This window comes from Domibacillus sp. A3M-37 (genome assembly GCF_024213455.1).
Taxonomy (GTDB): domain Bacteria; phylum Bacillota; class Bacilli; order Bacillales; family Domibacillaceae; genus Domibacillus; species Domibacillus tundrae.
In genome coordinates, this window is record NZ_JANAVL010000007.1 from 57,672 (window position 1) to 114,115 (window position 56,444).

Annotated in this window: 63 protein-coding genes (2 of these 63 cut by a window edge); 4 read left to right on the plus strand and 59 right to left on the minus strand. The window is 45.7% G+C overall.

Annotated features, from left to right (window positions below; translation table 11 throughout):
• Together NLX67_RS12295 and NLX67_RS12300 are read right to left on the minus strand one after the other, a co-directional pair.
• Window positions 1-64 carry the start of a hypothetical protein gene (locus NLX67_RS12295; protein ID WP_046180532.1) on the minus strand. It extends 164 nt beyond the left edge of the window, so only the first 64 of its 228 coding nucleotides appear in the window; it begins with the start codon at window positions 62-64; its stop codon lies beyond the left edge, outside the window.
• A gap of 112 nt (window positions 65-176) precedes the next feature.
• Entirely contained in the window at window positions 177-656 is a 480-nt protein-coding gene (locus tag NLX67_RS12300) for an STAS domain-containing protein (RefSeq protein WP_254311939.1), read from the minus strand.
• A 177-nt stretch (window positions 657-833) separates the two neighbouring features.
• On the opposite strand from NLX67_RS12300, the gene recU reads away from it, so the two are divergent.
• Window positions 834-1,439 (plus strand): Holliday junction resolvase RecU, encoded by a 606-nt coding sequence (recU, locus tag NLX67_RS12305; RefSeq protein WP_254311940.1) that lies wholly within the window; start codon window positions 834-836, stop codon window positions 1,437-1,439.
• 25 nt (window positions 1,440-1,464) lie between these two features.
• Window positions 1,465-4,179, plus strand: coding sequence for a transglycosylase domain-containing protein (locus NLX67_RS12310; RefSeq protein WP_254311941.1), 2,715 nt, complete (start codon window positions 1,465-1,467; stop codon window positions 4,177-4,179).
• A gap of 29 nt (window positions 4,180-4,208) precedes the next feature.
• On the opposite strand, the gene NLX67_RS12315 is transcribed toward NLX67_RS12310, so the two are convergent.
• The 16 genes from NLX67_RS12315 to NLX67_RS12390 form a co-directional block, all read right to left on the minus strand.
• Window positions 4,209-4,673, minus strand: coding sequence for a YpoC family protein (locus tag NLX67_RS12315; protein WP_254311942.1), 465 nt, complete (start codon window positions 4,671-4,673; stop codon window positions 4,209-4,211).
• On the minus strand, window positions 4,670-5,329 hold the full coding sequence (nth, locus tag NLX67_RS12320) for an endonuclease III (RefSeq protein ID WP_254311943.1): 660 nt from the start codon (window positions 5,327-5,329) through the stop codon (window positions 4,670-4,672). The genes NLX67_RS12315 and nth overlap by 4 nt, the downstream gene beginning before the upstream one ends.
• 12 nt (window positions 5,330-5,341) lie before the next feature.
• A complete protein-coding gene (locus tag NLX67_RS12325) occupies window positions 5,342-6,028 on the minus strand; it encodes a DnaD domain-containing protein (RefSeq protein WP_254311944.1) in 687 nt (228 codons plus the stop codon).
• Between the two features lie 95 nt (window positions 6,029-6,123).
• Window positions 6,124-7,317 carry a pyridoxal phosphate-dependent aminotransferase gene (locus NLX67_RS12330; RefSeq protein WP_254311945.1) on the minus strand — a complete coding sequence of 398 codons (1,194 nt, stop codon included), beginning with the start codon at window positions 7,315-7,317 and terminating at the stop codon, window positions 6,124-6,126.
• A 19-nt stretch (window positions 7,318-7,336) separates the two neighbouring features.
• Window positions 7,337-7,702 carry a cell wall elongation regulator TseB-like domain-containing protein gene (locus NLX67_RS12335; RefSeq protein WP_172645578.1) on the minus strand — a complete coding sequence of 122 codons (366 nt, stop codon included), beginning with the start codon at window positions 7,700-7,702 and terminating at the stop codon, window positions 7,337-7,339.
• Window positions 7,703-7,839: 137 nt separating this feature from the next.
• Complete coding sequence (locus NLX67_RS12340; RefSeq protein WP_082091560.1) at window positions 7,840-8,010, minus strand: YpmA family protein; 171 nt, start codon at window positions 8,008-8,010, stop codon at window positions 7,840-7,842.
• A 52-nt stretch (window positions 8,011-8,062) separates the two neighbouring features.
• Complete coding sequence (gene dinG, locus NLX67_RS12345) at window positions 8,063-10,867, minus strand: ATP-dependent DNA helicase DinG (protein WP_254311946.1); 2,805 nt, start codon at window positions 10,865-10,867, stop codon at window positions 8,063-8,065.
• Window positions 10,868-11,142: 275 nt separating this feature from the next.
• On the minus strand, window positions 11,143-11,526 hold the full coding sequence (gene panD / locus NLX67_RS12350) for an aspartate 1-decarboxylase (RefSeq protein WP_046180524.1): 384 nt from the start codon (window positions 11,524-11,526) through the stop codon (window positions 11,143-11,145).
• Window positions 11,511-12,383: a pantoate--beta-alanine ligase gene (panC, locus tag NLX67_RS12355; RefSeq protein ID WP_254311947.1), complete on the minus strand. Its 873-nt coding sequence runs from the start codon at window positions 12,381-12,383 to the stop codon at window positions 11,511-11,513. Before panC ends, panD begins: the two co-directional genes overlap by 16 nt.
• Window positions 12,380-13,219, minus strand: a complete 840-nt coding sequence (panB, locus tag NLX67_RS12360; RefSeq protein ID WP_254311948.1) for a 3-methyl-2-oxobutanoate hydroxymethyltransferase — start codon at window positions 13,217-13,219, stop codon at window positions 12,380-12,382. Before panB ends, panC begins: the two co-directional genes overlap by 4 nt.
• A gap of 234 nt (window positions 13,220-13,453) precedes the next feature.
• The gene (locus NLX67_RS12365; RefSeq protein ID WP_046180521.1) at window positions 13,454-14,428 is read right to left on the minus strand and encodes a biotin--[acetyl-CoA-carboxylase] ligase; all 975 of its coding nucleotides are present in this window, start codon (window positions 14,426-14,428) and stop codon (window positions 13,454-13,456) included.
• Window positions 14,413-15,606, minus strand: a complete 1,194-nt coding sequence (locus NLX67_RS12370; RefSeq protein ID WP_256519818.1) for a CCA tRNA nucleotidyltransferase — start codon at window positions 15,604-15,606, stop codon at window positions 14,413-14,415. The genes NLX67_RS12365 and NLX67_RS12370 overlap by 16 nt, the downstream gene beginning before the upstream one ends.
• On the minus strand, window positions 15,599-16,738 hold the full coding sequence (gene bshA / locus NLX67_RS12375) for an N-acetyl-alpha-D-glucosaminyl L-malate synthase BshA (protein WP_046180520.1): 1,140 nt from the start codon (window positions 16,736-16,738) through the stop codon (window positions 15,599-15,601). The genes NLX67_RS12370 and bshA overlap by 8 nt, the downstream gene beginning before the upstream one ends.
• 16 nt (window positions 16,739-16,754) lie before the next feature.
• Entirely contained in the window at window positions 16,755-17,132 is a 378-nt protein-coding gene (gene mgsA / locus NLX67_RS12380) for a methylglyoxal synthase (RefSeq protein ID WP_046180519.1), read from the minus strand.
• Between the two features lie 12 nt (window positions 17,133-17,144).
• The gene (gene dapB, locus NLX67_RS12385; RefSeq protein ID WP_254311949.1) at window positions 17,145-17,942 is read right to left on the minus strand and encodes a 4-hydroxy-tetrahydrodipicolinate reductase; all 798 of its coding nucleotides are present in this window, start codon (window positions 17,940-17,942) and stop codon (window positions 17,145-17,147) included.
• Window positions 17,943-18,275, minus strand: a complete 333-nt coding sequence (locus NLX67_RS12390) for a nucleotide pyrophosphohydrolase (RefSeq protein ID WP_254312027.1) — start codon at window positions 18,273-18,275, stop codon at window positions 17,943-17,945.
• 95 nt (window positions 18,276-18,370) lie between these two features.
• Between NLX67_RS12390 and NLX67_RS12395 the strand changes: the two genes are divergently transcribed.
• Entirely contained in the window at window positions 18,371-19,243 is an 873-nt protein-coding gene (locus NLX67_RS12395; protein ID WP_046180517.1) for a YitT family protein, read from the plus strand.
• A 188-nt stretch (window positions 19,244-19,431) separates the two neighbouring features.
• Here NLX67_RS12395 and NLX67_RS12400 read toward each other — a convergent pair whose 3' ends face one another.
• From NLX67_RS12400 to prsW, 35 genes are all read right to left on the minus strand, one after another.
• Complete coding sequence (locus tag NLX67_RS12400) at window positions 19,432-20,112, minus strand: zinc metallopeptidase (protein WP_046180516.1); 681 nt, start codon at window positions 20,110-20,112, stop codon at window positions 19,432-19,434.
• Between the two features lie 74 nt (window positions 20,113-20,186).
• Complete coding sequence (locus NLX67_RS12405) at window positions 20,187-20,393, minus strand: sporulation protein YpjB (RefSeq protein WP_046180515.1); 207 nt, start codon at window positions 20,391-20,393, stop codon at window positions 20,187-20,189.
• A 61-nt stretch (window positions 20,394-20,454) separates the two neighbouring features.
• Window positions 20,455-21,033, minus strand: coding sequence for a lipoprotein heptaprenylglyceryl N-acetyltransferase LhaT (lhaT, locus tag NLX67_RS12410; protein ID WP_254311950.1), 579 nt, complete (start codon window positions 21,031-21,033; stop codon window positions 20,455-20,457).
• A gap of 57 nt (window positions 21,034-21,090) precedes the next feature.
• Window positions 21,091-21,858, minus strand: coding sequence for a menaquinol-cytochrome c reductase cytochrome b/c subunit (locus NLX67_RS12415; protein WP_046180513.1), 768 nt, complete (start codon window positions 21,856-21,858; stop codon window positions 21,091-21,093).
• A 47-nt stretch (window positions 21,859-21,905) separates the two neighbouring features.
• Window positions 21,906-22,580 carry a menaquinol-cytochrome c reductase cytochrome b subunit gene (qcrB, locus tag NLX67_RS12420; RefSeq protein ID WP_045851437.1) on the minus strand — a complete coding sequence of 225 codons (675 nt, stop codon included), beginning with the start codon at window positions 22,578-22,580 and terminating at the stop codon, window positions 21,906-21,908.
• A 14-nt stretch (window positions 22,581-22,594) separates the two neighbouring features.
• Complete coding sequence (locus NLX67_RS12425; protein WP_046180512.1) at window positions 22,595-23,098, minus strand: Rieske (2Fe-2S) protein; 504 nt, start codon at window positions 23,096-23,098, stop codon at window positions 22,595-22,597.
• 153 nt (window positions 23,099-23,251) lie between these two features.
• The gene (locus NLX67_RS12430; RefSeq protein WP_046180511.1) at window positions 23,252-23,713 is read right to left on the minus strand and encodes a YpiF family protein; all 462 of its coding nucleotides are present in this window, start codon (window positions 23,711-23,713) and stop codon (window positions 23,252-23,254) included.
• A gap of 71 nt (window positions 23,714-23,784) precedes the next feature.
• A complete protein-coding gene (locus NLX67_RS12435; RefSeq protein WP_046180510.1) occupies window positions 23,785-24,348 on the minus strand; it encodes a ReoY family proteolytic degradation factor in 564 nt (187 codons plus the stop codon).
• Window positions 24,349-24,578: 230 nt separating this feature from the next.
• The gene (locus NLX67_RS12440; RefSeq protein ID WP_254311951.1) at window positions 24,579-25,847 is read right to left on the minus strand and encodes a tetratricopeptide repeat protein; all 1,269 of its coding nucleotides are present in this window, start codon (window positions 25,845-25,847) and stop codon (window positions 24,579-24,581) included.
• A gap of 159 nt (window positions 25,848-26,006) precedes the next feature.
• A complete protein-coding gene (gene aroA, locus NLX67_RS12445; RefSeq protein WP_254311952.1) occupies window positions 26,007-27,284 on the minus strand; it encodes a 3-phosphoshikimate 1-carboxyvinyltransferase in 1,278 nt (425 codons plus the stop codon).
• Window positions 27,285-27,300: 16 nt separating this feature from the next.
• Entirely contained in the window at window positions 27,301-28,404 is a 1,104-nt protein-coding gene (locus tag NLX67_RS12450) for a prephenate dehydrogenase (RefSeq protein ID WP_254311953.1), read from the minus strand.
• Window positions 28,405-28,418: 14 nt separating this feature from the next.
• Window positions 28,419-29,516 (minus strand): histidinol-phosphate transaminase, encoded by a 1,098-nt coding sequence (gene hisC, locus NLX67_RS12455; protein ID WP_254311954.1) that lies wholly within the window; start codon window positions 29,514-29,516, stop codon window positions 28,419-28,421.
• Window positions 29,517-29,532: 16 nt separating this feature from the next.
• Window positions 29,533-29,904 (minus strand): chorismate mutase, encoded by a 372-nt coding sequence (gene aroH / locus NLX67_RS12460; RefSeq protein ID WP_046180505.1) that lies wholly within the window; start codon window positions 29,902-29,904, stop codon window positions 29,533-29,535.
• Window positions 29,898-30,992 (minus strand): 3-dehydroquinate synthase, encoded by a 1,095-nt coding sequence (gene aroB, locus NLX67_RS12465; protein WP_254311955.1) that lies wholly within the window; start codon window positions 30,990-30,992, stop codon window positions 29,898-29,900. Before aroB ends, aroH begins: the two co-directional genes overlap by 7 nt.
• A gap of 3 nt (window positions 30,993-30,995) precedes the next feature.
• Window positions 30,996-32,171, minus strand: coding sequence for a chorismate synthase (gene aroC / locus NLX67_RS12470; RefSeq protein WP_254311956.1), 1,176 nt, complete (start codon window positions 32,169-32,171; stop codon window positions 30,996-30,998).
• Between the two features lie 197 nt (window positions 32,172-32,368).
• Entirely contained in the window at window positions 32,369-33,139 is a 771-nt protein-coding gene (locus tag NLX67_RS12475; protein ID WP_254311957.1) for a CheR family methyltransferase, read from the minus strand.
• Between the two features lie 128 nt (window positions 33,140-33,267).
• A complete protein-coding gene (gene ndk / locus NLX67_RS12480) occupies window positions 33,268-33,714 on the minus strand; it encodes a nucleoside-diphosphate kinase (protein ID WP_046180501.1) in 447 nt (148 codons plus the stop codon).
• Between the two features lie 94 nt (window positions 33,715-33,808).
• Window positions 33,809-34,771 (minus strand): heptaprenyl diphosphate synthase component II, encoded by a 963-nt coding sequence (gene hepT, locus NLX67_RS12485; protein WP_254311958.1) that lies wholly within the window; start codon window positions 34,769-34,771, stop codon window positions 33,809-33,811.
• 28 nt (window positions 34,772-34,799) lie between these two features.
• Window positions 34,800-35,501 carry a demethylmenaquinone methyltransferase gene (locus NLX67_RS12490; RefSeq protein ID WP_254311959.1) on the minus strand — a complete coding sequence of 234 codons (702 nt, stop codon included), beginning with the start codon at window positions 35,499-35,501 and terminating at the stop codon, window positions 34,800-34,802.
• 4 nt (window positions 35,502-35,505) lie between these two features.
• On the minus strand, window positions 35,506-36,261 hold the full coding sequence (locus NLX67_RS12495; protein WP_046180498.1) for a heptaprenyl diphosphate synthase component 1: 756 nt from the start codon (window positions 36,259-36,261) through the stop codon (window positions 35,506-35,508).
• A gap of 88 nt (window positions 36,262-36,349) precedes the next feature.
• On the minus strand, window positions 36,350-36,919 hold the full coding sequence (gene folE / locus NLX67_RS12500; RefSeq protein WP_046180497.1) for a GTP cyclohydrolase I FolE: 570 nt from the start codon (window positions 36,917-36,919) through the stop codon (window positions 36,350-36,352).
• Between the two features lie 154 nt (window positions 36,920-37,073).
• A complete protein-coding gene (locus NLX67_RS12505; RefSeq protein WP_046173727.1) occupies window positions 37,074-37,346 on the minus strand; it encodes an HU family DNA-binding protein in 273 nt (90 codons plus the stop codon).
• A 175-nt stretch (window positions 37,347-37,521) separates the two neighbouring features.
• Window positions 37,522-38,997 (minus strand): stage IV sporulation protein A, encoded by a 1,476-nt coding sequence (spoIVA, locus tag NLX67_RS12510; RefSeq protein ID WP_046180496.1) that lies wholly within the window; start codon window positions 38,995-38,997, stop codon window positions 37,522-37,524.
• Window positions 38,998-39,092: 95 nt separating this feature from the next.
• Window positions 39,093-39,812 (minus strand): hypothetical protein, encoded by a 720-nt coding sequence (locus NLX67_RS12515; RefSeq protein ID WP_046180607.1) that lies wholly within the window; start codon window positions 39,810-39,812, stop codon window positions 39,093-39,095.
• 28 nt (window positions 39,813-39,840) lie between these two features.
• Window positions 39,841-40,047, minus strand: a complete 207-nt coding sequence (locus NLX67_RS12520; RefSeq protein WP_375143377.1) for a DUF2768 domain-containing protein — start codon at window positions 40,045-40,047, stop codon at window positions 39,841-39,843.
• 18 nt (window positions 40,048-40,065) lie between these two features.
• On the minus strand, window positions 40,066-41,100 hold the full coding sequence (locus tag NLX67_RS12525; RefSeq protein WP_254312028.1) for an NAD(P)H-dependent glycerol-3-phosphate dehydrogenase: 1,035 nt from the start codon (window positions 41,098-41,100) through the stop codon (window positions 40,066-40,068).
• Between the two features lie 21 nt (window positions 41,101-41,121).
• Window positions 41,122-42,432 (minus strand): ribosome biogenesis GTPase Der, encoded by a 1,311-nt coding sequence (gene der, locus NLX67_RS12530; protein ID WP_046180494.1) that lies wholly within the window; start codon window positions 42,430-42,432, stop codon window positions 41,122-41,124.
• A gap of 118 nt (window positions 42,433-42,550) precedes the next feature.
• Window positions 42,551-43,621, minus strand: a complete 1,071-nt coding sequence (gene fni, locus NLX67_RS12535; protein WP_254311960.1) for a type 2 isopentenyl-diphosphate Delta-isomerase — start codon at window positions 43,619-43,621, stop codon at window positions 42,551-42,553.
• Between the two features lie 15 nt (window positions 43,622-43,636).
• The gene (gene rpsA, locus NLX67_RS12540; RefSeq protein ID WP_046180492.1) at window positions 43,637-44,776 is read right to left on the minus strand and encodes a 30S ribosomal protein S1; all 1,140 of its coding nucleotides are present in this window, start codon (window positions 44,774-44,776) and stop codon (window positions 43,637-43,639) included.
• A 91-nt stretch (window positions 44,777-44,867) separates the two neighbouring features.
• Window positions 44,868-45,455, minus strand: coding sequence for a lysophospholipid acyltransferase family protein (locus tag NLX67_RS12545; protein ID WP_254311961.1), 588 nt, complete (start codon window positions 45,453-45,455; stop codon window positions 44,868-44,870).
• 3 nt (window positions 45,456-45,458) lie between these two features.
• Complete coding sequence (cmk, locus tag NLX67_RS12550; protein ID WP_254311962.1) at window positions 45,459-46,130, minus strand: (d)CMP kinase; 672 nt, start codon at window positions 46,128-46,130, stop codon at window positions 45,459-45,461.
• 84 nt (window positions 46,131-46,214) lie between these two features.
• Entirely contained in the window at window positions 46,215-46,877 is a 663-nt protein-coding gene (locus NLX67_RS12555; protein ID WP_254311963.1) for a flagellar brake protein, read from the minus strand.
• Window positions 46,878-46,970: 93 nt separating this feature from the next.
• Window positions 46,971-48,308, minus strand: a complete 1,338-nt coding sequence (ypeB, locus tag NLX67_RS12560; protein ID WP_254311964.1) for a germination protein YpeB — start codon at window positions 48,306-48,308, stop codon at window positions 46,971-46,973.
• A gap of 12 nt (window positions 48,309-48,320) precedes the next feature.
• A complete protein-coding gene (gene sleB / locus NLX67_RS12565; protein WP_254311965.1) occupies window positions 48,321-49,070 on the minus strand; it encodes a spore cortex-lytic enzyme in 750 nt (249 codons plus the stop codon).
• A 93-nt stretch (window positions 49,071-49,163) separates the two neighbouring features.
• The gene (prsW, locus tag NLX67_RS12570; protein ID WP_254311966.1) at window positions 49,164-49,832 is read right to left on the minus strand and encodes a glutamic-type intramembrane protease PrsW; all 669 of its coding nucleotides are present in this window, start codon (window positions 49,830-49,832) and stop codon (window positions 49,164-49,166) included.
• Between the two features lie 75 nt (window positions 49,833-49,907).
• Between prsW and NLX67_RS12575 the strand changes: the two genes are divergently transcribed.
• Window positions 49,908-50,861 carry an asparaginase gene (locus tag NLX67_RS12575; RefSeq protein WP_254311967.1) on the plus strand — a complete coding sequence of 318 codons (954 nt, stop codon included), beginning with the start codon at window positions 49,908-49,910 and terminating at the stop codon, window positions 50,859-50,861.
• A 14-nt stretch (window positions 50,862-50,875) separates the two neighbouring features.
• Here the strand turns inward: NLX67_RS12575 and NLX67_RS12580 are convergent, their stop codons facing one another.
• The 6 genes from NLX67_RS12580 to NLX67_RS12605 all read right to left on the minus strand — a co-directional run.
• Window positions 50,876-51,853 (minus strand): YpdA family putative bacillithiol disulfide reductase, encoded by a 978-nt coding sequence (locus tag NLX67_RS12580; RefSeq protein WP_046180484.1) that lies wholly within the window; start codon window positions 51,851-51,853, stop codon window positions 50,876-50,878.
• Window positions 51,854-51,926: 73 nt separating this feature from the next.
• Window positions 51,927-52,814 (minus strand): MerR family transcriptional regulator, encoded by an 888-nt coding sequence (locus tag NLX67_RS12585; RefSeq protein ID WP_046180483.1) that lies wholly within the window; start codon window positions 52,812-52,814, stop codon window positions 51,927-51,929.
• Window positions 52,815-52,880: 66 nt separating this feature from the next.
• Window positions 52,881-53,645, minus strand: a complete 765-nt coding sequence (locus NLX67_RS12590; protein WP_254311968.1) for a metallophosphoesterase — start codon at window positions 53,643-53,645, stop codon at window positions 52,881-52,883.
• 30 nt (window positions 53,646-53,675) lie between these two features.
• Window positions 53,676-53,951, minus strand: coding sequence for a hypothetical protein (locus tag NLX67_RS12595; protein ID WP_254311969.1), 276 nt, complete (start codon window positions 53,949-53,951; stop codon window positions 53,676-53,678).
• A 75-nt stretch (window positions 53,952-54,026) separates the two neighbouring features.
• The gene (locus NLX67_RS12600; protein WP_254311970.1) at window positions 54,027-55,469 is read right to left on the minus strand and encodes a RecQ family ATP-dependent DNA helicase; all 1,443 of its coding nucleotides are present in this window, start codon (window positions 55,467-55,469) and stop codon (window positions 54,027-54,029) included.
• Between the two features lies 1 nt (window position 55,470).
• Window positions 55,471-56,444, minus strand: partial view of a YpbB family protein gene (locus NLX67_RS12605; RefSeq protein WP_254311971.1) — the 3' portion only. Its footprint extends 76 nt past the window's final position; the window shows 974 of its 1,050 coding nt (coding positions 77-1,050); the start codon falls outside the window, past its right edge; its stop codon occupies window positions 55,471-55,473.

The following is a 56,444-nucleotide window of genomic DNA, read 5'->3' on the forward strand; positions in this document are numbered from 1 at the left end:
GCTCAAGCTCCAATGTATCTTTTTCCAATTCGTTCAACCGCTCCATCCACTCTTCTTTCGTCATCACCTTCACCCCTTTGCCGTATTGACTAAAAGGATTCGCCGAGCAAAGCGAATGTCCTGCCGTCCTGACAAAACTAGTGTACAGACGTCAAAGAAAGTAGGTATGCGACAAATTATGCAAACACCATTCCTTTTTTCTTTATTAAAAACTGGAGAGCGCTCCGGAATGTTAAAAAAGTATTTAAATCAGTCCGGATCCGCATGCCGCTTCGCATTAAATCTTGTGTGAAATCCGGCGTGAATCCCACTAAAAATGTCTCTGCTCCCATCAAATTTAAGGAGTTTATCAAATGATCGATTGATTGGCCGAGTACAGCGGTTTCCCCAATTTCTTTTTTAGAAATGGCAGTAAAATCAATAATCACCGTTTCGACCTCGTTCTCATAACAGGCGTTCATAAGCGATGAGATAATAGTCTCAAAGCGGTCTTGCGATAACTTCCCCGTAATCGGGACTAAAATGGTTTCCGGGATGATCGACGGAATGATTGGTGCTGAAACATCTTTTACAATTTGTTTATATTCTGCAAGTTCTTCTTTTAATAACCGGTTTTCTTCTTGAAGAGCAGCGATTTTTTCTGTTTCTTTGCTCATAACGGCTCACCTGCCTTACTAGCATCATAACGTCCTATATTAATATAATAGCGGAAAGATAGTTTTTTTTCAATCTACAGTCTTCAGAAAAAGGCATAAAGCAATATGTCTTTTCAAACAGGCGATTTGTTCGCTCATGTGGTATGATATTGATTGGATTCAAGAGGAGGGAATGAGATGGCGATCCGCTATCCAAATGGTAAACAATATACGCGGCCGGCTCATACGTCTGAATCGACACAGCCGAAAAAAGATCCTGTGTTTTCAAACCGCGGCATGACGCTCGAAGACGACATTAATGAAACGAATGCGTATTATTTAAGCCGAAACATGGCGGTCATTCATAAAAAACCCGTGCCTATTCAAATCGTCCAGGTGGATTACCCGGCGAGAAGTGCAGCTGTTATTAAAGAAGCGTATTTCAGACAGGCCTCTACAACGGATTACAACGGGGTATATAAAGGAAAGTATATTGATTTTGAAGCGAAAGAAACGAACAACACGACGTCGTTTCCTCTGAAAAATTTTCACGCCCACCAAATTGCACACATGAAACAAGTCGACGAGCATGGCGGCATTGCGTTTGTGATTATCCGATTTTCAAAAACGGACGAGCTGTTTTTTTTGCCGTTTTATACATTGAATGGCTTTTGGGAACGTATGCATGATGGCGGCCGCAAATCAATTACAAAAGCGGAACTCGCTGATTGCAGTGCAGCACTTAAACTGGGTCTCTCTCCGCGCATTCCGTTTTTAGATGCAGTGGAGGATATATACTTTTAATTTTGAAAGCGAGGAAAAAAGACATATGTCTGACGAATACAAATCGAGAACCGAAAAGCGGAACCAGCAAAAGAAAAAGCTGGTCCGCATCCAAAGAAAACCAAAAACACCAAAAACAGCGAAAGCACCAAAAGCAACCGCAAGCAAAAAGCAAGTGATCTTGAAAAGAATCCTTCTCTTGGTGGGTTTACTTGCCTTGTTCCTCTTGATCAGCGGCGCTGGTTTATTTGCGTACTATGTGAAAGACACGCCTGACATTGACGAAGCACTGTTAAAAGACCCGATTTCGTCCAAAATTAATTACGATGGTGGAACGCTCCTGACCAATATCGGTGCAGAACGCCGTGATTACGTAGCATACGACGACATTCCTCTTTTAGTCCGCGATGCGTTTATTGCGACAGAAGACAGCCGCTTCTTTGAACATAAAGGAATTGATCCGGTCCGTCTTGCCGGGGCGGTTGTGAAAAACGTCACGGAAGGCTTCGGCTCACAGGGAGCGAGTACCATTACCCAGCAGGTTGTCAAGATGTCATTTTTATCACCTGATAAAACACTGAAACGGAAAGCCCAGGAAGCATATCTTGCTTATAAACTGGAGCAGGAATACTCAAAAGAAGAAATTTTCGAAATGTACGTAAACAAAATTTTTATGTCCGGTGGAATTAACGGTGTTAAAGCGGCGGCGGATTATTATTTCAGTAAAGAACTAAGCGAGTTGTCTCTTCCGGAAGCCGCTTATCTTGCAGGTATGCCGCAAAGCCCGAATAACTACAATGCATTTGAACATCCGGAAAACGCTGAAAAACGGAAAGATCTAGTTCTCTCCCTAATGAATCAGCATGACAAAATTTCCGCTTCTGAGATGGAAGAAGCGCAGGCTCAGAACATTACAGATTATCTTTTGGACAAGCCTGTCAGCAAATCAGGAATCGATCCAGAATATGATGCCTTCGTTGATCTTGTGATTGAGGAAGTGGGAGCCATGGGCTATAACCCGTATACAGACGGGTTAACGATTGAAACAACACTCGACAAAGAAGCGCAGGAATACATGTATAAGCTGCTCAACAGCGATGAGTCGATGAATTATCCGAGCGAGCTGTTCCAAGCAGGTATTGCATTGACAGATACACAGACTGGTGCAATCCGGGCGATTGGCGGCGGCCGCAACCAGGAAGTGCAGCGCGGCTTAAACTATGCGACAGATATTAAACGCCAGCCAGGTTCCACCATCAAGCCTATTTTGGATTACGGACCAGCGATTGACTATTTAAAATGGTCCACATACGAGCAGGTAGAAGATAGCCCGCTTCAATATTCAGGCGGCGGTTCAGTCGGAAATGCCGGCGGCTCTTATGCAGGCATGATGTCGATGCGCGATGCACTGGCGCGTTCGAAAAATACGCCGGCCGTCCGCACATTCCAGGAAGTCGGATTTGACGATGCTTATGAATTTGCCGGCAAGCTCGGCATCAAATTAGAAAACGAATATGAATCGTATGGAATTGGCGCAATGGACGGTGATGAAGGTATTTCACCGTTGCAAATGGCCGGTGCTTATGCAGCGTTTGGAAATGGCGGTATTTATAACGAGCCGCATACTGTCACAAAAGTAACGCTTGCAGATGGCACGGTCGTTAAAAACGATGTAACGTCAGAACCTGCGATGAACGACTACACCGCTTATATGGTGACAGACATGCTAAAAAGCGTTGTTAATTACGGAACGGGTACAGCCGCAAATATTCCATCTCTTCATATGGCAGGCAAAACCGGAACGACGAACTACACAGATGATGAACTCGCACAATATGATTTCCCATCCAGTGCATCACCGGATGCGTGGTTTGTTGGCTACACAACAAATTATACCGCCGCTATTTGGACCGGATACGAAAGCAGAACGGAATATTTGTCAAAAGAAAGCCAGCAGATTGCCAAAGAACTCTTTAAGCAGCTGATGACTAAAGTATCAGAAGATGTCGACACACCTGACTTTGAAAAACCAGACAGTGTCGTGGAACTTCCGATCATTAAGGGATCAAATCCGGCCGCCGTTGCCGGAAATGGCGTCTCAGACAGCAACAAAACGTACGAATTATTTATTCGTGGCGAACAGCCGAAACGGTCAAAGCCGCCAGTAGAGCCGGAAGAAGAGGAAGAAGAAACAGAAGAAGAAGAAGAAGAACAGCCGGAAGAGGAAACATCAGGTGGTGCGGTAACTGGTTTGTCCGCCACTGCTGATGCAAGCGGCAATATGTCCGTTTCCTGGTCGTATAACGGCGATGGCAGCCCATCCTTTAGTGTATCGAATGGCCTAGAAACGCAGTCGATTGGCGGCTTTTCTACCGTCTTTAGCAGCGGACAGCCTGGTGAAACCTATTCGATTACGGTTACAGCCATCGTAGACGGCCAAAGTGTCGATTCCGCTTCGACTTCTGTAACCATACCTGGCGGTCAAACAGCAGAACCGGAGCCGGAACCAGAGCCTGAGCCGGAACCGGCAGAGCCTGAACCGGAACCGGCAGAACCAGAGCCTGAGCCGGAACCGGCAGAACCAGAGCCTGAGCCTGAGCCTGAGCCGGAACCGACAGAGCCAGAGGAGCCAGATACAGAAGTTCCAGCAGAAGACAATACAAATGGTAACGGAAATAACAATGGAGATGGAGCGGTACAAGGCAATGGGGACAGTGAACCTGAACCCGCGCCTGAGGTTGATACAGCTCCATCCGAATAAAAGACGAAACCCCCGATGATAATATACTCTCATCGGGGGTTTTTTATTGCATAAACAGCCGCTGCTTTTTTTAATTCTGTCATCAATTCTATTAACTGCCGGTAAGCCATATATGTATACGGCCGGCTGTCGATGTACGTAAATCGCTCACGAAAATTAATTGGCTTTACGGCGAAATCCGCTTCTTTTTCTTTCCATAACACTGGCGCTGACGGCTGTCCGTTCACCCAAAACAATGCCATAAAAAACATCGCCAATAGCGCATCGACTTCTCTTTTCACATCTTTGCTGCGGGCACGTTGTTTTTCATCAAGCGCCGTCTCCATTTCGTCCCATGCGGACTGCAGCAACGGCAGCCCGCTTTTTTCCCATTCCCACGGTTTGTCACCGCTCAGCTCGTACAAAAAATATGGATAAAAACAGACTGAGTCCGGCATTTCCACATGTGTTTCATCCGAAAAATAACGAAGCTCTTTTGGAATCAATACATTCATTTACGGACACCACCGAGCTTCATTCTTTTTTTCCCTTCCCGACACAAATCAAGCAGCGGGCATTCGGGGCAGTTCGGCGACTGTGCTTTGCAGTGATACCGACCAAAAAAAATCATCCGGTGATGCGTATCCGACCATTCCTCTTTTGGGATTTTGCGCATTAACGTTTTTTCGACTTCTGTCACATTGTCTTTCCAGCGGCAAAAACCCAGCCGCTTCGAAATCCGTTCAACATGCGTATCTACGGCAATTGCCGGAACGCCAAATGCGACAGACGCGACGACATTCGCTGTTTTACGGCCGACACCTGGCAGCTTCTCAAGTTCATCCTGCGTTTCGGGTACAACACCGCCGAGCTCTTCAATGAGCATCCGCGACATCTTCTGAATATTTTTCGCTTTGTTCCGGTATAAGCCGATCGAGCGGATATCCTGCTCAAGTTCCTCCAGCGGAACCGACAAATAGTCCTCCGGTGTTTTATACTTTTGGAACAGCCCTTTCGTCACTTTATTGACGAGCGCATCCGTGCATTGCGCAGACAGCGCCACTGCAATAACAAGCTCAAAGGGATTGTTATGGTTTAATTCGCAGTGCGCTCCCGGAAACATTTCCGCAAACGTATCCAGACAGCGGCGAATGTCAGTTTTATTCAGCATCTTGTTTTCTCCTTATTGTTCCAGCCAATTGTAAAACGGCACCGCATGTTCCGAGCGTGATACCTGCTCAGCTCCAGCCGGCTTACGAAACTTTTTCCCTTGTTCTCGCGCCTGCTCTACCGTTTTAATGCCTTGCTTTTTCCATTCAAATAAAATGCGGTCCATATAGCGGAAATTCAGCTTCATGGACAATACCGCTTCCCGAAGAGCTGCTTTAATCACAGGCGGTTCATGGCCGTCCTGGTCAATCCAAAGCGCAAGCGTTTCACATTCAATGGAGGAAAGAGGCCGGCCAAACTCTTCTTCAAACAAACTGTATAAGTCTTTTTCTTCTACCATTGCCTGCTGAACAGACAGGCCTCTTGCTTCGGATTCAAATAGGGAGACAAGCTTGTTCCAAAGCGGCTCAAACGAATAAAATTCATAGCCGGTCTGACTCCCCTCTACAATCGCAACTACTTGTTTTTGAATCAGCTTTTTCACACATCCCGCGCAGTCAGAAGCAGACATCGACATCCGTTTCGACAGCTCTTCAAAACTCGGGAAGGTGATCCCTTTTTGTGAATAGGAGTAAATGTGCAGAAGAACCATCATTTCCTGCTCATTTAAAGACAGCCGCTTGTAGTTTTCAAGCAGCACGTTCGGTACGCTTGTGGCTCCTTGCTCCATCCAGCGAATCATCATTTCTTTTTCTTTCATTTCCATTCCACCTCGAACCTTCGCAATGCTTCATATTATACTAGGACCAGGAAAAAAAGAAAAGCCGCCCGAATGGACTGCTTTTCTAATCATTATTACCCTTTTTGGTTTGTTTTTACATAATCCGCAATACGGTCAACTGCTTTTTCAAGCAGTTCAAGCGACGTTGCATATGATAAGCGGATGTTTGGAGGCGTGCCAAAACCACTGCCCGGCACAACTGCAACGTTTGCTTCTTCAAGGAGCGCCGTCACAAAGCCATCCACATTGGCATGACCTGTTAATTCTGCTGCTTTTGTTACGTTCGGGTACAAGTAAAACGCACCTTGTGGTTTTAAACACGTAACTCCTGGGATTTCCGTTAATTTTGCATGAATGATGTTCAAGCGTTCTTCAAATGCTTTTTTCATCTCTTCTACCGGCTGCTGTGTGCCTGTGTAAGCGGCAATGGCGCCGTATTGAGCAGTCGATGTCGGATTAGACGTTGAATGGCTTGCAAGATCTGTCATGGCTTTAATCACCTGTGCGTTTCCAGCGGCATACCCGATCCGCCAACCAGTCATCGAATGGGATTTTGAAACACCGTTAATGATGATCGTTTGTTCTTTTAATTCGGGAGACAATTCGGCAATGGACACGTGTTTGTTGTCCTCGTACACTAATTTTTCGTAAATTTCATCGGAGACGATCCAAATGTTGTGACGGATGGCCACTTCGCCAAGCGCTTTTAGCTCGTCAGCTGAGTACAGCATGCCGGTCGGATTCGACGGTGAGTTAATGATAACCGCTTTTGTATTGTTCGTAATCGCTGCTTCAAGCTGTTCCGGTGTAATTTTAAAGTCATTGGATTCTTTGCCGTCTACATAAACAGGTACACCGTCCGCAAGCTTCACTTGCTCCGGATAACTGACCCAATAGGGTGTCGGGATGATGACTTCGTCGCCATCGTTTAAAATCACTTGAAATAAGTTATAAAGCGCGTGTTTTGCGCCCGTTGTCACAATGATTTCGTTCGGCTTATATGTAATGCCCTGATCCTGCTTGAATTTATCGATGACCGCGTTTTTCAGTTCGGCGAGCCCTCCGGCCGGTGTATATTTCGTTTGGCCATCTTTTAATGATTCATACGCCGCTTCAATAATATGGTCCGGTGTATTAAAATCCGGCTCACCAGCGCCAAGCCCAATGACATCAATGCCTTGTGCTTTCATTTCTTTCGCTTTTGCGGTAATCGCAAGCGTTGTTGATGGGGTTAATGCTTTTACGCGTTCTGCTAATTGTACGTCCATGAATCCATTCTCCATTCTGTTAAATGTTTTCAACCTTTTTCCACCATGTTCCGTCTGAAAACGTTAAATAATAATAATTCAAGCGGCCATTGTCATTTTTAAATGTAAACAGCCAAACAGGGGTTTTGCCTTCCATGCCAAGCGTAAGCGATAAAATATCCGCATTGCCCGCTTCCTCCTTGAAGAGAGCACGTGCTTCTTTCTCCGTCACACCATCACCCAACGGGCGGACGATCGGTTCGGACTTGCCATCCTGTGCCAGCCAAACCGCAACATCCTGTCCGCTTTCGTCCTGCCCGGTTCCCGTATAATACGCCGTTGTGCTGTTATAAAGATACACATCGTCGATTTGCGAAAGAGCAGCTTTTTCCTGAAGCTGTGTCAAAGCAGTCTCTTTTGCTTTTTCATACGGTTTTTGTGCATTATTATACAGTATAGATACAATTATCACAATGAGAAACAACGAAATTCCGATTATTAATAACCATTTTTTAAAGTTTGTTCGCATATTCACCACGTTCTTTACGTTCGATAAATTGTAAAAACTGCTTTTGTCTGATCATCGGCATCAAGCGCAAGACCAAACATTAAATTTTCCCGCTTAAGCGTCCGATTCAGTGTATCAACAAGTTTATACAAGTCACCGTTATTTTCAACTTTCACGGTTGAGAGCACTTCAATTTTTGACTCCATAAAAAATCCCTCCTGGCTCAAATTATAGCAGGAATGGCCGTACCTCATGCAACTATTTTTCCCTGGGCAGCCACTTTTCTATGAGCTCCATCGTACCGGCAATATCCAGTTCTTTCACCGGTACGTCTGGAATCGATTCGAGAAACGCTTTTCCGTACCGGCTTGACAGCACGCGGCGGTCAAAGAGGATCGCCACCCCCCGGTCCGACTCTGTGCGGATTAACCGGCCAAAGCCTTGACGAAAACGAATAATCGCTTGTGGCAGCGAATAAGCGGAAAATGGATTTTCTCCTTCTTTTTTCAGCTGCCCGCTCCTCGCGGCGATAAACGGATCATCTGGCGGCGCAAACGGCAGCCGGACGATAAACAAAACCGATAAATCTTCGCCCGGAATATCGATTCCTTCCCAAAGCGCGCCTGTACCGAGCAAGATCGCTTTGTCATACTGCCGAAAATTTTTCGCCAGCCGGGCGACACTGCCATTCGTAATGCCCTGTGCAATAATGGCGTATTCAGCCAGAAGTTCTGTTTCGCGAATAAAATCATGTGTTTTTTTCAAAATATCAAACGATGTAAATAAGACGAGCATACGACCGCCTGCTGTTTCTGCTGCTGCAATAATATAATCTGCGACCGCCTGCGCGTATGAGCCATTGTCTGTTTCTTTCACTTCTGGTACATCATTCGGAATAACGATTCGGCAATGGTTCGCATAATCAAATGGCGACGGGATAACATATTCACTGTACTGATGCGGCGTCAATCCCATTTCGCCTGCAAAAAAGCGGAAAGACTGTTCAACTGTCAGTGTCGCCGACGTAAACAGCACATGATGCCGTTCAAGCAAGTAATCTTGAATGAGTGAACCAGGCTGAACCGGCTGCGTCCGTATCGTCAATGTATTCGCCAGCGATCGGACGTCCCCTTCCATCCAAATGACTTCTTCCTCATCGGGGCGAAAAATGAGTTCAAACAGCCGCTCATTCCACCCCCGGCACCTCTTTAAAAATAAAAGCATATCGTCTACATACAATTCATCTCGAGCAGACAGCTGCTTGCGGATATCCGTAATAGGCGTTATTTTCTCCGACACGGCTTCTATTAAACGTGACAGCAAATTGTATAATCGTTCAGCGCCATATTCGATTTGCTGCCAGCCGGCAGTGTTTCGGCTTTCTTCTGTAATAGCCTGCTGGCGCTTAGAATGGCTCATTCGAGATGTTTGCCGTTCAAAAAAAGCGGATAATACGCCAAACCATTCTTCCGCTTCTGTTAAAACAGCGGCAGTGGCTGCCATCACTTTCTCCGACGGCCGTTCAGCGAGACGCTTTGATTCGATCCGGTTCAGATGATACAGAAGACGCCGGTCTTCCGCCGAACCCATTTTTCCGAGCAAAAATTTCAGATGTGCGAGCGACAATTCCTGCCCAAGACGCTCTCTCGCTGCTTTTTCAAACCGGTGTGCTTCATCAATAATGATATAGCTCTCTGGCAGAAGAAGCGGTTTTTCCGCTTTCATATCGGCAATTAAAAACGAATGATTTGTGACAATAATGTCGGCACTTGCTGCCACTTCTTTTGCGTATCGGGCAAAATCATGCTTGCGCCACGCTTGTTTTGCTTTGTTCATGTAATCGTCTGCCTGGCACACTTCTTTCCAAAACAATGCCCCGCCTGACGACAGATTCAACTCATCGCCGTCACCAGTTTCTGTTTCGAGCAGCCAGACGAGCATTTGCATTTTCGTCATCGTCCGGTCGTAATTTCGTTCTTTTTCCCGAAGCGACCGGACAAAGCGGGATAAGTCTAAATAGTGGCGCTTTCCTTTTAATACTGCTGCTTTTACATCAAACGGCAGCATCATCTGCAGCTTCGTAAGCTCCCGCTCCAGCAGCTGGTGCTGCAAAAGGACGGTATACGTTGAAACAACGACCGGCCGGCCGCTTCGCCGGCTTTCATAAATAGCCGGCAGCAAATAGGCAAGTGACTTGCCCGTCCCGGTACCTGCTTCAATGACAGTATGCTGCCCTTTTTCAAAAAAGCGCTGCACTGCATTCATCATCTGCATTTGCCCGTGCCGGCGCTCCATTCCAGGCACACCGGAAAGCAGCACCCATTTTTCTTCTTCCTTTTCCGGAAATGAAATCGACCTGTCTGCTGTCCGTTTTTCCGGCTGTTTTTTTGTTCGAAGTGCAAGCCCACGATAAACAGTCCACTGATCCGATAACATTTCCACGCGTTTTTTTTTCTCCGCCGCAATACGGGACAGCAGCATATGAATATCACTTTTCAAACCAGATGACAGCTTTAATAATTGTTCAATCGTCACCAGGGGAAGTGCTTCCAGACGTTCTACCAATTGAATAAACAGTTCTGCTGTTGCGTATGCATCACTGTCCGCCCGGTGCTTTTGCATATGGCTCAGTCCAAATTGATCAGACAAATCGCCCAGCTTATAACTGTCTGAAGCTGGCAAAACAATTTTCGCGAGTTCCACCGTATCGATAAAAAGACCGGTAAACGGCGGATGTCCGGACGCTTCCAGTTCACCATTTAAAAACGTTAAGTCAAAAGACACGTTATGAGCCACAAAAACCGAATCTGCAAGCCATTTCAGAAACTGCCCGGCTTCGTCCTTAAAAAATGGTGCCTGTTGGACCGTTTTTTCATCAATCCCGGTTAATTCTTGTATAAATGGCGGGATCGGCGCATCCGGATTTAAATATGTATTGTATTGGCCTTGAATTCGGCCTTCTTCAATGGTAACAAAAGCTGCCTGCATAATACGGCCGCCGCTTGCATGAGAGTGGCCGGTCGTTTCAAAATCTGCCACTGTAAATCGTACGTCATTGATCACGGCAAACACACCTTTAAGTAAATTCTTTATCAGTTTACCACAAGAATAGCGAAAGGTGCCCGCTTATCGGCGACAAGCATAAGAAAAGCACTGGCGGAGGCGTTTTTTTGCCTCCAGAAGGGCTTGGCGCTGGGTAAGGTAAATGGAACAAAAACTAAGAACGAACGCGGCATCTGCCGCAACGCTTTTGTAACCCAGATCCTATGGGCCTCGAGGGCGCCTAGAGCTGGAAAAATGCGCAAAAAAAGACCGCTGGCTAAACAGCGGCTTTAAATTTACATAATGGTTGCGGCCGGTTCTTGATGCAAGAGATCGGCAATGCGGTTTTGTTCATCCATGATCAGTACTTTCGGCTTATGGTTTTTTACGTTTTCCTCCGCCACTAAAACGTATGAAATAACAATCACCGTGTCGCCCGGCTGAACGAGACGCGCGGCGGCTCCGTTCAAACAGATGACGCCGCTGCCGCGTTCGCCTGGGATAATATATGTCTCGAGACGCGCACCGTTGTTGTTATTAACAATTTGCACTTTTTCATTTGGCATCATGCCGGCTGCATCGAGCAAATCTTCATCAATGGTAATGCTGCCGACGTAATTTAAGTTGGCTTCTGTCACCGTTGCACGGTGAATTTTCCCGTTCATCATTGTGCGAAACATGGTGCACTTCCTTTCATCGGTAAAATCAGATTATCAATTAATCTGGCATTTTTATATTTGACAGCAGCGGCCGCGATAATCGTGCCACTAACTGAATCTAGGGACTCTAATTCCGGATACGACAAAATCTCCATATAATCAATTTCCGCACCGGTTTGCTCTTCCAAAACGCGGCGTGCTTTTTGCTTTAAATGGGCGATATTTGTTTCACCTGCTTTAATGGACTCTGCCACGAGCTGAAGCGCTTTGTAAATCGCGGGCGCTTTTTCCCGCTCTTCCGGCAGCAAATACACGTTGCGTGAACTTTTTGCCAGTCCATCCGGCTCTCTTACAGTGTCAACGTCCACAATTTCGATCGACACGTTTAACGAGTCTACAAGTCCGTGAATAACAGCAAGCTGCTGCGCATCTTTTTTGCCGAAATATGCCCGGTCCGCTTCTGTTAAATGAAATAATTTCATAACCACGGTAGCCACACCATCAAAATGACCAACGCGTGCTAAGCCGCATAGGGCGTTTGTTCGTTTATGGACCGTCAGCGTCACCGACGGCTCATCCGGATACATTTCTTCAACAGACGGCAAAAACAAAATATCGACGCCTGCTTCTTCAGCTAGCGCTGTATCCCGCGCTTCATCCCTCGGATAACGTTCAAAATCTTCATTTGGCCCAAATTGAAGTGGATTAACGAAAATAGACATAATCACAACATCGTTTTCCTTGCGTGCCTTGCGGGCGAGTGTTACATGCCCTTCATGCAAAAAACCCATCGTCGGTACAAAACCGATTGATTGGTTATCTAATTGAAAATAGCGGACTTCTTTTTTTAAACTCGCAACCGTCCGGATAATATTCATGAACGCACGCCTCCATACAGCCGGTCCAATTCGTCTTCGTTCATTGTGAATGTGTGCGCTTTTTCCGGAAACGCGCCTGTTTTCACATCTGTGACATAAGAAGAAACCGCTTTGATTCCGTCTTGGTCAAAATTTGCATAGCTTTTTACAAACTTCGCTGTCCGGCCGACGCCATAGCGCATAATGTCATGGTAGACAAGCACTTGACCGTCTGTTTCGGTCCCCGCACCGATTCCAATGACTGGAATCTGAAGTGCTGCGGCAACAGACTGTGCGACTTGGTGCGGGACACATTCCAAAACAAGCATAAACGCCCCTGCCTGCTCCATTGCTTTTGCATCTTCTAGCATTCGCTGCGCCGCTTCGGCTGTTTTCCCTTGTACTTTATAGCCGCCAAGAACGCCAACTGACTGAGGGGTAAGGCCAAGATGGGCGCATACCGGTATGCCGGCAGCTGTTAATTCACGCACACGGTCTACGATTTCTCCTGCTCCTTCAAGTTTTACCGCGTCCGCTCCCCCGCCCTGTATGAGCATGCGAGCCGTATTAAGTGTTTGTTCTTTATTCACGTGATACGTCATAAACGGCATATCCGTGACGACAAATGTATCACGTGCACCTCGTTTTACCGCTTTTGTATGGTGTACCATATCTTCCGTTGTGACATAAACGGTTGATTCATATCCAAGCACTGTCATGCCAAGGGAGTCACCGACTAAAATGAGGTCCGCAGCGCCTGCTTCTGCCTGCTTCGCTGACGGGTAATCGTAAGCCGTAATCATGGCGATTTTATCTTGTTTTGCTTTCATCTTGCTGAAATCTGCTGTTCGCTTCATTTTGCTTCCTCCTTTTGATTAGAGGAGACGAAACAACGAAAAAGGGTCCTGCTGCCCGAAAAAGAGCAGAAGGACCCGTTATAAACGGATGAATGTTTCGACCCTCTGTCCCTGTCCGTCCGGATCAAGGCAGTGTTTGTCTTATAGAAACGCGCTATACGAGTTGAACGCGGTGCAGCTCAAGAATGATACCGCCCTGTTCAAGATTATTATAACAGGCACTCATTCATTTGACTACTGTTCGATTTCGATATCCGCTGAATAAATGTCATGAATGACACCGTTCTCATCCTGAAGCTTTAGCACGCCTTCTTCGGTAATACCGAGCGCTTTGCCCCGAATCGTGCCGCTAATCGTGCGGGCAATGAGCTGTCGTCCGATTGAAACAGCAAAGGATTCCCATTTTTCTTTTATGGTACCAAAACCGTTTTCTATATATTCCGCATAATATACTTCCATGTTTTTTAAAATGGCTTGAACGAGCTTTGCACGCGGTACTGGCTCTCCTTTTTCAATCGCCAGCGACGTCGCAATGCCAGCCAGCTCCTCAGGAAACGTTTGCTGGTTGACATTCATGCCAATGCCAATAATAATGGAGCGGATTCGATCCGAATCCGCCTGAAGCTCTGTTAAAATGCCGGTAATTTTTTTTCCGTTCAGAAGCAGATCATTCGGCCATTTAATTTCCGGATTCAGTCCAGCCGTATCACGGATCGCTTCTGCCACGGCAACTGCTGCGATAAGCGTAAATTGTGGTGCTTTAAACGGCGGTAAATCTGGTTTTAAAATAAGGCTCATCCAAATGCCGGTATATTTCGGGGAGTGCCACGGCCGTGTCATGCGGCCGCGTCCTGCTGTTTGCTCTTCCGCGATCACAAGTGTCCCTTCAACTGCTTCTTCCGCAATTTTATGTGCTTCTTTTTGCGTTGATTCAACGGTTTCTCTGAACACCACGTGTTTACCGAGACGCTCTGTTTCAAGTCCGATCAATAATTCATTTTCACTGACTTTATCGGGCTTTGATTTGATCCGGTAGCCTTTGTTGCGTACCGCTTCCAATTCAAAGCCTTCCTGCCGCAGCGATTCAATATGCTTCCATACCGCTGTCCTTGAACAGCCAATGCTGTCTGCCAGCGCCTGACCGGATACAAAATCGCCATCTGCTTTTGAAAACACTTCAAGCAGCTTATGTTTTACAGAAGATTGCATGCGCGCAGCCACCTTTCAATTTCCATTCGGTCATTTCGAATATCACCGGCGATAACCGCTCGTTCTGTTCGTTCAAGCACATCTTTAATCCACGCACCGCGTGGCTTGTCCGCCCACTCCATTAGCTCTTTTCCGGTAATCGCAAGATCGCGGCGGCTTATGATCGGAAGCAATTCAAAGCGGCTGGTCACTTCTTTTATATCCACTTCTTCACCAGACAAAACGGCTGCAGCCATTGTACTGTCAACCGCTGATTGGAGCCCCGACTGGAAGAACAGCCAATCGCTGGCGCCTTCTGACTGCAGCTGCTTTAATGTATGGATACTTCGGACAATTCGCTTGATTCTTTTTTGCGGCAGTCGCCAATCCGTTAAAAATGACTTTGCATCGTTATTTGCACATAAATACGCCGCTGTTACCCATACTTGTTCCGCTGTTAATCGTTCAAGCGACAATGCTGCTAAACGGATAAGCGCCTGCTTCCGTTCAGCTAAACCTGGCAGGAATTGATATAAAGTTGTTTCAATGAGGACAGACAAGGCACGGTGTTTGTCACGTCCCGCCAACAGTTTATCCATTTCATTCAGCTTTCGCTCAACGGCAATATGGCCAAGCAGCGGCGCATTTTCAGTCATTGCTTGTTTTGTTTCAGCATCAAGGTCAAAAGACAGCTGGCTCACAAACCGTGCTGCCCGCATCATTCGAAGCGCATCCTCTGAAAAACGCTCGACTGCACGGCCAACCGTCCGAATAATGCCCTTTTGAATATCGTCTTTCCCGTGAAATGGGTCAATCCATTCCCCGTCTTTATTCATAGCCATGGCATTCATCGTAAAATCACGCCGCTTTAAATCCTCATAAAGAGACCGGACAAATTCAACATGGTCCGGCCGCCTGAAATCACTGTATAGAGATTCGGTTCGAAACGTCGTCACTTCGAATCCGGTCCCGTTATGCAAAACAAGAACGGTGCCGTGATCGATGCCGACATCAACGGTATGCGTGAAGACGTTTTTCACTTCAGGCGGTGTGGCCGATGTAGCAATGTCCACATCATGAATGGGGCGACTTAAAAAAAGATCGCGGACCGCCCCGCCGACAAAGTACGCTTCATAACCAGCTTCTTCAAGACGTTCAATAACCGGAAGTGCCTGCTGAAAAAAAGGATGCTCAATCATGAACAGTCTCCTTTATCAGACCGTAATAGACGCTTTCGTATTGACGCACGATATCTGATGAATGAAATCGTTCTTGAACTGTTTCGATCGCCCGCTGTTTTATGCGTGTATACAACGAATCATTCGTCAGCAACTGAATAGCCGCTTCACTAATGGCGTTTATATCGCCAATCGGGCGCACAAAACCATTTTCTCCATCTTCAATGACTTCGGGAATTCCGCCAGCGTTTGTTCCGATACACGGCACTCCGCACGCCATTGCTTCAAGCGCTACAAGCCCAAAGCTTTCTTTCTCTGATAATAATAGTTTTACGTCACTAATCGCGTACAATTCTTCTACATTGTCCTGCTTGCCGAGATATAACACCCGTCCTTCCAGTCCAAGTGATTCCGCCAGCCGGCAGACGACCGTCATTTCGGGACCGTCCCCGACAAGAAGCAGCTTCGCTGGCATTTGTTCCGCGATATTGGCGAACACTTTTACTACATCTGTCACACGTTTCACCGCCCGGAAATTGGATACATGAATCACGACTTTTTCATCGTCTCTAATCCCGAATTCTTTTTTTAAATGATAAGCTGAAACCGGACGATACACCCGCTCATCGATAAAGTTGTATACTGTCTCAATATCTTTTTCCGGCGCGATCATATCCTTCGTCTGCCTAACGAGAGAATCAGACACAGCTGTTACTGCATCCGACTGTTCAATGCCAAATTTAATCGCGGGCGTGAGCGCAGAATCCGATCCGAGCACCGTAATGTCTGTTCCGTGCAGCGTCGTGACAATTTTCACATTTGACTTTGCCATTTGTTTGGCCAAAATCGCGCACACCGCATGCGGTATCGCATAATGGACGTGCAAAATATCAAGCTTTTCCCGCTGTATGATATCGGCCATCTTACTCGCCAGCGCAATATCATAAGGAGGATACTGAAAAACCGAATATTGATTGACTTCTACTTGGTGAAAAAAGATATTATGATACATCCGGTTTAACCTGAATGGAACAGCCGATGTAATAAAGTGAATCGTATGCCCTTTTTCCGCCAGCAGCTTGCCAAGTTCTGTTGCGACAACGCCTGATCCGCCTACTGTCGGATAGCATGTAATACCAATGTTTAATCCCATCTATCTCCCCTGCCGATCATTCACTCTGTTCCTCAATAATCCCATCAATTAAAACGCGCGCTGTGCCAAGATTTGTCGCAAGCGGCACAGAATATACGTCACAAAGACGAACAAGCGCCGTTACATCCGGCTCATGTGGCTGTGCAGTAAGCGGATCACGGAAGAAAAAGACAAAGTCCATTTCACCACGGGCAATCCTCGCGCCAATTTCCTGATCGCCTCCAAGCGGTCCTGATTGAAAGCGGTGAACATCCAGTCCTGTTTTTTCCATTACACGGGTTCCTGTAGTTCCCGTCGCAAAAAGCGTATGATAGCCAAAAATATCTTTATGAAGATCCACAAATTCAATCAAGTCATCTTTTTTCTTATCATGCGCAATAAGTGCAATGTTCATCGAAATCCCCCATTAATCTAAAATATTTTCAAGGCCATACACGAGCGTTTTCGTTTTCATAACGGTTTCCACACACACTTTCACACCGGACATAAAGGAAGCCCGATTATACGAATCGTGGCGGATCGTCAGCGTTTCACCATCTGCGCCGAACAACACTTGTTGATGGGCAATTAATCCAGGCAGTCTGACACTATGAATATGCATGCCACTCATTTCGGCTCCGCGCGCACCCGGAATCGTTTCTTTTTCATCAGGATGCCCTTGTTTTTTCGGTTCGCGAATGTCGTTTATCATTTGCGCCGTTTTCACAGCCGTTCCGGACGGGGCATCGAGTTTTTTATCATGATGAAGCTCGATAATTTCCACATCGCTGAAATATTTAGCCGCTATTTGTGAAAATTTCATCATTAAGACAGCACCGATTGCGAAGTTTGGTGCGATAATGCAGCCAAGCTCTTTTGATTCCGACAGCTCTTTTAATTCTAACAGCTGATTATCGGTGAAGCCAGTCGTCCCCACAACAGGACGGATGCCGTGTTCAAGCGCTGTTTTTGTATGTAAGTAACCAAATTCCGGCGTCGTCAAATCAATGAGCACGTCTGCCTGATGCTCGGAAAAACAATCTTTTACATCCGTATAAATCGGCGCCTGTGAACCGGTGAACCCGATATCTTCCAGTGTTTCTCCGCCATATTTCCGATCAAGTGCCGCCACCAGCTCGAATTCCGGAGTATCCATCACCATTTTAATGGCCTCTATTCCCATGCGGCCGCGCGGGCCCGCAATAATGACACGAATGCTGCTCATTTATTTTTCCTCCTCAATTTTCGTCCAGCGGTCTTTGTCTCTCGTCTGGAATTTATTCATCACCCGGTCGTGCGCTGTCTGCAAATCAATATCTAGTGAATTCGCTAGACAAATCGCCACGAACAGCACATCGCCGAGTTCTTCTTCGATTGTTTTTTCTTCTTCTGAAGATTTTTTCGGCTTTTCTCCGTAATAATGATTCACTTCACGGGCAAGCTCTCCTATTTCTTCCGTAAGGCGTGCCATCATGGCAAGCGGGCTAAAATAGCCTTCTTTAAACTGGCTGATGTAGTCATCTACTTCTTTTTGCATGTCACGCATTGATTTATCCATTTTTTTCACCACTTTCTTTCTCCTATATGGTACATATTATATAAGGACAGTGCAATTTTTTCTTTTCATTCGTCACTATAAAAAAGGAGAACTTTATGAAGCCAGGCATAAAAGTAAAAAACATCATCTTTATTTTAATCGGCTCAGCCATTTTTTCGTTCGGACTTGTTCATTTTAACATGCAAAACAATTTGGCTGAAGGCGGTTTCACGGGTATTACGCTCCTATTGTACAGTTTATTTGACATTGACCCGTCCTACTCCAACCTAGTTTTGAACATTCCGCTTTTCTTCATCGGATGGAAGCTGCTCGGTCGTGTGTCGTTTTACTACACATTGATTGGCACATTCAGCGTTTCGTTCTTTTTATGGATTTTCCAGCGCTGGCAGTTCCATATTCCGCTGCACGATGACTTATTTCTCGCGGCTTTGTTTGCGGGGGTATTTATCGGTGTCGGCCTCGGCATTACATTTCGTTATGGTGGTACGACAGGCGGAGTGGACATTATTGCACGGCTGATGCACAAATACCGGCAGGTGAGTATGGGAAAAACGATGTTTTTATTTGATGCAACAGTCATTATTGCATCTTTTCTTACATATATCGATTATCGGGAAGCGATGTACACACTTGTTGCCGTCTTTACTGCCGCCCGCGTGATTGATTTTATGCAGGAAGGCGCATATGCGGCACGTGGGGCGATGATTATTTCTTCGGCTCACGGGGAAATCGCCGAAGAAATTAATAAACGGATGGACCGCGGTGTGACGATTTTAAAGGGGTACGGTTCTTTTACAAAACAAGAACGTGACGTCTTATACTGCGTTGTTGGTAAAAATGAAATCGTCCGCCTGAAGAATATTATTCACGCCGTTGACCCCCATGCATTTGTATCGGTCACCGTCGTTCATGACGTATTCGGCGAAGGATTTACGCTTGATGAAAACAAACAGCCGATTGAAAAGTAAAAAAACACCGAAGAAGTCCTCCGGTGTTTTTTCAAAAGGTAAGAAAGTATATATTTTTGAACAGTGTCCAGCTCCAGGTGCCATCGGCTCGATGTCATAAGACGAGCCCTTCTCGAGGCAAAAAGCGCCTCCGCCAGTGCTCGTCTTATGCTTGTCGCCGATAGGCAGGCACCTTGCGCCTTTCTTAATTAATCTTCGCTCTGTGTCATACCTGTGTACATTAACACAAGACGGACAAGTTCCAGCACTGCAACAGCTGCGGCTGCCACATATGTCATAGCCGCTGCATTTAACACTTTGCGTGCTTCCCGTTCTTCATCATTACGGATAATCCCGGATGCAACAATTTGATCCATCGCACGGTTCGAGGCATTAAACTCAACTGGTAAGGTAATTACTTGGAACAAAACCCCCGCGGCCATTAAAACGATCCCAAGCAAAAGCATATTCGTTGCTTGGGCGAAAATACCGATCATAATGAAAATCCACGACATGTTTGAGCTAATATTGGCTACCGGCACAAGAGCATGGCGAAAGCGGAGAAACGCATAGCCGACTTTGTCTTGAATCGCGTGCCCGACCTCATGTGCCGCAACAGCGGCACCGGCAATGGAATGGTCATGAAAGTTATTTGGAGACAAGTTGACGGTTTTGGTCATCGGGTTATAATGGTCACTCAAAAAACCGTGTGACTCCACTACCTTTACGTGCTGCAAGCCGTTGTCATCTAAAATGCGGCGTGCCGCTTCTGCACCCGTAATCCCAGTTGAAACCGGTACTTTCGAGTATTTTTTATACGTGCTTTTCACCTTAAATTGCGCCCAAAGCGGCAACAGGATCAGCAGGGCAAAATAAACAATCCAGATCATGTAAATCCATCTACCTCCATTACTATTGTCGTATTTTGTCTTAATTTTATTTTATCGATTAATACCCCTATGCGTCAAAGATTACGCTCACGATCCCTTTTCTTTTGCATCCCTTTATATTTTTTTCTTCCTGTATATAAAAGCGATATTATAATTACGCTGCCTGTTAAAGCTGTTACATGAATAAGCTGTTCGTTTTTTTCCGGGTCCAGTCCTTCTGCTCCGCTAACCGGCACAAATATGAGAAGGAAACTCCATATAAACGCGATGATTTTTTCCACTCTCTATCCCCCCATCCGCTCCTTTAGTATATGCGGATGGACAGGGAGATGATGCCGCTTGTTACCAGATTAATCGTTTTGAACGGACACATACCCACCATGTGATCAAGATGGACAAGATACTAAGCCAGAAAGTAAAATAGCCGATTTCCTGAATATATAAATGAAGCTGTGAATAAACCGGGTATTGCATGTATACGTAATCAATTATTTCGTTATGAACGGTCCAAACCGATGCAATGATCAAGTGAATCGGTTTTACCCGGAAAAATGGCGCGTAAAGCAATCCCTGTACAGCCATGCCAAAGTGTGAGGCGACAAGCATCCAGCCGAGCCAAGAAAGATCTCCGGTTACCACAAGCGTCAATATGTTCATGACAACTGCCCATATGCCGTACTTAAACAACGTCATAACAGCCAATGCCTGCATCAATCCCCAATGACGGCCTACGAACAGGCCAAGCAGCGCAATCGTAAAAAACAAGCTCGCTGTCGGACTATCCGGAACGAACGGGAGAAAAATAGCATCTGTTTGCTTAAGCTGTGGCATATACCATATGTAACCGTAAATAGTTCCAAGTAAATTAATAAGAAAAAGCGCCCACATAAACGAGCGGTTCGATAAAAGAAAAGACAGCATCCCGTACCCTCCATCGAAAAAAAAGGACCGCCGAGCAAGTCGGACAGTCCTTTTTGATTATTCTGCTTCGAGTGTTGAAATGAATTCAGACAGCTTAACGAGGTCTTCGTCATTTCCTTTGTACATACCTGGCGGCATTGATCCTTTACCGTTTTTCGCGATTTCCGCGATTTCTTCCGGTGTCAGGCCTGTGCCGACAAGAGATGGTGCAGCTGCCCCGCCCGATAATGTATCACCGTGACAGTTAATACAGCCATTTTCCTGATAAATTTTGAATCCATCAGAATTCGTGTCAATGGCCGCTTCTTCGACAATTGCCCCTTGTGCTTCTTTTGCTTTCCAATCTACCGCGTCAACAGATTCCCATGTAAGGAAAATGATTGCCGCAAGAGAGAGCATCATAAAGCCGGTTGCAAATGGACGCTCAAGCGGACGGCGTTTTGGTCCGCGATCGATAAACGGCGCAAGCATAAGACCGCCAAATGCAAGACCAGGAATAATAAAACCGCCGATTACATTGTAAGGTCCTGATGCATATGTGTATTTAAGTAGTTGGTACAAAAATAAGAAATACCAGTCAGGCAAAGGCAGGTAGCCTGTATCTGTCGGATCCGCGACACGCTCAAGTGGTGATGGATGAGCAATGGTCAAGCAAAGATAACCAACAAGAAATACGGAACCAACCATCCATTCCTTCAAAAGGAAGTTTGGCCAGAAGGCTTCTGTTTTGCCTGGATATTCCGAATAATCTTTTGGAATATTTGGTTTTCGTTCAGCCGGAATACGTGAATCTCCGACGAACTTCATCCCTTTTCCACGATGCATTGCGTTCCCCTCCTTTTAATCAAACTAAAACGGGTATGGCCGTTTTTTTACAACGGACCGGAAATACCTTGCTTACGAATCATGATAAAGTGGGCGCCCATTAAGCCTAATAGCGCAGCCGGCAGGAAGAAAACATGAATCGCGAAGAAACGTGTCAATGTTTGTGCCCCGACGATATCCGGATGTCCAGCAAGCAATACTTTCAATTCGTGGCCGATCAGCGGTGTTGAAGCCGCAATCTCGATCCCTACTTTTGTCGCAAATAGTGCTTTCATGTCCCATGGAAGCAGATAGCCTGTAAAACCAAGACCGAGCATAACGAAGAAAATCAATACGCCGACAACCCAGTTTAATTCACGAGGCTTTTTGTATGCTCCTTGGAAAAACACACGAAGCGTATGTAAAAACATCATAACGATAACTAAACTCGCGCCCCAATGGTGCATGCCGCGTACAATAACGCCAAACGCTACTTCATTTTGCAAATAATAAACAGATTCCCATGCGTTTTTAATATCCGGCACATAGTACATTGTCAGGAACATTCCTGACAAGATTTGAATGACTGTGACGAAAAACGTCAAACCGCCAAAACAATAAACGAATGCCGAAAAATGATGGGCCGGGTTGACGTGCTCAGGCACTTCATGGTCCGCAATATCGCGCCACATTGGCGTAATATCGAGACGTTCATCCACCCAGTCATAAATTTTATTGAGCATGTATTACGCCCCCTTTACACGATATTGTTTGCCTTTGGCTTGCCGAGCTGCAGCAGGCCGTCTTTTTCAGTTGTTGGATACACATCAAGCGGTTTAAGCGGCGGTGTACCCGGAATGTTTTTTCCGTTTTTTTCATACAAGCCATTATGGCAAGGGCAGAAAAACTTGTCAGTATGACCGCTTCCTTCCCAGCTGACTGTACAGCCGAGATGCTTACAAACCGGTGACAATGCGACGATTTCGTCTTTGTCGTTTTTGTAAACCCAAGCTGTATTGGTTACTTCAGACGTATACCAGGCATCTGTTTGCTCGTAAGAAAAGTCGACTCGTACCGGTACATCTGTTAAATCAGCCACTTTTTGCTGTGTCGGATGGAAATCGCCGGCCGCTTCCCCTTTCAGCACCGGGTCAACAGCGAAACGAACCATCGGCATCAGCATTCCCGCAGCCATGAAACCGCCTACACCTGTGAGCGTGTAGTTTAAAAATTGACGTCTTGATACAGGTTGTTTACTCATTTTTTTCCCCCCTCTATACAATAAGCTTCGTCCGCTAGGGACCGTATATGAGCATAAACATAAACTAGGACATTACTATGATAATCGATACAGGATAACAGGTCAATAACATCCGGAATGAAAACGATTTTTTGAATGTGACGATTTTCCGAATTATCCCTCATTCTCCTGCCATTTCCCTACAATAATGTTGACAATTTGCTTCGCCTGGTTTTCGATCAGCGAATACTTAACTCCATCTTCCATATCTCCAAGCGGCACAGAGGGAATCCAGATCACCGCCGCCTCTAAATCTTTATCCATATCTCGCCACACACGATCTGCTGTAAAAAAGAAAACATGGGTAAACCCGGAAGACCGGAGCTTCTCCGCCCACTGTTTAGCCCCTTCCATTTTCAATTCTGCGTCCGGCAAATAGGCATGCGGCGGTGTCACAAGCACTCTTCCTTTAAATTGACGTTCGAGAAATGCAACCAGCAGCCCAATAAACTCATGCTGTTCCGCTGACCGAATCATGTCCGCACCAAAATCAGCCGGGACAAGCGGTACAATGGCGGTGTCAATGTAGCCTTTTTGCTGCTGAAATAAAGCAGCATCTTTTCCGTTCCAATTCATCTTATCACCCCACTTTATCATACATTCGTTCTATTCTTCTTGCAAACACAAGGGCGAAAAAAAGCGCCTGATCATTGATCAGACGCACTTATATATTCCAATAATTCGTTTAATCGTTCTGTCAGGCGGAGAAACGTTTCTTTGTCCCCCTGATCCAATGCAGCATCAATTTGCTCATTCAGCCGGTCACGCTGAAATTCGTATACACTCCATTTCAAAAACTGCTCTGCCAGTTCTTTTTCTTTTTCCGTCAGCCGTGTCCGTTTTGGCATAAATGGATTTTCCACCCGTACGGCCGCATACTGGTGAGACAGCTGGGCGCCTTTAAATTTCAGCTCGATGAAAATGTCTTCATCTTTATTTAAACGTATGTCATGAAAAGATTTTTCCGCATCTGTAGTCATAATGTTATCTTTAAAAAATCGAAACGGTGCACTGTCTACACAATGGGACGACATGATCATGCCACGCGGGCAATACTGAGCATCATCAACAAAATGCACATGTTCCATAAGCTGATCATGACTCATTAAATAATTTAAAATCCAGACAGATTCTCTGCGCTTCAGCTGATAATGATTTAAAAACCAGCGGATAAAGTCCTTTTTCTCATGAACGGAAACCGGGGCGGCCATCATCATCACTCCTCTGTCTATTTTTAAAAGATAAGAAAGTATATTTTTTCGGACGCCGTCCAGCTTCAGGCACCATCGAGGCCCACATGATGCGGGTCACAAAAGCGTTGCAGCAGAAAGCTGCATTCTTAGCTTTTGTTCCATAAGCCAAGCCCTTCTGGAGGCAAAAAGCGCCTCCACCAGTGCTCGTCTTATGCTTGTCGCCGATAATTGGGCGCCTTGCGCTTTTATTAGTATACATCCATTTTCAAACGTTCAACAAGTTCTGCCCACTCATCATTCAGCGGCTCTTCTCTCATCAGTTTTTCAAACAGAGACAGCGCCTGCCCGCGATTGCCTTCTTCTAACAAAAAGTAGCCATATTCCGCCAGAAATTCAGTATTTTCATTTAAAACCGGATAAATGTATTCATATAGCTCAGCCGCTTCTTTAAATTCCTCCAGCCGTTTCGCAGCCCGAGCGGCATCCCATAGCATGAGAGGCTCAGCACTGCCCGATTCACGGAATATAGAAGCAACTTCAAGAACACCTGCATACTCTTCTTTTTTCATGAGCAGCGCATTCAGCGCAAGCGCCGCCTCTGTATATTCCGGATCAAGTGCAAGTGACTGACGCAGATGCGATTCCCCTTCTTCTTCAAGGCCCGTTTTCAGCGCAAGCTTTCCAGCCAGTAAATACAGTTCTTTTTGATACGTATCCCGTGCGATGCCGGACCTGGCCGCTTCCAGTGCGGCATCGAGTTCTTCTTCCATTTCATATGCGCGTGCCAGATGTAAATAAATCGAATGATAATCCGGATCGAGTTCCGCTGCTTCCGTCAATTTAATAGCCGCTGTTTTGTACTGACCGGCCTGAAACGCGGTAAACCCATACATAAACAATGTGTCGATATTCCTTTTATCATCAAGCGCCCGTTCAAAATGCGAAAGACTTTCTTCAAATGCCCCTCCTGCACTATATGCTTCTGCAAGCCGCTTCTGAATGGAAATGCCCGCAATATCCTGCATACCCGCTTCTTCAAGTTCTTTATATTGACGGACCGCTTCTAAAAACTTGCCTTCTTCTAAATACAGTTCACCGAGTGCGAACTTAATGATTGGCTCGCCCGGTTCTGCCTGCTGTGCCTGCAAAAGCTTTTGCTCACTTACTTCATACAGCCCTTGCATTTGGTACAAATCCGCCAACACGAGTAGTGATCTTGCATAAAACGGATCAGTATCGTCAATTTCATCCAAAATGAGCATTGCCTCTTCTTCACGGTCGAGTTCGACTAATGTCTCAGCTAAAAGGAGCGACAACTCGCCTTCTCCTGGAAAAGAGTGCAGCAGCTGTTCAAACAGCTGCCGTGCTTCATCTAAAAAGCCAAGCTGGAGCAATTGCTCGCCCAGCATAAATTGTTCTTCTGCATCACTAGAGGCGAGCACCTTTTCGTATAGGGCAGATGCCGACGCCATATCTCCCTTTTCCAAGTGTGCGATCATATTTTCCGCATTGTTCATCTTTACCGCCTCTTCCTTCTCCGTCTTCTTTACTTGATTTCTTATTTTAATCAAAGATGGTCAATCCGGCAACTTTTTCGCTTGTACTTCATGTATTCTACTTCGCCTTCTATTTTCCTTCTTAAAAAAATAGAAAAAACGCCCTCAGAAAGAGGACGCTCAATTAACCAGCTGATTTAAATGATCAAAAAATTCCGGGTACGAAACCGCGATTGCTTCATGGTCGTGAAGCGCCACATCACCTTCCGTGATGAGGGACGCAATCGCCATGACCATACCGATCCGATGATCACCGTGTGACGAAACCACTCCACCATGGAGCTTTGATTTGCCGCGGATAATCATTCCGTCATTGGTCGCTTCGATGTCGGCACCAAGCTTTTTCAATTCATCTACAACCGTGTCGATCCGGTTCGTTTCTTTTACTTTTAATTCTTCCGCATCACGAATGATCGTGTCTCCTTCCGCCTGCGTGGCAAGCAGTGCGATAACAGGAATTTCATCAATAAGCCGCGGAATAATCGCTCCGCTGATTTCAGTTCCTTTTAAATGGGACGTTTTCACCGTAATCGTTCCAATTTCTTCGCCAGCTGTCGTCGTTTTTTCAACAGTCATATCGGCTCCCATTTGCTTAAACACATCAATGATGCCGGTCCGTGTTTTATTTAAGCCTGTATTTTCGAGAACGACTTCACTATTTGGTGTGATGGCTGCCGCCACCATAAAAAAGGCTGCCGATGAAATATCACCTGGCACATAAACGTCGGTTCCTTTAAACGTCTGGCCGCCCTGGATAATAATCCGGTCACCCTCGCGGCGAATCTTTCCGCCAAACTGCTCAATCATTTTTTCGGTATGATCACGTGTTGCTTCCGGTTCAATGATGACCGATTCTCCGTCCGCCTGCAGTGCTGCAAACATAACCGCTGATTTGACCTGTGCGCTGGCAACCGGCAATTTGTACTCTGTTGTATTCAATTTTTTACCACGAATCGACAGCGGCGTGAAGCGGCCATTGTCGCGTCCGGCGATGTCGGCTCCCATCGATGCCAGTGGAACCGTTACCCGGTCCATTGGACGCTTGCCGATTGATTCATCCCCGATCATAACCGAATGAAACGGACGGCCAGCCAAAATGCCAAGCATTAGGCGTGTCGTCGTACCAGAATTACCGGTGTCTAAAATAGCAGATGGCTCTTTTAATCCACCCCAGCCTTTTCCATTAACGACAATTTCTTCTTCTGTTTCATCGATTCGCACCCCTAGTTTGCGAAAACAGTCAATGGTGCTTAAACAATCTTCTCCTTTTAAAAAGTGCCGGATCGTTGTTTTGCCTTCTGCCAGCGCTCCAAACATAATGGAACGATGTGAAATGGACTTATCACCCGGTACTTCTATGCTTCCGCCAAGAGACGGCTTGTTAAACGTCAGTTTCATGTTTTCATACCCTCTCTTATGCTAAAAATAAGTCATACGTCGTTTTTTGCTCGATGCACTGCTTGGCGCGAAGACGATCTTTTTCGCTTTGAAAGCTAATGACAAGTACACCGAATACGTCGTCACGTGTTTCAACAATTCGAATATTTGTAATACTGATCCGTTCATCCGCCAAATAACCGGTCAATTCGGAAATAACACCTGGATAATCCGGAACATCTACATACATTTCATAAAAAGCGGGAATCGCGCCTTTTGATGCGGCTGGAAGCCCGTCACGGAATATTTTTGCATCGTTGAAATAATGGTAAAGCTTGTCTTCATCTTCTGTTTCCAAAATGGACAGTACACCATTCATTTCATCACGCCAGTCGGCGAGCAGGGTCAGCAGCATTTCTTTATTATGAAGCGAAATGTCTTTCCACATTTCCGGATTGGATGAAGCGATGCGGGTAATATCCCGAAAACCACCGGCTGCCAGCCGCTCGATCAACGGGTTTTCTTCATTAAATTTCCGGGCTTGGTGAACGAGGGACGCGGCAATAATATGAGGGAAATGACTGATCACACCCGTCATTTCATCATGCTCTTCTGCCGTTACTTCCAATATCTTTGCCCGTGTTCCGTCCAGCCATTTTTTCAAGATGGCGACATGCTTTTCTTCTGCCGCTCCCCCGGGCGTCAGCAAATAAAAGGCATTTTCAAACAGGAGCTCTTTTGAAGCAGCCACTCCGCTTTTATGAGAACCCGCCATCGGATGGCCGCCAATAAATGCGACTCCTTTATTGCTTAAAAGAGAAGCACGGTTCATGATACGGCTTTTCGTGCTCCCCGTATCCGTAATCAAAACGCCTTCTTTTAAATGGAGACCGGCAAGTGTTTCAATCATTTGCTCTGTTTTTAATACCGGCACTGCTAAAATGATTAAATCCGCTTTTTTTGCGCCATCTTCAAACGAAACGGCTTTTTCATCAATAATGTTCAATGCTTCAGCAAGGCCCAGTTCGGATTCACGTAGATCGAATCCGACTATATGTGCCTGTGAATGGGCTTTTTTTATCGCTTTTGCAAGAGATCCGCCGATTAAGCCGAGACCGGCAATAAAGACATTTCCTCTCATAGGCGAATCACCTTCTATCTTTTTACAGTTTCAGCCAAAAAGCTTTTCATGGCGTTCATGACGCCCTCGTTTTGTTCTTTTGAGCCAACCGTGACGCGGACAGTACCTGGAATGCCAAGCGCGGCGCCCGAACGGACGATATATCCTTTTGACATTAAGTATTCAAACAATTCGTTGCTGTCACAGTTAAAATCGATCAATATAAAATTCGCTTCAGATGCATAGTAACCGAGGCCATTTTCACGGCAAAATGCGTAAAACTGTTCCAGCCCTTCTTTGTTTGCTGTACGGCATCCATCAATAAATGACTGATCAGAAAGAGCTGACACCGCTGCTTTTTGTGCCAGTGAATTGACGTTAAAGGGTTCACGAACGGGATCAAGCTGCGCGATCAGGGATTCATTTGCAAACCCGTAGCCGACACGAAAAGCAGCTAATCCGTACACTTTTGAAAATGTACGAAGAACGATCACATTTTTGTATTCTTTTATGATCTCAAGCGCATTGTAGTAGTCATCTGCTGTCACATATTCATAATACGCTTCATCGAGAACAACAAATACATCTTCCGGCACGCGGTCAAGGAAGCCGCGCAGCTGCACATCTGTAATATAAACGCCAGTTGGGTTGTTCGGACTGCACAGCCAGACAATCGCCGTATTTTCATCGATCGCTTCAGCCATTTTGTCCAAATCGTGTGCACCATTTATCAGCTCTACTTCGCGCACTTCCGCCCCTTCCACAACCGCATTGTGGCGGTATTGCGGAAATGAAGGTGTTGGCATCACTGTGTTTTTCCCCGGTTCAAGCATTGCCCGTGAAATCATCATGATGATTTCATCCGACCCATTGCCAAAGATGAGCTGTTTTTCGTCCAGCTGTAAAAAAGAAGCCAACTCTGTCCGAAGACTTGTTGTGTAGCCATCCGGATAAATGGCAAAAGAATCTGCATACGAACGGATGCATTCTTTTACTTTTTCAGATGCACCGAACGGATTTTCATTGGAAGCAAGCTTAACCACTTCGTTTAAGCCATACGCTTTTTTTACTTCATCGGTTGTCCGCCCTGGCTGATAGGCTTTTAATGTTAATATTTGTTCTTTCCACTTCATCCTTTTCATGCTCCTCTCAATTTGCCGATTGCTGCAAGTCCGGGCGCAAGACGACTGCCCCTTCTAAATAAACGTGCTGAATCTCTTTTTGTGCGGTTTCTGTATTGACGTGCATCATAATACGGATGCATCGCTCTAAGCCGCCTTTAATTGCCAGCTCCTGCATACACATAACTGGAACGTATTCCCAGCCTGCCTGCTCGCGGAGCGCTTTCGCGGGAAACATCGCGTCCAAGTCATTGGTTGCGGATAAAAATGCTGAGCAGACGGTTTCCGGCTCAATGTTATTTTGCTTAATCATTTCTGCGATTAATCGTTCTGTTGCTTCCACCATTAAAACACCGTCATTTGCTGGTACGGTAATTGCACCGCGGATTCCTCTTACCACTGGCTGACCTCCCTTCTGAAATGTTCATCGATCTTTTGCAATTCTTCTTTTGTCATATCAGTGATATACGGCTCGCCCACTTTATTTAATAGAACAAAACGAACCGTTCCGCCATATGCTTTTTTATCCCGAGTCATAACCGCATACATGTCGTCGAATGAAAAAGCTGTCCCAGCTTCAACATGGTAGTCTGCTTTTTTCAGCCATTCCGTAAATGAACGGATGTCGAATGAAAGGTTGTTTTTGAATTCTGATGCATACAACGCAAAAATCATCCCGCATGCAACAGCTTCACCGTGTGCAGTTTTACCGTAGCCCGATAGTGCTTCCACCGCATGGCCATACGTGTGGCCAAAATTTAAAAACGCCCGGACGCCGGTTTCTTTTTCATCTTCTTTGACAATTGCACTTTTAATTTCAATGCCTCTTTGCAGACAATGCTCTAAAAAAGATCCTTTTATATCGCCCACATTCTTAATCGTCTGCTGAATGTCTTCAAGCAGCTTTGAATCCGCAATAAGGGCATGCTTGATCACTTCCGCAAAGCCGCTTCTCGTTTCTTTTTCAGTGAGTGACTTCAAAAAGGCCGTATCATAAATGACCGCTTCTGGCTGGTGAAAAGCGCCAATCATATTTTTGCCCAGAGGATGATTAATCGCCGTTTTGCCGCCGACCGCACTGTCATGTGCCAAAATGGTCGTCGGTACTTGAATAAACGGAATGCCTCGCATATAGCTGGCCGCACAAAAACCAGCCAAATCCCCGCACGCCCCGCCGCCAAACGCCACAACAAGCGAATGACGGTCCAGCGCCGCTTCCAGCATAGCGGTTAAACATTGTTCAAACACAGGAAAAGACTTGGCGGATTCACCCGCCGGTACAAAGTGCCAGTCCGTTTGCAGCGAATCCGGTAATTCATTCCGAAGCGTGCTGCCGTGGATCGCATACACCGCTTCATCGGCGATCACAAACAAACGGGTTGGTTTTTTTTTCATTTGAAGGATGAAGCGGCCAATTTCCTGCACCGCTCCTTTGCCAATGATAACAGGGTACGTTTTATGTGCTGTTTCAACCGTGACGCGGTTCATTGATCAAAACTCCTTTGCGTACGATGTATGTTCCTCTACCTGGCGGATTAAGTGATCCATCCGGTCGCCATTGAACTGTTCAAGAAGGGCATTTGCCAGTTCCCAGGCAACGGCTGCTTCCGCTACGACGGCTGCTGCTGGAACCGCACAGGCGTCTGATCGTTCAATACTTGCTGAAAACGTTTCTTTCGTATCAATATCAACGCTTTCAAGTGGTTTATATAGTGTCGGAATCGGCTTCATGACACCACGGACGACAATTGGCATGCCGTTTGTCATTCCGCCTTCAAAGCCGCCCAGGCGATTTGTTTTCCGGTAAAAGCCACGTTGTTCGTTCCAGGCAATTTCGTCGTGCACTTCACTGCCGAATTTGCGTGCCGCTTCAAAACCAATGCCGATTTCAACCCCTTTAAATGCGTTGATGCTGACAATAGCCGCAGCTACTTTCGCATCCAGCTTGCGATCATAATGAACGTAGCTGCCGACCCCGATCGGCATGCCTTCCGCGATTACTTCTACAACCCCGCCGATTGAATCACCGTTTTTCTTCGCATTGTCAATTGCTTCAATCATTTTCGCGCTTGCTTCTTCATCTAAACAGCGGACGGATGACGCTTCACTGCGCTCCTGTAACTCTTTAATTGTCTCAAATTGAATATTTTCCGCGCGGATCCCGCCGATTTCAATAACGTGTGACGCAATTTCTACCCCAAGCAGCTTTAACAGTTTTTTCGCCGCAGCACCAGCTGCTACACGAACCGTCGTTTCACGGGCGGAAGAGCGCTCCAGCACATTGCGCATATCACGGTGTCCATATTTGATGCCGCCGTTTAAATCCGCATGACCAGGACGCGGACGCGTGATTTTTCGTTTTATTTCCTCCGCTGCTTCTTCACTGTCAAGCGGTTCGATGCCCATAATTTTCGTCCAGTGTTTCCAGTCATCATTTTCAACAACAAGTGTCACAGGTGAGCCAAGGGTGTGGCCATGACGCACACCGGACTTGATCGCTACTAAATCTTTTTCAATTTGCATGCGGCGGCCGCGGCCATGCCCTTTTTGGCGACGCAATAGATCGGTATTTACATCTTCTGCTAAAAGCTCCATTCCGGCCGGAAGCCCTTCAATAATTGCCGTCAATTGCGGCCCATGTGATTCTCCTGCTGTTAAATATCTCATTTTCCTGCTCCCTTCAGTACGTTAAAGCGGTTATGTACTACTATATCATATTTTAAGTTGATTGGAACAGCCGAAACGGCTGTTTTTGAGAATTTTATCACAATTCCGTGTTTCGTGGTGACAATTTCTATAGATCAAAGGCTAAAGCACCGCCTTTATGACCCACATCCTGCGGGCCCAAGCCGAACGCACCGGCTTTACACTTTTTTATAAAAAAACGTATCTTCCACTTCAAATCCGTACCGTTCCGGGTTAAAAATTTGTTCCGTGCTTCCGACAAATAAAACGCCACCGGAGCGAAGTGCTGCATTGAATTTTTGATAGAGCTCATCTTTCGCTTCTTCCGTAAAATAAATCATTACGTTCCGGCAGACAATTAAATCATAGCCACTTTCAAATCGGTCGGATAACAAGTTTTGTCTTTTAAAGGAGACAGTCCGCTTCACTTCTTCTGACGTCTTAAAAAAGGCGCCTTCTTTTTGAAAATGCTTTTTTTTTATCTCTTCCGGCACTTCAGCGAGCGACCGTTCCGGATAAAGTCCTAATTTTGCTTTTTGAATGACATTTAAGTCAAGATCCGTTGCTTGTATGGACACAGATGAAAGCGGCATGTGCGCGGACAAAACCATTGCAAGCGTATATGGCTCTTCTCCTGTTGAACAAGCCGCACTCCACACTTTCAGCCGTTTATTTTCTTTTAGCAGCCGTGGCAGAATTTTTTTCTCCAGCACGTCCCACCGTTTGCTATTACGATAAAACTCTGACACATTAATCGTCATCCGATCTAAAAATTCATTCATCATTTCCTTATTTGAACTTAATGCATCAAAAAACGTTGAAAATGATGCGTAGCCTTTTTTTTCATACAAAGAAGTTAATCTTCTTTTCATTTGCGCTTCTTTGTACAATGCAAGGTCGATGCCCGTTTTTCGTTTTATAGCTCCGACAAATTGTTCATAATCCCCCACTGCACTCACCCTTCCTGCCAACACGTTTATCTTTTTCTTTTATTATAGCTGATCTGTGAAAAAGGAATAGTTATATTTTCACAAAAAAAAGAGTTTTCAGCCTCACCGGCTGAAAACTCTTTTAATTATTAGTATAACCATTCAGATCCTGATTTAGTATAGTCTGTCAGCTCGTCTTCTTTAAAGAAAATGCCAATTTCACGTTCTGCGCTTTCTGGAGAATCGGAACCGTGAATGACATTTTTGCCCACATTCACTGCATAATCACCGCGAATCGTTGCCGGAGCCGCATCTTTCGGATTAGTAGAACCCATCATTTGGCGAGCTGTCGCAATGACATTTTCCCCTTCCCACACCATTGCAAATACTGGTCCAGACGTAATGAAATCAACAAGATCGCCAAAAAAAGGACGTTCTTTATGCTCACCATAATGAAGTTCTGCTGTTTCGCGTGATACGTGCATAAGCTTGGCACCGACGAGACGGAATCCTTTTTTCTCAAATCGGGACGTAATTTCCCCAATCAAGCCGCGTTGTACGCCATCGGGTTTTACCATTAAGTATGTTTTTTCCATCGTTCACCACTCCTGTATTATGTATACCGCTTACATGCGGACATGATGAATCGTAACACTTCCATTGTAAACTTACAACGCTTTCATAAAAAAATTAATATTTTCTTTTGCCGATAAAGTACGCAATGTCCCGGAGTGAATTGCGATGTCGTCCCGACGGCAATTCATTTAATATAGCCAGTGCACGGTCTAAATACCGCCTGCTTAATACGTGTGATTGTTCGATGGCATCACTGCTTTTCAAGCGGTCAATAATGTCATTGATTTCTTCACGGCTTGAGTGCGCATGCACCGATGAAATATGTTGGCGTATCTCCTCATCTTCCATAGCGTATAAAACAGGCAATGTAATATTTCCTTGGAGAAGATCGCCGCCTGCCGGCTTGCCAAGCTCTTTTTCACTCGCCGTAAAATCAAGAATGTCATCTGTAATTTGAAAAGACATTCCAACGTTGTAGCCAAAATCGTACAATTTCCGGTGAATAGAAGCAGGTGCTCCTGACGCAATGGCACCAAGCTGGCAACTGGCCGCAATTAAAATGGCCGTTTTCCGTTTAATCCGGCGCAAATAATCGCGCAAATGCTGATCGTACCTGTATTTATCTTGTATTTGAACAATCTCTCCGATGCACAGCTCAGTCATCGTATTCGACAAGATCCGGTGGGCTTCCACGTCATCAATTTGCGTCATGCAGTCAAGTGCGGCTGCAAAAATATAATCACCGGTATACATGGCGATCCGGTTGTCCCACTCCGCTTTGACAGTATGCTGCCCTCGGCGGATGACCGCATCATCAATGACATCATCATGGACGAGTGAGGCCATATGGATCAGTTCAAGTGACGCGGCCGCATACTTCACACGATGAATATCATAATCGCCAAACTTTGCGCCGAGCAAAAGCATTACCGGGCGAATGCGTTTTCCGCCAGCTTGAAGAAGATGCACAGAAGCCTCTTCCAAAATCGTTGACGATGACCCGACCGCACGTTCGAGTTCTTGTTCAATCAAATCAATATCTGCTTTTAACCGCGTATAAATCAGTTTTATATTCATTTCTTTTCACCCGGCTCTTGGTCTAGTATTATTTGTTTCCGTAATGGGTTGCGGCCACTCCGCCTGTATGAGCTTTAAAACGCACATTTTCAAAACCAGCCTGTTGAAACATGCGGGCAAGCTCCTTCATGTCTGGAAAATGGCGCGCTGATTCCTGCAGCCACGAATACTCCTCATAGCTTTTGGCAAAAAGACGCCCAATCGCCGGCATAATGTAGCGGAAGTACAGCGTATACCCTTCTTTAAACACAGGCATTTGCGGCTGGCTTGTCTCTAAACAAACAGCCATTCCTTCTGATTTCAGTACACGGCGCATTTCTTTCAGCACCTGCATATAATCCGGTACATTGCGAAGTCCGAAGCCAATTGTTACATAATCAAATGTATTGTCTTCAAACGGAAGCTCCATTGCATTGCCATGAATCAATTCTATTTGCTCAAGCCCGGCAGCTTTTATTTTTTGTTGACCGATAGCAAGCATATTTTGGCTGAAATCAAGCCCTTTTACTACTCCTTCAGGTCCAGCCGCTTCCGCGAGCGCCATCGTCCAATCCGCTGTTCCACAGCAGACGTCAAGTGCTTTGGCTCCTTTTGGCACTTTCATCATTTTCATCGTTTCATTCCGCCAGCGCTTATGCTGCTGAAAGCTGATGACCGAATTCATTTTATCGTAGTTGCCATAAATTTTTTCAAAGACACTGTGTACTTTTTCTTCTTTTGATTGCTCCATCTGGTCACCCTTCTTCCACAAGTCGCAGCGGCGTGCTGAAAAGGCGGTCCCGTTCCACCTGAATCACAGCCGCGCTGTATGAATCTATATTTTTGATGCACTCGTTTATGTTTAAGCGTATCTGCTCAAGCTGCTGCTCAATTGCTCCAATCACGTGCTGTTCATTTCCAAGCACATGTTCAAGTGCATGAAAAACAATAAAAGGCTGTTCTTTTTCTCGAAAAAGCCGGTCTGCTGCTAAAAGCTGCCGAGCGGCATGGCCCACTGCCTCATCTGCTTCGTTCTTAGCGTATACCGAACCGATAATATCTCCTTCAATTGTTTGAACTGCTCGAAAAATCGCTTCTTCTGATTCGAGCTTATGCCGGTGAAGAGACGTTTTCGCTTCATTTACTTTTTTCACAGCACCCGCAAGAATGCCTACCCAATGGATACAGCCCGCTTCTGCAAGTGTTCGATAGTACATGCCGCTAAAATAATCTCCTGCTAGGACGATGAGCTGGTTTTTTTGCGTCATTTCTTCCGTCACAGACGGAATCATATCATGCGTATCAAGAGCCAGCTGAATAAGAACGGCTGCTGTAATTTGTTTTTGTACATTTGCGTTTTTTCTATCCTCATCCGTAAAGGCCAGCATTAAAGCAGCTACCCGAAGTGGGTTAATGGACGGCACACCAATGATTTTGTTTAAAAATGGCTGTCTGCACGCCCGGTCGATCTCTTCAAGTAGTGCTTTCTGCTCTTTCTGCCACTCCCTCATTGTGAAAACCCCTCACTCACGAATCATTTCAATAATTTTGTTCCGTTCCGTCTTTATTGCGTACATTTAGTATATCATACTCGTGTTCTCATGACGAACGAATGAGCGAAAGCAGTTCAGTCCGCAGCTGAGCATCGTTTTGGTACAATCCGCGTGCTGCAGTTGTCACGGTTTTCGCGCCTGGCTTTTTTACGCCGCGCATCGCCATGCACATGTGCTCCGCTTGGACAATCACCATAACGCCATGCGGCTGCAGCATATCCATAATGGAATCCGCTACTTCACTCGTGATACGTTCTTGCAGCTGTGGGCGGCGGGCGACCGATTCTACTGCCCGCGCAAGTTTGCTTAGTCCCGTCACTTTTCCGCCTTTTGGCAAGTACGCCACATGGGCATGACCAAAAAACGGAACAAGATGATGTTCACACATTGAATAAAAAGGAATATCCTTTACAAGCACGAGTTCTTCGTATTGCTCTTCAAATACCGTTTCGAAATAATGCCTCGGGTCGATGTGAAGACCAGAAAACGCTTCTTCATACATTTTCGCTACCCGTTTTGGTGTATCTTGAAGGCCTTCCCGGTCTGGATTTTCGCCGACTGCTTCCAAAATAAGGCGCACTGCCTGCTGAATTTTGGCATGATCTACTTCAGCCATCTTTATCACTCCTGTATACATATATTGCATGTTTATTGTTTGTACTGCACTTCATCTTAGCATATCGATTCCTACCCCGGCAAAAAGAAGTGTTCAAAAAAAGGGACTGCCCCAATTGGGGCAGTCCCACTTCTAGCCGGATTAGGCTATGTACTTATTTAACCGCATCTTTAAGCGCTTTACCAGGTTTAAATGCCGGTACTTTGCTTGCAGCGATTTCGATTTCTTCGCCTGTTTGCGGATTGCGTCCTTTACGTGCTGAACGTTCGCGTACTTCGAAATTGCCGAAACCGATCAATTGTACTTTGTCGCCCTTTGCCAATGTATCTTGGATGGCATCGAAAAGAGCGTCAACTGCTTTTGTTGCGTCTTTCTTAGAAAGTTCTGCTGTTTCCGCAACTTCATTGATCAAATCAGTTTTGTTCATGCCATTCACCTCCTCCCGCATGAGACCCGATAAACATTGTTATATCAATGTTTTACCGTAATTCTGTTAAAAGAGTATCACATGTGTTCGGTCATATCAAGCAGAATCCATCTCAATTGGGCATTTTCCCCGTTTTCAATGAAAAAAGACTCCCATTTTGAGAGTCTGACGCACTTTATAGTAAAATGGCAATCATGCCGCCCGAGCCTTCGTTAATGATTTTTTCCAGTGTATCTTTTAATTTGCTGCGGGCATGATCCGGCATTAATGACACTTTCGATTGAATGCCGTCCCGGACTATCGAACTTAAATTGCGGCCAAAAATATCACTTTCCCAAATGGACAACGGATCTTCTTCAAAATCTTTCATGACGTGGTGAACAAGTTCTTCACTTTGTTTTTCGGTACCAATAATAGGCGAAAATTCCGATTCAATATCTACTTGAATCATATGAATGGATGGCGCCACCGCTTTCATTCGAACGCCATAACGCGCGCCGTGACGAATGATTTTAGGCTCTTCTAAGCGCATCTCACTCATGGGCGGAACAGCAACGCCATAGCCGGTCTGCTTCACCATTCTCAGTGCTTCTTCCACCTGTCCGTACTCTTCTTTAATACGCGCATAATGCTGCATAATTTCAAGCAAGTGCTCTTTTCCACGCAGCGGCTCCCCGATAATTTCATTTACAATCGTTTCATATAAACCATCTGGTGCGTGAACATTTATTTCAGCAATTCCCTGCCCCATGTCCATTCCCGTTAAAACGGCGGACTCGATATACTCACCGCCGCCAAATTGATCAACGACACGGTTTACGTCCCGTAATCTTTTGATATCTTTTACCGTTTCTTTCACCATTTCATTGTATTTGTCCCGCAGCCAATGGGCTTCATCAAGCGCCATAATCCAGGAGGGAAGATGGACGTTTACTTCATGAACCGGAAACTCAAATAACGCTTCCTGCAGGACATGAAGCACATTGGCTTCCGTCATGGATTCAACCGACATAGCGAGCACGGGAATATCATATTTTTCAGACAGTTCCTGCTGCAGCTGCATCGTTTCAAGATGTTCAGGACGTGCCGAGTTAATAATTAAAATAAACGGTTTGCCGACTTCCTTTAAGCCATTTACTGCCTTTTCCTCGGCCTCAACGTATGAACTTCTCCGCATTTCGCCAAATGACCCGTCCGTCGTGACGACAACGCCAATCGTTGAATGCTCTTCAATCACTTTTCGCGTCCCAATATCAGCCGCTTCATCAAACGGAATTGGCTCGTCATGCCACGGCGTCTGAATCATTCGTGGACCATGCTCATCTTCATACCCCTTCGCTTCCGGCACGACATAGCCCACACAATCCACGAGTCTGATGTTGACTAGGACGCCGCCCGCTTGAACGGCAGCTGCACGGCTTGGGACAAATTTTGGCTCAGTTGTCATAATCGTTCTGCCTGACGCACTTTGCGGCAGTTCATCCTGCGCGCGTCGGCGTTCGGATTCACTATCCATATTCGGGAGGACGAGCAGCTCCATAAACCGCTTTATAAACGTTGATTTTCCCGTTCTAACGGCACCGACAACGCCTAAATAAATATCGCCTTCTGTTCGTTCAGCGATATCTTTCATCAATTCTGTTTTTTCCATAAGCAGCCCCCTTCCGTGTTAAACGGCTCGTCCGCCGCCTGCCTTACAGTGTATGAGCTACTTTTGAAATATATGCAAAAAAAGAAGCCCGCATGTTACTCAGGCTTCTGTTTGTTCATAAAAATAGGTTCTCCCTGTGCGTCTACTGTATAAGGCAGCGAGTATGCAGGGACAAACGGTGATGATTGAACGAGCAAATAGCGAATGTCACTACCGGGCGCAGGCGGTGTATCCGTTTTTTGCAGGGCAGCGTACAAGTCAGCCGCATAATCAATGTAGAGCGTCCCATTACCGCTCATGACAAGCGGCAGCTGCTTGCCGGAATACGGACTTGTTACGTACGGTTCATCCTCAAACCCAAGCTCCGTGAAGTCCAGTGAATACACGTCATCGGCCAGCGTGTCTTTAAACGGCGGATATTCATGGGCGATGAGACGGATGTTGATGCTTCGAATTTGCTCTGCTACACGCAAATCAATTAGTTTCACAGTAGGATCCGTTTCGACATCGACAAGGACATACTGATAAATGCCGCCGCTTTCAAATGCATTTCCAGGCGCTTCTGCCATAAAGCGAGGAGATATTTTGTTGAAGTCAATTAGATACTTTTCATAAAGATCCGGATCGTCTTCTTTTGTTTTAATTGGCAAGATGCCGCCTTCTTCTGTCTGAAACTGATCGACAGCCGACTGAACCGACTGAAGCTGGTCTTCATATGGCTGTTCATTTTGGTTTAAATTTTCGTCTGGATATAGACAGCCGCTCAACATAAAAGAGAGCAGCGTAATGGAGAAAAGAAGCAAGCTTTTTCTCATATTCATTTTTTACTCATTCACCTCTTTGCTAGCGGGTCGGACCGCTTAATACTACATACACGACGATGAGTCCGCCGACAATCATGCATAAATAAGCAAACAGCGCCGTTAATCCCTTTAAAAGGCCGTTGCTAAATTTATAACGGCTTAAATAAATCGAGAAAATGGAGACAATCATCAGCCCCATTCCGGCAAATGAAATCCACATTTTCAGCATGGATGGTGACATGGTCATTCGTCCTTTCTGCTAGTCCTACTTTGTATCCAAAATATCGATTAAGTCTTCGAGCTCATGTTTTTTCACACGGGCCATTAATTCGTCTACTGCTTTTTTCGGATCCTGCTGCTCAAATAAAACTTGATAAAGCGCATTTGTAATAGGCATTTGCACGTCGTATTTTTTCGAAAGCTGATGACCCGCTTTTGTTGTGCGGACGCCTTCTACAACCATGCCCATACTTTGGAGCACTTCGTCGAGCTTTTTCCCTTGACCCAGCATATTGCCAGCCCGCCAGTTTCTTGAGTGAACGCTTGTACACGTAACAATTAAGTCCCCAATACCGGCAAGACCTGAAAACGTAAGCGGATTGGCGCCCATTTTTGTTCCGAGACGGGCAATTTCTGCCAGGCCGCGCGTAATAAGCGCCGCTTTTGCATTATCACCGTAGCCGAGACCGTCAGAAATTCCGGCGGCCAGCGCAATAATATTTTTAAGCGCCCCGCCAATTTCTACCCCAATCATGTCTGGGTTTGTATACACACGAAAGTGCTGATTCATAAATAAATCCTGCGTTTTTTGTGCGGCTGCTGCTGATTTAGACGATACTGCGACCGTCGTTGGATGACGAAGGCTTACTTCCTCTGCATGAGACGGGCCGGACAGCACGACCACATTCTTTAGGACCCTTTCCGGCATTTCCTGCTCAATCATTTCGGAAATCCGCAGAAGCGAATCCGGCTCGATTCCTTTAGAAACATGAACGACTGTTAGAGGTACTTTAGCCGCTTCCACGACCTGCTGGGCGACTTCTCGGACCGCTTTTGTCGGTACGGCCATTATTACCGTTTCAACGTCCTCCAGCGCTTCAATGAGTGACGTTGTTCCTTTAATATGCTCAGACAAGGAAATATCCGGCAGATACCGGCTGTTTGTATGATAGGTGTTTAGTTCATCAATTCGCTCTTCATTTTTTGCCCATACATAAACGTCATGTCCGTTATCGGCAAGCACGAGCGCAAGGGCTGTTCCCCAGCTTCCCGCTCCAAGCACTGCGATTTTTTCTGTCATGTGAAACACAGCCTTTCCACCTTATTTTCTTGCACGCGCAATAATGTGAATCGGCGTCCCTTCAAACGCGAATGCATCCCGAATGCGGTTTTCAAGAAAGCGAAGATACGAAAAATGCATGAGTTCCGGTTCATTGACAAACACGACAAATGTCGGCGGCTTGACGGCTACTTGCGTCGCATAATAAACACGCAGGCGTCTTCCTTTGTCGGATGGCGCTGGATTCATCGCGACTGCATCTGTAATAACATCGTTTAAAACGCTGGATTGAACGCGCATCGAGTGACTTTCACTCGCCCGGTCAATGTACGGTATTAACGTATGAATACGTTTTTTCGTTAACGCAGATAGGAAAACGATTGGCGCGTAATCCAAAAATTGAAAATGGCTGCGAATGTTTTCTTCAAATTCACCCATCGTTTTTTCATCTTTTTCTACGGCATCCCATTTATTCACGACGATCACAACCGCTCGTCCTGCTTCATGGGCATAGCCGGCAATATGTTTGTCTTGTTCACGAATGCCTTCTTCTGCATCCAGAACGACTAAAACAACGTCAGAGCGTTCAATGGCTCTCATGGCACGAAGCACACTATATTTTTCGGTTGTTTCGTATACTTTTCCACGCTTGCGCATACCGGCTGTATCGATAATAACGTATTTTTGACCGTTATACGTATAAGGAGAATCAACTGCGTCGCGTGTCGTGCCGGCAATATCGCTGACAATAACACGATCTTCGCCAAGCAGCGCATTCGTTAATGATGATTTGCCTACGTTTGGACGGCCGATTAAAGAGAATTTAATCACATCATCCTCATATGGCTTGTCTTCACCTTTCGGGAAATGTGACACAACTTCATCTAACAGATCGCCGAGACCAATCCCATGCGAGCCTGAAATTGGATAAATTTCGCCAAAACCAAGCGAATAAAAGTCATAAATATCCGCCCGCATATCCGGGTTATCAATTTTATTGACGCCAAGGACGATGGGCTTTTTTGACCGGTACAAAATTTTTGCTACTTCTTCATCCGCCGATGTGACGCCCTCACGGCCATTGACGATAAAAATAATCACATCTGCTTCGTCAATCGCAATTTCTGCCTGTTGGCGAATTTGTTCTAAAAAAGGCTCGTCGCTTAAATCAATGCCGCCTGTATCAATTAAGTTGAATTCATGGGTCAGCCACTCACCTGCGCTGTAAATACGGTCCCGCGTTACACCCGGCACATCTTCGACAATTGAAATACGTTCGCCGGCAATCCGGTTAAAAATCGTTGATTTGCCAACATTTGGCCTTCCAACGATTGCAACAGTCCGTTTCATCATTACATCTTTCCCTTCAATGGTTCATCGATTTATACTCATTTGTTTGTATTTTGTTCAAAAGAAAACCCTTCTGCCGCGAGAAGGGGTTCAATCAACATCTTATTTTATCACATTTCGATTATGAATCAAATGGCGCCGGTATTCGAACCGCAAATCGTTCTGGTTCAAGTCCTCGTATACGCAGCCACTGTTCCGTCTGGCCGAAAATTATGAGCGGTGCCCTGTGCAGCTGGTCAATCGATTTGGCTCCCAGGGCGCACATCATCATCCGCATTTCTGTCTTCATTTGATTAATATACTCAATAAGCGCCTCTTGTCCGCCGGTTAGCAAAATGTTCAGTAAAAAACCAGACAGCCCGGCTGCTGAAGCACCAAGTGCAAGTGACTTGACAACGTCTTCTGCATGCTGAAGGCCTCCTGATGCAATGACCGGTTTATTCGGTGCCCCGGAGACCGTTTCAACAATCGATACAGCAGTCGGAATGCCCCAATTATTAAAAAAAGACATGGAGCGCGCAGATCGTTCATTTTCAACAGCCGCAAAATTTGTACCGCCAAATCCGGCCGTATCAATGGCCGCTAACGGCAATTCATTTAGCAGCTGCGCCGTTTCACGGCTAATGCCAAAACCGGTTTCTTTTACAATCACCGGTACATCTACTCGATCACAAATCGCCGCAATTCGGTCCATGGCACCGCGAAAGTCACGATCTCCTTCGGGCATGGCCAGCTCTTGAATCACATTTAAATGAACTTGCAAACCATCTGCTTCAATCATGTCACATACTGCTTTCGCTTCATCTACTGTCGCTTCTGAGCCAATATTAGCCAGCAGCACACCACTTGGGTTAGCTTTTCGTGCTGCTTGAAATGTCAGACGTTCTTCCGGATGGCGAAGTGCCGACATTTGAGAGCCGACCGCCATCGGAATATCACACACGGCCGCCACTTCTGCCAGTTGTGCATTAATATCTGCTGTTGTTTGTCCGCCCCCGCCTGTCATCGCATTCACAAAAATCGGCGAACTCCACTGAAGTCCGCCGATTTTGGTCGATAGCGATATATCTTTGACAGAGGAATCTGGGAGACTGCGATGAACGAATTGAATGTTATCCAACCCGGTTCCCCGGCTTTGTCCCGTCGACAACGCATAATGAATATGGTCGATCTTTCGTTCCACTCTGCTCAAGTTGTCATCACCGTCTTATTTCAAGTCTTTTAGCTGATCGCCTAAAATATCACCAATTTGGAAGCCAGAGCTTTCTTCCGGCATTTCATATGAATCAACCATTTCTTCCGGCTCGTGCTCTTCAAATGATTTCATGCTGAGCGATAAACGGTGTTCTTGTTCATTTGCATCAAGCACTTTTACTTTTACATGCTGTCCCTCTTCAAGCACTTCATGAGGTGTGCCAATATGACGATTGGAAATTTGAGAAATGTGAACCAGCCCTTCTACACCCGGGAACACTTCAACAAATGCACCGTATGAAACAAGGCGCTTCACCGTTCCTTCATGTTCAGATCCAATTGGCGCACGATCCGCAATATTTTCCCACGGTCCAGGCAATGTCTCTTTAATAGATAAAGAAATCCTTTCACTGTCACGGTCAATCGAAAGTACTTTCACTTTTACATCTTGACCCTCTGTCAATACATCCGATGGTTTTTCCACATGGTCATGTGAAAGCTGGGAAATATGAACAAGTCCGTCAACACCGCCGATGTCAACAAATGCACCGAAATCTGTCAGGCGCTGTACTTTTCCATCTATGACGTCTCCTGCTTGAATATCTTCAAGTACTTTTTGTTTATTTTCTGCTTTTTCAATATCTAAAACCGCCCGGTGTGATAAAATCAACCGGTTTTTATCTTGTTCAAGCTCGACAATTTTGAGCTTCATAACGCGGCCTTTATAATCTTCAAAATCTTCAACGAAGTGATCTTCCACAAGTGAAGCCGGGATAAATCCGCGAATGCCAAGATCGACAACGAGACCGCCTTTAACAACTTCTTTAATCTCCGCTTCAAAAATGGTGCCTTCCTCAAAACGCTTTTGCATGTCATCCCAAGCGGTTTCTGCATCCGCTTTTCGTTTTGATAAAACGTATAGATCATCTTCTTCTTTTGTTACGAGCAGTTCAAGCTCGTCGCCTTCTTTGACGACGTCCGATGCTTTTTCTACGTGAAGGCTTGACAGTTCACTGATGGGAATAATGCCGTCTTTCTTGCTGTCCGGAATTTCCACCTGGACCTGCTTTTCTTCGACTTTCACGACCGTGGCGCGAACTTTATCACCAACGGTGTAGTTATTCACTTCTGCTTGGTTCATATCCTCTGTCATATGTAATCCTCCTCAATACAAAACTGCGTCAATTTTAAAAAATTCTTACTTTTAACTTCTTACAAACGTGCGAATTTGTCAAGCCAGAAGCTCACACGGAATGCTCTTTTATCAACTTTCCGATTGCCTGCATAATCGCCTCAGTTGCTTCCTCAGCAGAGGCTTTCCGTTCACGAAGCGGCTTCATGTCAATTGGCGGTCCGTATACGACGTGCAGCTTTTTGCCGATTTTATATGGTCCAACGACCGCGCACGGTACAACAGCCGCATCGGTTCGGAGAGCAAAAAAGCCGGCCCCTGCAAGTCCTTTTCCCAATTTCCCATCTTTAGACCGTGTTCCTTCTGGGAAAAGGCCGAGCACCTGTCCCTCTTTAAGCATTCTTAATCCATTGCGCAGCGCTTCCCGGTCGCTCATGCCCCGCTTGACGGGAAATGCGTTCAGCCCTCTCATTAATTTCCCCGTCCATTTTGTTTTAAACAGCTCTTCTTTTGCCATGAAACGAACCGGCCGATTCGCTGTGATGCCGACAACCGGCGGATCGAGGTTATTAATGTGATTCGCACAAAGAAGAACACCGCCTTCTTTTGGAAAATGCTCAAGACCCGTGACGTGAATACGGTAAGCGGGAGTTAAAATGGTTTTCACAGCTGTTTTTGCGATTGTATAAAAGGTTACCATTTGTTATTCCCCCGCTTTGGCTGCAGCCATAATCGCTGCAGCTACCTGTTCAATGGACATAAATGTCGTGTCAATTTCAATGGCATCCTCTGCTTTTTTCAGCGGCGATTCAACTCGCTCCGTGTCCATTTTGTCACGTGCAGCAATCTCTCTTTTTAAATTCTCCAAATCTGATGAAAATCCTTTTTTTGAATTTTCAGCATGACGCCGTTTTGCCCGTTCGTCTACACCCGCCAGTAAAAAAATCTTCACATCGGCTTTTGGAAGAACACTTGTGCCAATATCGCGTCCGTCCATGACCACGCCGCCTTTTGCAGCTAATTCCTGCTGGCGGATCGTCATATCACGGCGAACTTCGCTATGCCGGGCTACGGCTGAGACATTGTTCGTCACTTTGTCCGTCCGAATGGCTTCCGTTACGTCTGTTTCATCTACACGAACAATCTGTCCATCTTCTCCCTGCTCCAGGGAAATAACCGTATCCTTCAATAACTGACCAAGAGCTTTCCCGTCTTCTACATCTATGTTATTTTGAAGTGCTTTATACGTTATAGCCCTGTACATCGCGCCTGTATCAATATAAATAAAAGAAAGCCGTGCGGCCACAATTTTTGCAACTGTACTTTTTCCTGCAGCAGCAGGTCCATCAATGGCAATTTGCAATTGTTTACCCATCTCGTCACCTCATCCAAAAAGTCTTATTCATTTTATCATAGATTGTATTGGACACAAAAAAGAACCCAGACTTTGGGCTCTTCGTTATTCCACTCCTTTTTTGCGCAGCTGCAGCTGTTGTTCAAAGCAAAAACGCATGAGCATTTGCTGTTCCGCATAAACAAGATCCTTAAATTGAAAAGACCCAACGCGCCGTCCGCTTTTTTTATCTTCATAAATTCGAACCAGCTCAGCCATTGCTTCAATATAGCGGGGTTCTGTATGCTGCGACGGAATTACGCCATACACTTTTGCTTCTGTCCCTTTATCAGCATGAGCTGATTCGGGAAGTACAATTGCCATACCGCCCGCGCTTATGTCTTCCGTCACGGAAGAAAATGAAGGCATCCCATCAACCTCAACCGCTACATCGACCGCTTTTTGCACCCGGACAAATTTCCGGCGCTGTACGCGGACGTAATTGTTTAAACCAGGGTCATGCAGCATGAGCATCGGAATTTCCTTTTTGACGCGGCCGATTACTTCTGTATGGAAAAGGAAAATAGCGGATGAAGCAGCAGGGTCGATAAAACTAACTGCCAGCTGCATACCGTCCAGAAGAAAAACCGTCCGGTTCGTCTGTACACTAACCGGATAGTCAATAAATAGTTTTCCCTCTTCAATATCTACTACTTTGCATCGATATTCTTCTTTTTTGTCGTTTCCATCAAACGGCTCCATGGTAATTGTCCTACCGGGTTCAAGCATCCATATCCCTCTTTTTTCCTTAATACGCCTTATGACCTAAAGCGTTCACTGGAAAAAATTATAAAGGATTCACCAGCTGAATGCAATATCCCATTACAAGGCGTACCCGGCTTCAGCTTCTGACAGCTTTTCAATCCGCTCTTCCTTGCCGTTGTCTGCATTAATAAAGACGCGATACGAAGCCGTTCCGTTTTCCGCTAAAAATTCGTAACACAGTACATCTTTCATTTCATTATTCGTTACAATTGCCTTATGTGTTTCCATGACTGTAAGTTTTGGATGCAGTTCTTTTTTCGCTTGTTCCTCTGTTAAAGCAGGTTTAGGAATCGTCCGTTCCTTTTTGTTCTTCCAATAATTTTGTGCTTCAAGACCTGTAACTGCTCCTGTATCCAATGCTGTTTTAACCGTCACAGACTCCGGATAAATCAGTGTGTCATCTATTTTTTTCGTAAAGGTAAACACACCCGTATGATCATATTGAGCGCTGTTTGTCTCCACCATGCCCTCAAATCCGTGCTTTTTCAAAAAAGCGGCTGCTTTTTCAGAAGCAGCGTGTAAGCTGATCCGGCTTTTTCCCGGTGTTGTGTTAACCGTAAAAGTTAACGGGTAGCCGCCTTTTTTCGTAATGTCCATTGTTGCTTCCTCACCGTTTTGCCCGGTGACAGACACGTTATAAAATGGAACTGCCGCTCCCTTTAAACTGCTTTCAACCGAGGTAACCTCCGCATCGACCTGAAAATAATCTTTTGCTTTTTCGGCTGCTTCTTTTTTCGTAATGGGGGGCCCCGTCAATTTTTTCAAGGCATCATCCGAAACGGATTTTTCTACTTGGGTTGCTCCAAAGGTATTTGTTTCCGAAAATTCAGACGCTTTTTTTTCAAGGTTATTAAACCCGTCAATAACGGTATTGTCTTTCGGCTCATCTCCGTCAGCCGCTGCATGTGCAACATCCGTCCAGCGTAAATTTTGATCGATAACAGACATCTGCACCGTACGAAGTTCTTTTTGAATATCAGCCGCCTGCTTATAAAGTGATTCCAGCTGTTCGTATTCTTTATCAGTAAGCGGCTCCGTATCAAGATCACGGACTGCCGTCTTATACGTAAAGTCACCACTGGTGCCTAAAAATTCCTCTGTTTTTGAGAAAGGCATAAACCCGAGCGGCAGACGGCTGATTGCGTTATGGGCTTCTGATGTAAGGCGCCAAACGTCTGTTAATGCCGGTGTTAAATTGGTCTTCGAGTTCATCGCGAGTGCTTCACCGGTCCGGTCATGAATAACATCCACCTGATACACAAGTTCATGAAATGCCTGCTGATAGCCGTTTTCTGCTTCGATCATCATCGCTTGTTTTTGCTGATACTGGCTAAATCCCCATATGGCTGTCACCACAAGCAAAACGGCCAAAGCTGCCGTTAAAAATGTCCGCATTCCCGGTTCCTCCTATTCGCAATAAATATGCTTTCCAATTTTTTTTATTTGTGGCCGCGTCCAGATCCAATCGCTCGTTGCTGTGTCTGGATTAAAGTAATAAAGTGCTTCGCCGGTCGGATCCCAGCCATTAATTGCATCTAACACCGCTTTTTTCGCTTTTTCATTCGGAGTCAGCCAGATTTGCCCGTCTGCTACCGCCGTAAACGCACCTGGTTCAAAGATGACGCCTGATACTGTGTTCGGAAATGCTTGGCTCGCTACCCGGTTTAAAATAACTGCAGCAACCGCTACCTGTCCCTCATAAGGCTCACCCCGCGCTTCTCCATAAACCGCATTAGCCATAAGCTGAATATCATTTTGGGAAAAACCAGTCGGTGTATTCACAGACTGTGCAGACGTCTCAGCACCGCCATAATACGTAAATCCTTTTCCTTTTCGAATTTGGCTTTTCACGTGTGCTTCATCATACTTAGATGCCTGTTCAAGTTTCCGCTTTGTCGCCTCTCCCGCTAAGCCATCTACCGGCAAGCCGAATGATTCTTGAAAGTTTCGCAGCGCCCAGTACGTAGACCAGCCAAACACACCGTCGATCGGATCTCGGTAATATCCGGTATATTGAAGCCTTGATTGCAATTCAATAACATCGTCCCCCTCCGCCCCGCGCTGAATAATTTGTCCCGAAAATGCACCCGCATGCCCGGATGCAAGCAGAAGAACGATCGTCAAAAAAACAGCAATCTGCTTTTTCCATTTTGTCAATTTCGTTCACCATCCTATCGAAATATACGAATAGTTTGTCATCAACTTCTTTTTTTATACGAAAAAAAGAGGCGCTCGAGAGAGCAGCCTCTTTTACATTTTCAGCCTATGATAAACATCTGTCAGTACATGTGCTTTTTTCACTTTTCTCATCGCAAACCACCATAAAAACAGCATGAATGGAACCATATAGTAGATCCATGTGCTTTCAATAAATAAAATATAGTCAAATGAACCGTGCAGGAAAAACGGCAAAAACAAGGCAAGCGCGAGCATTTTCTTTTCCAAATGCCGGTCTCCAAACTTTGCCCGGCTGAAATAATAGCCCATAATGGCGCCAAATAGCGCATGGCTCGATACCGGCAAAAGAGCTCTCATAAAAGCATATTCTACTCCATGCGCCGCTAAATAAAGCACATTTTCGGCCGTCGCAAACCCGAGCGATATACTCGTTGCATACACGATGCCGTCATAAGGCTCATCAAAGTGTGTATGTGTGTAAATAAGAAAGTACAAAACGAACCACTTCATAAATTCCTCCGGCATAGCCGTCGATAAAAACGCCTGCATAAACCCGTTGCCGACAATTTGCTCTTCTTCAAGCACATACTGTAAAAACATAACCGGAAACGTGACGACGCCGCCGCATAAAAAGGCTTTGGCCACTGTAGCAACCGGTTCAGTTTCATAGCGGTCACGCAAATAAAAAAAGACCAGAAGCGCAAGACCGGGTGCAATTCCCGCTGAAAGAATCGGGATCATACACGTTTCCTCTTTTCTTTCTGTTTTTTCCATCGTATCATGAGACGTAAAGAATGAAAATAAGGAGTATGAAACATGTCGAAAAAACACATTCTACTGCTGCATACAGGCGGCACGATTTCCATGAAAGAAAATGCCGAGACAGGCAGCGTAGCCCCGGGTAGTGCTAACCCGATCGCTGAAGTGATGGATATCCCCGGTGTCGATGCCCGTTATACGATAAAAGAACCGTTCCAAATTCCTTCGCCCCATATGACCGTAGAGTACATGATGGTGCTGAAAAAAGAAATTGAAGCATCGGATGCAGATGGTGTGGTGATTACACACGGAACAGACACGATGGAAGAAACAGCCTACTTTCTTCACTTGACCTTGGACACACCTATTCCTGTCGTGCTCACAGGCGCAATGCGTTCGAGCAATGAAAGCGGCGCGGATGGTCTTTCTAACTTAATCGCTGCTGTTAAAACAGCGGCCAGCGGCGCAGCTCATGGCAAAGGGGTTCTTGTTGTCATGAATGAAACCATTCACAGTGCTGCGCTTGTGACGAAAACAAATACCGGCAGCCTGGAAGCGTTCCAAAGCCGTAACGGGGGACCGGTTGGCTCGATTTTAAAAACAGGTCCTCACTTTTTCTTTACTCCATTCAAAACCGATAGGTTCGATATACAGCGAGTTGATTATCACATCCCCATTTTAAAAGCATATGCCGGCATGGATGCCTTTTTAATCAACCAACTTATATCCTGTGACGGTGTGGTCATTGAAGCGATGGGGCAGGGCAATGTACCGCCTGATGCGGCCAAGGCCCTCGCTTCCCTTATTCAATTCGGTGTTCCGGTTATCATCGCCTCAAGATGCGGCAGCGGCATCGTGCAGCCGGTCTATGCATATGAAGGAGGCGGGGCGGCATTAAAAAAAGCCGGGGCCCTTTTTGCAGGTGGATTAAACGGCCAGAAAGCGCGCTTAAAGCTACTGGCAGCTCTGTCAGCCGGTCACGGAAAAAACCTTAACCGAATTTTCCCGTGAGAAAAAGCGGAGCATTATGCCCCGCCTTTTTCTCTTTTTTCAATCGCAGCCGCAATTTCACTTCCATGGAAACGGCCATTTTCAATAAAAATTTCATTCGCGTTATTGCCTGCTGCAATGACACCGGCAATAAAAATATTTTCCACATTTGTTTCTTTCGTTTGTTCAGCGTGGACGGGCCGCCCTGTTTCAGGGTCAATGCCTACACCCATTTTCTTCAAAAACGCATGGTCCGGATGATAACCGGTCATTGCAAACACAAAATCGTTATCGATTGTCTGCTCTTTCCCATCGACTTTATACGTAAACGATCCTTTGTCAATTTTCTCCGCTTCCGCGTTAAAAATCATATTGACTTCACCATTCCGGACAAGCGCCTCAAATTCAGGCAATATCCATGGCTTCACACTAGGTGAGTACTCGCTTCCCCGATAGATCACCGTCACCCGCGCCCCCGCTTTATGCAGCTCAAGCGCTGCGTCAACAGATGAATTTTTCCCGCCAATGACAACAGTATTGGTATCAAAAAACGGATGCGCTTCTTTAAAATAATGAAAGACATGATCCATTTCTTCACCTGGAATATTCATATAGTTTGGATGATCATAATAACCAGTTGCAATGACGACATATGGCGTTTCATACGAATCTTTCGACGTATGAACATGAAAAAGTCCACTTTCCTGCTTTTGGACCTGTTCAACTTGTTCGAACCGATTGATACGGAGCCCTTTCAGCTTGACAACTTCCCGGTAATACACAAGTGCCTGATTCCGATGAGGCTTTCGTTCTTCAATAATAAACGGGACTTCACCAATCGCCAGCTTTTCGCTTGAGCTGAAAAATGTTTGGTGGGTTGGGTAGCCGTAAATCGCATTAACAACGTTGCCTTTTTCAATTACAAGCGGATTTTTGCCGATTTCTTTTAACGCAATGGCAGCCGCAAGTCCGCACGGCCCGCCGCCGACAATAATACATTCTTCCGTTTTCATTTCATCCGCTCCCGTTCCTTTTCTCTGCACTGTCTATTGTAGAAAAAAAGCCCGGACATTTCAATTCCGCCGCTTACAACCTGCTGCTCATCCACACATTCCATTCATTTTGGCTGCTGCCGACCACATATTGTGCTGCGCGTTCCGGAATCAGTCCGGTCATCGCTGCGCCTCCGATCCCGATGTCAATTTCCGGATGCTTCTCTTTTATCTCATCTGCCAATTGCAAGGCTGGCTCTAAGTTTTGGCGAAGCGTACAGGAAAAAAATAAAAACTTCGGTCTCACCGTTTCTGTGACTGTAAAAATATCGCCTTCTTTTAAACTTGCCCCTAAGTACACCACTTCATAGCCGAGACGTCTGACAAACAGCGTAAAAATGAGCAGGCCAAGCTCATGCCATTCATCTGGCCCACAAACCGCGATTACTTTCGGCAGCACACCATTATGCGGAAATGAATGCATAACCATCCCGATGCGTGAGCGCAAAATAGACGTCGCAAAGTGTTCGTGGGCGGTCGTAATCTCGCCACCTTCCCAAAGCGTTCCGATCCGTACGAGCAGCGCCGCTAAAATATTGATCGTTACATTATCAATTGTATAAAGAGCAAATGCTTTATTAATCAATTCTTGTGCTTTTACTTCATCGAAACGAAGCAGCGCCTGAAGCAGTTCTTCCGCCAGCGCTTCATGCTGGTTTGACTCAGCATTCGGCAAATAATAATCAGGCGCATCATCATGCTGGGCAAGAAGTGACGCTGCCTGGCTGATTGTAAAGCCCTGATGAACTTTTTCTGAAAGCCATTTCAGCTTGCGGATATGTTCATCGGTGTAGAGGCGGTGGCCTGCTTCGTTACGGACGGGTTCCAGTATGTTGTAACGCCGTTCCCAAGCTCGGAGTGTGCCCGGCTGAATACCCGTAAGCGTTGATACCGCTTTAATATTGTATTTCCCTTCAGTCATAAAGCTCTTTCCTTTCACGGATAGGTTGTACAGTTATTATACAAGTCAGCTTGTTCCGCGTAAAATTTAGATCGCCTGCTCCGGCTGGCAAAGTGTAATCAGGTGCGTTTCCGCCCGCGCGCCCAGCCGGAACGGGATGCCTGTTGTTCCATATCCGTTTGACACAAGCGCATGAATCCCGTTCACTGTTTTCCAACACCCTTTTTCATACATTCCAAAGCGCCCCAAACGAATTTGTCCGCCGTGTGTGTGCCCGCTCAACAAAATCGCCACCCGGTCTTCCGGCTGAATGGTCCGGATAAAAGCCGGATTGTGACTGGCAATAATTTTATACACATTGGAAGGGACACTGTGAAAAAGGGAGGATTTATCGCTTTTTCCTTTGCTTAAGTCATCTGTTCCAAGCAAGTACACATTATCCGTCAGCGAAACCGAATTATTTTTCAAAACAGTCACGTTCCATTCCGAAAAAATCACCGCCAACTGCTCAAATTCCACTTCATAATCGTTGTTGCCTGGAACAAAATAAACGGGAGCGATGGATGACAGACGCTTGATGTTTTCTCGAATACGCCGGCTATTCACTCCGCCTTCGCACAAATCACCGCCAATAATGACAGCGTCAGCCCGGCCGGCAGCACTTGTTATAATCGATGGATGAATGAGTCTTCGATGAATATCGGAAATAAAAAAAAGCGCAAGCGGCGCTTTTTCCGGAAATCGATGATCAGCTAAAACCGTTTCTTTTACTTCATTTCGAAATGCTTCTTTCCACATATACAAACCGGCTGCCGCCAATGGAGACGCAGCTAAGATCAATTGCTTCCACATAAATTCTTTTTCATCCCTATCCGTCGTTTACTATTCTTGCTGAGCCGCTTCATCCTGCACAGCATCCGGCTGTTCATTCACAATTTGGTTGACCACCGGCTTTTCTTCTTTAAACGCATAAATCGCTAAAAAAGGTGAAGCGATAAAAAAGACAAGCAGTGCAGTGATCAGCGGGTAATGACGTTTTTTTTCTGTTTTTTCTTTAACAGGCCGCTGCAGCGTTTCACCTTCTGCCAAAATAGGTTCTTTTATTTTTTCAAGCGGCTGTTTGTGCTGTTCAGCTATTTCACGATAAGGGTCTTTCATCATCATTCCTCCCATTGTCATCGTAAAAAGAAATTACTTATTATTATACCCCACATGTTCAAATAGGGTAAGAGGTCAATATCCCGGCAAAAGACGATTTAGCCGCTCACGCCAATCTGGCTGATCGAATTCTTCCTCAATCTGCCGACTTTCCTTATACAGTATCCGGTCAAGACCGCAGCGATCGCAGCAATTGGGCTGACTAGGCGGCGGCTCGTCGAAAAATTGCATATAAGCCGCACGGCGGCAGCTGTCTGATTCAATCCACCGCTTCATTTGAAATCGTTTTTCCGCTTTTTTGTCTAAAAGCATCGTTCGAACCTGTTTGATAAATGCTGCTCTCGGTTCGTGGTGTTCATCTGCCGCTTTTGCGTAATGGACCAAAAACCGTTCCTGTGTTTCAGAGAGCGGCGGCTGCACATCACGTGGATGAAGGCCATATTCAGTAACCTGGCGAATTTGTTCTTCATCCGGAAATTCGGATTCCGCAATAAACTCATGCAGTTTTTCATCTCCCGGCACGTACAGCAGAATAGAAATAGCCGGCTTGCCATCACGGCCTGCACGACCAATCTCCTGCAAATACGCTTCCATTTGTGACGGCATCTGATAATGAATGACAAATCGAACGTTTTCTTTATTGATTCCCATGCCAAATGCGCTCGTGGCGCAGACGACATCAAGATCGCTGTTTAAAAATTGATGCTGGATTAGCAGTCGATCCCCCGCATCCATCCCGCCATGATAAAAAGCGGTGCGACTGATTCCGTGCTGTTTCAAATACATCGCTGCTTCTTCTGCCGATTTTCTCCCCGAGAAATAAATGATACCGGGTTTTTGCAAAAAGTGAACAATCTCTTGCAGGCGTTTTTGTTTTTCAAGCGGCTCTTGAACCACTTCAATATCAACCGCGATATTAGGCCGGTTTACAGAAAAGACCCATTCTGAAACGTCATTTAAACAAAGCTTTTCACGGATATCAGAGCGCACTTTTTTATCGGCTGTTGCTGTTAATGCGAGCGTCAATGGATTGCCAAGCTCTTTCCTTACTTTGCCGAGCAGGCCGTAATCCGGGCGAAAGTCATACCCCCATTGAGAAATGCAATGTGCTTCATCGACGACAAACAACGCGATGGAACGTGTGCCCAGTGCCTTTATCACATAGGGCAGCTGCAGCATCTCCGGTGATAAAAAAATAAATTTGTATTGTTCAAGCTGCGACAGCGCCGCATGTTTTTCTTCATATTGCAAAAAAGAATTTAAAGCGATGACTCTTTTTTCACCTTTTATTTTCAGCTGTTCCACCTGGTCCTGCATAAGCGACAGGAGCGGGGACACAATCAAGACGGCACCGTCTAACATCAAACCCGGGAGCTGATAGCAAAGTGATTTTCCCATCCCGGTCGGCAGCATACTGAGTGTATGCTGTCCGCTTAAAAGTGACTCGATCGTTTCACGCTGACCAGGCCGAAAAGACGAAAAGCCAAATGTATGATGAAGATGTTCATCGATGGTCATCTCAATCCCTGCTTTCTTTTGCTAAAACAAGCCGAATTTGAAAATAAGAATGATCCGGCAGTTGATCTTTGAGAGGCTTTAACTGGCGCGCCGTGCTTGTTCCCCCGGCTTTTATTACAGCCGCTTCTTTTTGTTCATCAACAAAAGGCCTGATAGAAAAAAGCGGATCATTAAGCGCCAGCTCCACAACATGGTCTTCAATCGTTGCCTGTTTTAAACGCCTTACGCTGGCAATTTGTTCAATTGTCATTCCTTTATGTAAATAATCGGCCGTTTTTCGGGCAGATTCGGTCAGCGGAACAGAAACGGTAATTCCATTTAAAAGCCGGCTTAAAAGCGGAAACTGTCCGTCATCCTTCTTTGCCATTTGAACGACGGCGTGCAGGCTGTGTAAAAACCGAAACCAATATTCCGTTGTTTCCATATTGAGCATTTCGGCTGTCTGCCATGCGGTCCTGCCTGTTTGGCCGTGACCAGAAAAGCGAAGCAGCAGACAATCGGGCTGTTCTGGCTGCTGCTCAAGCACGTGAGAGAGTTCCCTGTTCAGCTGATCTGCAAGTGCCCTTTTTTCAAACGGGTTTTCTTTTATAAATTGTTTTACCCAATGCTGCACCCGCTCGTCACGGGTGATGGGGTAATAGGTCCGATCTGAATAAGCAAGGTGTGAGACCACTTGAACAATGAGCTGCAGCCGGCTGAAAAAAATCGGTGCAGTGCCAGCCAGCTTCCAGCCTGATAAAAACGGAAAATATCCAGTATGCTGAAACACACCAGCCATTTTATCTATTCCTTTATCCGTCACAAATAAACGCTGTCGTTCTCCTTTTACGCAGCCTGTTTCCAGCAATTGTTGAATGAGTCGATCAAATGTATCCACCTTAAGAAAAGGCGCTGTTTGAAACCATTTGGCCAGCTTATATAAATGGGCATCCTGAATCGTCTGAGCGGATTTTTTTCCTTTCAATAAATGAAAGA

What these genes read in the sequence shown, in the direction of transcription:
- bshA (WP_046180520.1), bottom strand. Translation starts at nt 16,738, where the DNA reads ATGGGATTAAACATTGGTATTACATGCTATCCGACAGTAGGCGGATCA.
- recU (WP_254311940.1), top strand. Translation starts at nt 834, where the DNA reads ATGGCGATCCGCTATCCAAATGGTAAACAATATACGCGGCCGGCTCAT.
- NLX67_RS12370 (WP_256519818.1), bottom strand. Translation starts at nt 15,606, where the DNA reads ATGATTGAGCATCCTTTTTTTCAGCAGGCACTTCCGGTTATTGAACGT.
- NLX67_RS12300 (WP_254311939.1), bottom strand. Translation starts at nt 656, where the DNA reads ATGAGCAAAGAAACAGAAAAAATCGCTGCTCTTCAAGAAGAAAACCGG.
- rpsA (WP_046180492.1), bottom strand. Translation starts at nt 44,776, where the DNA reads ATGACAGAGGATATGAACCAAGCAGAAGTGAATAACTACACCGTTGGT.
- NLX67_RS12575 (WP_254311967.1), top strand. Translation starts at nt 49,908, where the DNA reads ATGTCGAAAAAACACATTCTACTGCTGCATACAGGCGGCACGATTTCC.
- NLX67_RS12450 (WP_254311953.1), bottom strand. Translation starts at nt 28,404, where the DNA reads ATGAGAGGAAATGTCTTTATTGCCGGTCTCGGCTTAATCGGCGGATCT.
- nth (WP_254311943.1), bottom strand. Translation starts at nt 5,329, where the DNA reads ATGCTGAATAAAACTGACATTCGCCGCTGTCTGGATACGTTTGCGGAA.
- NLX67_RS12515 (WP_046180607.1), bottom strand. Translation starts at nt 39,812, where the DNA reads ATGAGAAAAAGCTTGCTTCTTTTCTCCATTACGCTGCTCTCTTTTATG.
- aroB (WP_254311955.1), bottom strand. Translation starts at nt 30,992, where the DNA reads ATGAACCGCGTCACGGTTGAAACAGCACATAAAACGTACCCTGTTATC.
- aroA (WP_254311952.1), bottom strand. Translation starts at nt 27,284, where the DNA reads ATGAAACTGACGTTTAACAAGCCGTCTCTTGGCGGAAGCATAGAAGTA.
- mgsA (WP_046180519.1), bottom strand. Translation starts at nt 17,132, where the DNA reads ATGAACATTGCACTTATTGCGCATGATAAGAAAAAAGATGACTTGATT.
- ndk (WP_046180501.1), bottom strand. Translation starts at nt 33,714, where the DNA reads ATGGAAAAAACATACTTAATGGTAAAACCCGATGGCGTACAACGCGGC.
- NLX67_RS12330 (WP_254311945.1), bottom strand. Translation starts at nt 7,317, where the DNA reads ATGGACGTACAATTAGCAGAACGCGTAAAAGCATTAACCCCATCAACA.
- NLX67_RS12325 (WP_254311944.1), bottom strand. Translation starts at nt 6,028, where the DNA reads ATGAAAGAAAAAGAAATGATGATTCGCTGGATGGAGCAAGGAGCCACA.
- qcrB (WP_045851437.1), bottom strand. Translation starts at nt 22,580, where the DNA reads ATGCTCAATAAAATTTATGACTGGGTGGATGAACGTCTCGATATTACG.
- lhaT (WP_254311950.1), bottom strand. Translation starts at nt 21,033, where the DNA reads ATGCTGTCTTTTCTTTTATCGAACCGCTCGTTTATGTGGGCGCTTTTT.
- NLX67_RS12525 (WP_254312028.1), bottom strand. Translation starts at nt 41,100, where the DNA reads ATGACAGAAAAAATCGCAGTGCTTGGAGCGGGAAGCTGGGGAACAGCC.
- NLX67_RS12555 (WP_254311963.1), bottom strand. Translation starts at nt 46,877, where the DNA reads ATGCTTGAACCCGGTAGGACAATTACCATGGAGCCGTTTGATGGAAAC.
- NLX67_RS12365 (WP_046180521.1), bottom strand. Translation starts at nt 14,428, where the DNA reads ATGCAATCTTCTGTAAAACATAAGCTGCTTGAAGTGTTTTCAAAAGCA.
- panD (WP_046180524.1), bottom strand. Translation starts at nt 11,526, where the DNA reads ATGTTTCGCACAATGATGAACGGGAAAATTCACCGTGCAACGGTGACA.
- NLX67_RS12310 (WP_254311941.1), top strand. Translation starts at nt 1,465, where the DNA reads ATGTCTGACGAATACAAATCGAGAACCGAAAAGCGGAACCAGCAAAAG.
- aroC (WP_254311956.1), bottom strand. Translation starts at nt 32,171, where the DNA reads ATGAGATATTTAACAGCAGGAGAATCACATGGGCCGCAATTGACGGCA.
- NLX67_RS12520 (WP_375143377.1), bottom strand. Translation starts at nt 40,047, where the DNA reads ATGACCATGTCACCATCCATGCTGAAAATGTGGATTTCATTTGCCGGA.
- NLX67_RS12390 (WP_254312027.1), bottom strand. Translation starts at nt 18,275, where the DNA reads ATGGATAAATCAATGCGTGACATGCAAAAAGAAGTAGATGACTACATC.
- NLX67_RS12490 (WP_254311959.1), bottom strand. Translation starts at nt 35,501, where the DNA reads ATGGAGCAATCAAAAGAAGAAAAAGTACACAGTGTCTTTGAAAAAATT.
- NLX67_RS12340 (WP_082091560.1), bottom strand. Translation starts at nt 8,010, where the DNA reads ATGGAGTCAAAAATTGAAGTGCTCTCAACCGTGAAAGTTGAAAATAAC.
- NLX67_RS12590 (WP_254311968.1), bottom strand. Translation starts at nt 53,645, where the DNA reads ATGTGGAAGCAATTGATCTTAGCTGCGTCTCCATTGGCGGCAGCCGGT.
- NLX67_RS12600 (WP_254311970.1), bottom strand. Translation starts at nt 55,469, where the DNA reads ATGACCATCGATGAACATCTTCATCATACATTTGGCTTTTCGTCTTTT.
- folE (WP_046180497.1), bottom strand. Translation starts at nt 36,919, where the DNA reads ATGGCTGAAGTAGATCATGCCAAAATTCAGCAGGCAGTGCGCCTTATT.
- NLX67_RS12440 (WP_254311951.1), bottom strand. Translation starts at nt 25,847, where the DNA reads ATGAACAATGCGGAAAATATGATCGCACACTTGGAAAAGGGAGATATG.
- NLX67_RS12495 (WP_046180498.1), bottom strand. Translation starts at nt 36,261, where the DNA reads ATGAGGGAGTGGCAGAAAGAGCAGAAAGCACTACTTGAAGAGATCGAC.
- NLX67_RS12595 (WP_254311969.1), bottom strand. Translation starts at nt 53,951, where the DNA reads ATGAAAGACCCTTATCGTGAAATAGCTGAACAGCACAAACAGCCGCTT.
- panC (WP_254311947.1), bottom strand. Translation starts at nt 12,383, where the DNA reads ATGAATATTATCCGGACGGTTGCGAGTTTAAAAAAAGAAGTCCGCTAT.
- spoIVA (WP_046180496.1), bottom strand. Translation starts at nt 38,997, where the DNA reads ATGGAAAAAACAGAATTGATGAAAGATATCGCTGAACGAACAGAAGGC.
- NLX67_RS12580 (WP_046180484.1), bottom strand. Translation starts at nt 51,853, where the DNA reads ATGAAAACGGAAGAATGTATTATTGTCGGCGGCGGGCCGTGCGGACTT.
- hepT (WP_254311958.1), bottom strand. Translation starts at nt 34,771, where the DNA reads ATGAATATAAAACTGATTTATACGCGGTTAAAAGCAGATATTGATTTG.
- prsW (WP_254311966.1), bottom strand. Translation starts at nt 49,832, where the DNA reads ATGATCCCGATTCTTTCAGCGGGAATTGCACCCGGTCTTGCGCTTCTG.
- NLX67_RS12505 (WP_046173727.1), bottom strand. Translation starts at nt 37,346, where the DNA reads ATGAACAAAACTGATTTGATCAATGAAGTTGCGGAAACAGCAGAACTT.
- NLX67_RS12435 (WP_046180510.1), bottom strand. Translation starts at nt 24,348, where the DNA reads ATGGCCGCCCCGGTTTCCGTTCATGAGAAAAAGGACTTTATCCGCTGG.
- NLX67_RS12430 (WP_046180511.1), bottom strand. Translation starts at nt 23,713, where the DNA reads ATGAATTGGAACGGAAAAGATGCTGCTTTATTTCAGCAGCAAAAAGGC.
- NLX67_RS12395 (WP_046180517.1), top strand. Translation starts at nt 18,371, where the DNA reads ATGAAGCCAGGCATAAAAGTAAAAAACATCATCTTTATTTTAATCGGC.
- NLX67_RS12545 (WP_254311961.1), bottom strand. Translation starts at nt 45,455, where the DNA reads ATGGTAACCTTTTATACAATCGCAAAAACAGCTGTGAAAACCATTTTA.
- NLX67_RS12400 (WP_046180516.1), bottom strand. Translation starts at nt 20,112, where the DNA reads ATGATCTGGATTGTTTATTTTGCCCTGCTGATCCTGTTGCCGCTTTGG.
- ypeB (WP_254311964.1), bottom strand. Translation starts at nt 48,308, where the DNA reads ATGCGGACATTTTTAACGGCAGCTTTGGCCGTTTTGCTTGTGGTGACA.
- dapB (WP_254311949.1), bottom strand. Translation starts at nt 17,942, where the DNA reads ATGAGCAGCATTCGTGTCATTATTGCGGGCCCGCGCGGCCGCATGGGA.
- cmk (WP_254311962.1), bottom strand. Translation starts at nt 46,130, where the DNA reads ATGGGTAAACAATTGCAAATTGCCATTGATGGACCTGCTGCTGCAGGA.
- panB (WP_254311948.1), bottom strand. Translation starts at nt 13,219, where the DNA reads ATGAAGCGAACAGCAGATTTCAGCAAGATGAAAGCAAAACAAGATAAA.
- der (WP_046180494.1), bottom strand. Translation starts at nt 42,432, where the DNA reads ATGATGAAACGGACTGTTGCAATCGTTGGAAGGCCAAATGTTGGCAAA.
- NLX67_RS12415 (WP_046180513.1), bottom strand. Translation starts at nt 21,858, where the DNA reads ATGCATCGTGGAAAAGGGATGAAGTTCGTCGGAGATTCACGTATTCCG.
- NLX67_RS12315 (WP_254311942.1), bottom strand. Translation starts at nt 4,673, where the DNA reads ATGAATGTATTGATTCCAAAAGAGCTTCGTTATTTTTCGGATGAAACA.
- hisC (WP_254311954.1), bottom strand. Translation starts at nt 29,516, where the DNA reads ATGAAGTGGAAAGAACAAATATTAACATTAAAAGCCTATCAGCCAGGG.
- NLX67_RS12585 (WP_046180483.1), bottom strand. Translation starts at nt 52,814, where the DNA reads ATGACTGAAGGGAAATACAATATTAAAGCGGTATCAACGCTTACGGGT.
- NLX67_RS12425 (WP_046180512.1), bottom strand. Translation starts at nt 23,098, where the DNA reads ATGAGTAAACAACCTGTATCAAGACGTCAATTTTTAAACTACACGCTC.